57 protein-coding genes and 1 tRNA gene (1 of these 58 running past the window's edge) are annotated in these 57,671 nt (G+C 39.3%); 13 read left to right on the top strand and 45 right to left on the bottom strand.

Features of this window, described 5'->3' with window-relative positions:
• Positions 1-12: 12 nt before the first annotated feature.
• The 39 genes from K7J14_RS15360 to K7J14_RS15550 all read right to left on the bottom strand — a co-directional run bounded on the left by K7J14_RS15360 (position 13) and on the right by K7J14_RS15550 (position 39,763).
• Positions 13-543, bottom strand: a complete 531-nt coding sequence (locus tag K7J14_RS15360) for a hypothetical protein (RefSeq protein WP_230758471.1) — start codon at positions 541-543, stop codon at positions 13-15.
• Entirely contained in the window at positions 530-1,090 is a 561-nt protein-coding gene (locus K7J14_RS15365; protein WP_230758313.1) for an AAA family ATPase, read from the bottom strand. The genes K7J14_RS15360 and K7J14_RS15365 overlap by 14 nt, the downstream gene beginning before the upstream one ends.
• A 404-nt stretch (positions 1,091-1,494) precedes the next feature.
• Positions 1,495-2,334, bottom strand: coding sequence for an SDR family NAD(P)-dependent oxidoreductase (locus K7J14_RS15370; RefSeq protein WP_230758474.1), 840 nt, complete (start codon positions 2,332-2,334; stop codon positions 1,495-1,497).
• Positions 2,335-2,667: 333 nt separating this feature from the next.
• Positions 2,668-3,168 carry an HD domain-containing protein gene (locus K7J14_RS15375; RefSeq protein ID WP_230758477.1) on the bottom strand — a complete coding sequence of 167 codons (501 nt, stop codon included), beginning with the start codon at positions 3,166-3,168 and terminating at the stop codon, positions 2,668-2,670.
• 200 nt (positions 3,169-3,368) lie between these two features.
• A complete protein-coding gene (locus K7J14_RS15380) occupies positions 3,369-4,106 on the bottom strand; it encodes a DUF4145 domain-containing protein (protein WP_230758481.1) in 738 nt (245 codons plus the stop codon).
• 146 nt (positions 4,107-4,252) lie between these two features.
• A complete protein-coding gene (locus K7J14_RS15385; protein ID WP_230758484.1) occupies positions 4,253-4,942 on the bottom strand; it encodes an AAC(3) family N-acetyltransferase in 690 nt (229 codons plus the stop codon).
• A 214-nt stretch (positions 4,943-5,156) separates the two neighbouring features.
• Complete coding sequence (locus K7J14_RS15390; protein WP_230758487.1) at positions 5,157-5,645, bottom strand: GNAT family N-acetyltransferase; 489 nt, start codon at positions 5,643-5,645, stop codon at positions 5,157-5,159.
• An 812-nt stretch (positions 5,646-6,457) separates the two neighbouring features.
• A complete protein-coding gene (locus tag K7J14_RS15395) occupies positions 6,458-6,778 on the bottom strand; it encodes a type II toxin-antitoxin system RelE family toxin (RefSeq protein ID WP_230758500.1) in 321 nt (106 codons plus the stop codon).
• Positions 6,779-6,781: 3 nt separating this feature from the next.
• Positions 6,782-7,051, bottom strand: coding sequence for a type II toxin-antitoxin system Phd/YefM family antitoxin (locus K7J14_RS15400; protein WP_230758502.1), 270 nt, complete (start codon positions 7,049-7,051; stop codon positions 6,782-6,784).
• A 274-nt stretch (positions 7,052-7,325) separates the two neighbouring features.
• On the bottom strand, positions 7,326-8,102 hold the full coding sequence (locus K7J14_RS15405) for a hypothetical protein (protein WP_230758504.1): 777 nt from the start codon (positions 8,100-8,102) through the stop codon (positions 7,326-7,328).
• A 1,009-nt stretch (positions 8,103-9,111) separates the two neighbouring features.
• Positions 9,112-9,486: a hypothetical protein gene (locus tag K7J14_RS15410; RefSeq protein ID WP_230758511.1), complete on the bottom strand. Its 375-nt coding sequence runs from the start codon at positions 9,484-9,486 to the stop codon at positions 9,112-9,114.
• 203 nt (positions 9,487-9,689) lie between these two features.
• Complete coding sequence (locus K7J14_RS15415; protein ID WP_230758514.1) at positions 9,690-10,412, bottom strand: class I SAM-dependent methyltransferase; 723 nt, start codon at positions 10,410-10,412, stop codon at positions 9,690-9,692.
• A 216-nt stretch (positions 10,413-10,628) separates the two neighbouring features.
• The gene (locus K7J14_RS15420; protein WP_230758517.1) at positions 10,629-11,183 is read right to left on the bottom strand and encodes a YdeI/OmpD-associated family protein; all 555 of its coding nucleotides are present in this window, start codon (positions 11,181-11,183) and stop codon (positions 10,629-10,631) included.
• 1,494 nt (positions 11,184-12,677) lie between these two features.
• Positions 12,678-13,481 (bottom strand): hypothetical protein, encoded by an 804-nt coding sequence (locus K7J14_RS15425; protein ID WP_230758520.1) that lies wholly within the window; start codon positions 13,479-13,481, stop codon positions 12,678-12,680.
• A gap of 331 nt (positions 13,482-13,812) precedes the next feature.
• The gene (locus K7J14_RS15430; protein WP_230758523.1) at positions 13,813-14,883 is read right to left on the bottom strand and encodes an IS91 family transposase; all 1,071 of its coding nucleotides are present in this window, start codon (positions 14,881-14,883) and stop codon (positions 13,813-13,815) included.
• 555 nt (positions 14,884-15,438) lie between these two features.
• On the bottom strand, positions 15,439-15,684 hold the full coding sequence (locus K7J14_RS15435) for a hypothetical protein (protein WP_230758526.1): 246 nt from the start codon (positions 15,682-15,684) through the stop codon (positions 15,439-15,441).
• 212 nt (positions 15,685-15,896) lie between these two features.
• Entirely contained in the window at positions 15,897-16,574 is a 678-nt protein-coding gene (locus K7J14_RS15440) for a DUF4386 family protein (protein ID WP_230758216.1), read from the bottom strand.
• Between the two features lie 1,400 nt (positions 16,575-17,974).
• Positions 17,975-18,535: a hypothetical protein gene (locus tag K7J14_RS15445; RefSeq protein WP_230758529.1), complete on the bottom strand. Its 561-nt coding sequence runs from the start codon at positions 18,533-18,535 to the stop codon at positions 17,975-17,977.
• A 34-nt stretch (positions 18,536-18,569) separates the two neighbouring features.
• Positions 18,570-18,863 carry a hypothetical protein gene (locus K7J14_RS15450; RefSeq protein ID WP_230758531.1) on the bottom strand — a complete coding sequence of 98 codons (294 nt, stop codon included), beginning with the start codon at positions 18,861-18,863 and terminating at the stop codon, positions 18,570-18,572.
• Between the two features lie 148 nt (positions 18,864-19,011).
• Complete coding sequence (locus K7J14_RS15455; RefSeq protein WP_230758533.1) at positions 19,012-19,824, bottom strand: class I SAM-dependent methyltransferase; 813 nt, start codon at positions 19,822-19,824, stop codon at positions 19,012-19,014.
• Between the two features lie 159 nt (positions 19,825-19,983).
• Entirely contained in the window at positions 19,984-20,502 is a 519-nt protein-coding gene (locus K7J14_RS15460; RefSeq protein WP_230758541.1) for a hypothetical protein, read from the bottom strand.
• A gap of 620 nt (positions 20,503-21,122) precedes the next feature.
• The gene (locus tag K7J14_RS15465) at positions 21,123-22,193 is read right to left on the bottom strand and encodes an IS91 family transposase (RefSeq protein WP_456243442.1); all 1,071 of its coding nucleotides are present in this window, start codon (positions 22,191-22,193) and stop codon (positions 21,123-21,125) included.
• A gap of 587 nt (positions 22,194-22,780) precedes the next feature.
• Positions 22,781-23,542, bottom strand: coding sequence for a hypothetical protein (locus K7J14_RS15470; RefSeq protein ID WP_230758544.1), 762 nt, complete (start codon positions 23,540-23,542; stop codon positions 22,781-22,783).
• Between the two features lie 921 nt (positions 23,543-24,463).
• The gene (locus tag K7J14_RS15475) at positions 24,464-25,186 is read right to left on the bottom strand and encodes a class I SAM-dependent methyltransferase (protein ID WP_230758514.1); all 723 of its coding nucleotides are present in this window, start codon (positions 25,184-25,186) and stop codon (positions 24,464-24,466) included.
• 583 nt (positions 25,187-25,769) lie between these two features.
• On the bottom strand, positions 25,770-26,306 hold the full coding sequence (locus tag K7J14_RS15480) for a GNAT family N-acetyltransferase (protein WP_230758547.1): 537 nt from the start codon (positions 26,304-26,306) through the stop codon (positions 25,770-25,772).
• A 248-nt stretch (positions 26,307-26,554) separates the two neighbouring features.
• The gene (locus K7J14_RS15485) at positions 26,555-26,824 is read right to left on the bottom strand and encodes a hypothetical protein (protein ID WP_230758107.1); all 270 of its coding nucleotides are present in this window, start codon (positions 26,822-26,824) and stop codon (positions 26,555-26,557) included.
• A gap of 62 nt (positions 26,825-26,886) precedes the next feature.
• Positions 26,887-27,435 carry a GNAT family N-acetyltransferase gene (locus K7J14_RS15490; protein ID WP_230758184.1) on the bottom strand — a complete coding sequence of 183 codons (549 nt, stop codon included), beginning with the start codon at positions 27,433-27,435 and terminating at the stop codon, positions 26,887-26,889.
• Positions 27,436-27,712: 277 nt separating this feature from the next.
• A complete protein-coding gene (locus K7J14_RS15495; RefSeq protein ID WP_230758234.1) occupies positions 27,713-28,213 on the bottom strand; it encodes an HD domain-containing protein in 501 nt (166 codons plus the stop codon).
• A gap of 401 nt (positions 28,214-28,614) precedes the next feature.
• Positions 28,615-28,932, bottom strand: a complete 318-nt coding sequence (locus tag K7J14_RS15500; RefSeq protein ID WP_230758549.1) for a GNAT family N-acetyltransferase — start codon at positions 28,930-28,932, stop codon at positions 28,615-28,617.
• Positions 28,933-29,201: 269 nt separating this feature from the next.
• Entirely contained in the window at positions 29,202-29,756 is a 555-nt protein-coding gene (locus K7J14_RS15505; RefSeq protein ID WP_230758469.1) for a YdeI/OmpD-associated family protein, read from the bottom strand.
• A gap of 944 nt (positions 29,757-30,700) precedes the next feature.
• Positions 30,701-30,922 (bottom strand): ATP-binding protein, encoded by a 222-nt coding sequence (locus K7J14_RS15510; protein ID WP_230758552.1) that lies wholly within the window; start codon positions 30,920-30,922, stop codon positions 30,701-30,703.
• Between the two features lie 9 nt (positions 30,923-30,931).
• On the bottom strand, positions 30,932-31,186 hold the full coding sequence (locus tag K7J14_RS15515) for an AAA family ATPase (RefSeq protein WP_230758395.1): 255 nt from the start codon (positions 31,184-31,186) through the stop codon (positions 30,932-30,934).
• Positions 31,187-31,521: 335 nt separating this feature from the next.
• A complete protein-coding gene (locus K7J14_RS15520; protein WP_230758555.1) occupies positions 31,522-32,199 on the bottom strand; it encodes a DUF2971 domain-containing protein in 678 nt (225 codons plus the stop codon).
• A gap of 725 nt (positions 32,200-32,924) precedes the next feature.
• A complete protein-coding gene (locus K7J14_RS15525; protein WP_230758514.1) occupies positions 32,925-33,647 on the bottom strand; it encodes a class I SAM-dependent methyltransferase in 723 nt (240 codons plus the stop codon).
• A 703-nt stretch (positions 33,648-34,350) separates the two neighbouring features.
• Complete coding sequence (locus K7J14_RS15530; RefSeq protein WP_230758107.1) at positions 34,351-34,620, bottom strand: hypothetical protein; 270 nt, start codon at positions 34,618-34,620, stop codon at positions 34,351-34,353.
• Positions 34,621-34,682: 62 nt separating this feature from the next.
• Positions 34,683-35,231, bottom strand: a complete 549-nt coding sequence (locus tag K7J14_RS15535) for a GNAT family N-acetyltransferase (protein ID WP_230758404.1) — start codon at positions 35,229-35,231, stop codon at positions 34,683-34,685.
• 270 nt (positions 35,232-35,501) lie between these two features.
• Complete coding sequence (locus tag K7J14_RS15540; protein ID WP_456243444.1) at positions 35,502-36,572, bottom strand: IS91 family transposase; 1,071 nt, start codon at positions 36,570-36,572, stop codon at positions 35,502-35,504.
• A 351-nt stretch (positions 36,573-36,923) separates the two neighbouring features.
• Positions 36,924-37,994, bottom strand: a complete 1,071-nt coding sequence (locus tag K7J14_RS15545; RefSeq protein WP_456243442.1) for an IS91 family transposase — start codon at positions 37,992-37,994, stop codon at positions 36,924-36,926.
• Between the two features lie 491 nt (positions 37,995-38,485).
• Positions 38,486-39,763 (bottom strand): integron integrase, encoded by a 1,278-nt coding sequence (locus K7J14_RS15550; RefSeq protein WP_330165606.1) that lies wholly within the window; start codon positions 39,761-39,763, stop codon positions 38,486-38,488.
• A 514-nt stretch (positions 39,764-40,277) separates the two neighbouring features.
• Between K7J14_RS15550 and K7J14_RS15555 the strand changes: the two genes are divergently transcribed.
• The 11 genes from K7J14_RS15555 to K7J14_RS15605 all read left to right on the top strand — a co-directional run bounded on the left by K7J14_RS15555 (position 40,278) and on the right by K7J14_RS15605 (position 49,038).
• Positions 40,278-40,799 carry a GNAT family N-acetyltransferase gene (locus K7J14_RS15555; protein WP_230758559.1) on the top strand — a complete coding sequence of 174 codons (522 nt, stop codon included), beginning with the start codon at positions 40,278-40,280 and terminating at the stop codon, positions 40,797-40,799.
• An 8-nt stretch (positions 40,800-40,807) separates the two neighbouring features.
• Positions 40,808-41,998 (top strand): chromate efflux transporter, encoded by a 1,191-nt coding sequence (gene chrA / locus K7J14_RS15560; protein WP_230758564.1) that lies wholly within the window; start codon positions 40,808-40,810, stop codon positions 41,996-41,998.
• Between the two features lie 164 nt (positions 41,999-42,162).
• Positions 42,163-42,864: a lysoplasmalogenase gene (locus K7J14_RS15565; protein WP_230758569.1), complete on the top strand. Its 702-nt coding sequence runs from the start codon at positions 42,163-42,165 to the stop codon at positions 42,862-42,864.
• Between the two features lie 43 nt (positions 42,865-42,907).
• Positions 42,908-43,285 carry a RidA family protein gene (locus K7J14_RS15570; protein ID WP_230758571.1) on the top strand — a complete coding sequence of 126 codons (378 nt, stop codon included), beginning with the start codon at positions 42,908-42,910 and terminating at the stop codon, positions 43,283-43,285.
• A gap of 145 nt (positions 43,286-43,430) precedes the next feature.
• Positions 43,431-44,378, top strand: a complete 948-nt coding sequence (locus K7J14_RS15575) for a hypothetical protein (protein WP_230758574.1) — start codon at positions 43,431-43,433, stop codon at positions 44,376-44,378.
• Positions 44,379-44,425: 47 nt separating this feature from the next.
• Positions 44,426-44,596, top strand: a complete 171-nt coding sequence (locus tag K7J14_RS15580) for a hypothetical protein (protein ID WP_230758576.1) — start codon at positions 44,426-44,428, stop codon at positions 44,594-44,596.
• A 49-nt stretch (positions 44,597-44,645) separates the two neighbouring features.
• Positions 44,646-45,341 (top strand): hypothetical protein, encoded by a 696-nt coding sequence (locus K7J14_RS15585; protein WP_230758580.1) that lies wholly within the window; start codon positions 44,646-44,648, stop codon positions 45,339-45,341.
• 55 nt (positions 45,342-45,396) lie between these two features.
• Positions 45,397-46,149 (top strand): hypothetical protein, encoded by a 753-nt coding sequence (locus tag K7J14_RS15590; protein WP_230758582.1) that lies wholly within the window; start codon positions 45,397-45,399, stop codon positions 46,147-46,149.
• Positions 46,143-46,772: a GNAT family N-acetyltransferase gene (locus K7J14_RS15595; protein ID WP_230758584.1), complete on the top strand. Its 630-nt coding sequence runs from the start codon at positions 46,143-46,145 to the stop codon at positions 46,770-46,772. The genes K7J14_RS15590 and K7J14_RS15595 overlap by 7 nt, the downstream gene beginning before the upstream one ends.
• On the top strand, positions 46,769-47,659 hold the full coding sequence (locus K7J14_RS15600; RefSeq protein ID WP_230758585.1) for a DMT family transporter: 891 nt from the start codon (positions 46,769-46,771) through the stop codon (positions 47,657-47,659). The genes K7J14_RS15595 and K7J14_RS15600 overlap by 4 nt, the downstream gene beginning before the upstream one ends.
• The gene (locus K7J14_RS15605) at positions 47,656-49,038 is read left to right on the top strand and encodes an MATE family efflux transporter (protein ID WP_230758587.1); all 1,383 of its coding nucleotides are present in this window, start codon (positions 47,656-47,658) and stop codon (positions 49,036-49,038) included. The genes K7J14_RS15600 and K7J14_RS15605 overlap by 4 nt, the downstream gene beginning before the upstream one ends.
• Before the next feature lie 14 nt (positions 49,039-49,052).
• On the opposite strand, the gene K7J14_RS15610 is transcribed toward K7J14_RS15605, so the two are convergent.
• The 4 genes from K7J14_RS15610 to K7J14_RS15625 are packed head-to-tail and all read right to left on the bottom strand — an operon-like array spanning position 49,053 to position 55,051.
• A complete protein-coding gene (locus K7J14_RS15610; protein ID WP_230758589.1) occupies positions 49,053-49,547 on the bottom strand; it encodes a YchJ family protein in 495 nt (164 codons plus the stop codon).
• Between the two features lie 59 nt (positions 49,548-49,606).
• Positions 49,607-52,741 (bottom strand): efflux RND transporter permease subunit, encoded by a 3,135-nt coding sequence (locus K7J14_RS15615; RefSeq protein WP_230758599.1) that lies wholly within the window; start codon positions 52,739-52,741, stop codon positions 49,607-49,609.
• Positions 52,738-53,721, bottom strand: a complete 984-nt coding sequence (locus K7J14_RS15620; protein ID WP_230758602.1) for an efflux RND transporter periplasmic adaptor subunit — start codon at positions 53,719-53,721, stop codon at positions 52,738-52,740. The genes K7J14_RS15615 and K7J14_RS15620 overlap by 4 nt, the downstream gene beginning before the upstream one ends.
• Positions 53,714-55,051 carry a TolC family protein gene (locus K7J14_RS15625; protein ID WP_230758606.1) on the bottom strand — a complete coding sequence of 446 codons (1,338 nt, stop codon included), beginning with the start codon at positions 55,049-55,051 and terminating at the stop codon, positions 53,714-53,716. The genes K7J14_RS15620 and K7J14_RS15625 overlap by 8 nt, the downstream gene beginning before the upstream one ends.
• Positions 55,052-55,227: 176 nt before the next feature.
• Here K7J14_RS15625 and K7J14_RS15630 point away from each other — a divergent pair.
• Both K7J14_RS15630 and K7J14_RS15635 read left to right on the top strand, forming a co-directional pair.
• Positions 55,228-55,301: transfer RNA gene (locus tag K7J14_RS15630), tRNA-Ala, on the top strand.
• A gap of 49 nt (positions 55,302-55,350) precedes the next feature.
• Positions 55,351-56,985, top strand: a complete 1,635-nt coding sequence (locus K7J14_RS15635; protein ID WP_230758609.1) for a hypothetical protein — start codon at positions 55,351-55,353, stop codon at positions 56,983-56,985.
• 91 nt (positions 56,986-57,076) lie between these two features.
• On the opposite strand, the gene K7J14_RS15640 is transcribed toward K7J14_RS15635, so the two are convergent.
• Both K7J14_RS15640 and lspA read right to left on the bottom strand, forming a co-directional pair.
• Complete coding sequence (locus K7J14_RS15640) at positions 57,077-57,364, bottom strand: leader peptide processing enzyme (protein WP_230758611.1); 288 nt, start codon at positions 57,362-57,364, stop codon at positions 57,077-57,079.
• Positions 57,361-57,671, bottom strand: partial view of a signal peptidase II gene (gene lspA, locus K7J14_RS15645; RefSeq protein ID WP_230758627.1) — the 3' portion only. The gene runs 214 nt beyond the window's last position; only the last 311 of its 525 coding nucleotides appear in the window; its start codon lies off the right edge, out of view; the stop codon is at positions 57,361-57,363. Before lspA ends, K7J14_RS15640 begins: the two co-directional genes overlap by 4 nt.

Consider the following 57,671-nt stretch of genomic DNA (forward strand, 5'->3'; position numbering starts at 1 on the left):
TAATCGTATGTATTATTTATTCATTTCTCGTCCATATTCTTTTACCCACTTAAGTATTCTATCAGAGTAATTCTTACCACAATACTTATTACTGATAACAAATTTGTGAAAATAATATGTTGAATTATCAGTTACTTCTGGCCAATACAACCGATCATACTCAACTAAAATGAAACCACCAATAATTTCATTATTAATTATTCCTACATAAAAAACGGGATTCTCATATTTTTTATTCAATGCCTCAAGAGTAAATTGAGATTCATCCCATAATGGTTTATTCATTGATCGCAACCATTTTACTTTCTCAATATAGATAGAAAGTAATGTATTTATTTCAGTAGAATCAGCTGTTTTTATCGTTAACATAAATTCTTTTAATTTCTTTCCTCGGCGCCGTAGGCGTCCGACTAACATTTGCTTAACCTGCGTTTTGTTTGGCGCGGTTTTTGCCGAGCGTAGCGAAGTGCAAAAATCCGTGACAAGCAAATAAGTCAGGTTGAAGCAGTTGTTAGGTTTTTCTTCTTTATCAACTATCTTCATTAATAAAAGTTTCTATTTCTTCAATTGTTGGACAATACTCTTTTTCAGTAGAAACTAGTAATGTAGGTACATCAAATTCAGGAAGATCATATTTTTCACCTGGCTCAAAATAACCAGTTTCTCTATAAACAGAAACTCTTTTATCACCATGATAATATTCACGTTTTGGATTTGCCAAACCTCTTTCCAAATGGCGTAATGCACTTTTGGTTGCATCAATATCGCATATTATAATAATTACATTTGCAACTTTCATAAAATCGGGTAGAAAATAATCCCAAATTTTATGATCAAAAGCAGCTTCAATAATCAAAGATATTTTTGATTCAAGCAAGTGAATTACTGTATCCTTAAAAATATCATTTACTATTCTATTAGTATCTTTTGGTAAAAGATCATGTTTAATACCAAAAGTATTCACATATCCTTCTTTGAGCTCATCACGACTAACTTTAGGAATATACAAGTGTTTTGATAGTTTATCAGTTAACGTAGTTTTTCCAGAACCTGGTCGTCCTGTAATTACTATACATTTCGGTTTAATCATTATAACAGGATCCTTTTATCATATTTTTTTAACCGTAATTCACTAGCTATAACAACGGTATTAAACTCATTTTAATTAGTTTGTTTAGAACAGAAAAGTCTAGTTCTGTGTTGTAGATGAAACGCAATTAATTGCTTAACTAATGGCGTCCAATAAAGAGTTAATTAAAAGATTTACTTTATACATAATTCAACAGACTTAAAGAATTAACAAAAACAAGCACAATGGTTTAAATCAATATTTAGCACATTCGTTGCGCCGCGAAAGCGGCGTCAACCTAACATTTGCTTAACCTGCAATTCCGGCCCGAAGGGATTGGCGTGAAAATTGCCGAGCGCAGCGACTGCAATTTTCATGACAATAGGAATTGACAGGTTGAAGCAGTTGTTAGGTGCATTTTATATTTAACACTTATCTACAGTTAATGGCACTGGCTGTTTCCCATCAATATCTTGTATGTTATATTTCAACGCTAATTCTGCGCTCGTATACTTTTTCCCGCTTAGTAATATATTGTCTTTATCACATGCAATTTTAGATATTACTTTTCCACTAAACTCCGTTGATTCTGAATTACTCATATCAAAATATTGACTATTCTTCATTACTGATTCAGTTCTCACTAAGCCAGGATATAAAGTAATAACTGATACATTATACTTACTTAATTCATATGCCATACATTCAGTCATTTTATTAGTTGCCGCTTTTGCAACTGAGTAAGCAACTCCTTTGTCATTTCGATCTGCTGCCCAAAATGAGTAATTTATGATTAGCCCTTTTTTTTGATTTATCATTATTTTACTAACCATACTACTTGTAACAAAATGAGCCCTTACACCTGCATCAAACATTTTATCCCAACGTTGAAATGGCATATCCCAAAAACCTTGCTCTGTCCAAAATGTTGATCCGTCAGTAAAATACTCATATCCTCCCCAGACCGCATTTACAAGAATATCTAAGGAATCATTTTCTTTTTTGATTTTCTTAACAACTTTTTGTGTTTGATCATCTTGAGTATGATCACATTGAATCGCAATACATGTTCCATAGTTATCATTAATCTCTTTTTCTGTAGTATAGATTGATCCTGGAAGATTTGAAGAACTTGTATTTTCCTCAATAGTTCTTCCAGTTATATATACTTTTGCACCTTCTTTGGCTAAAGCTATTGCAGTGCCTTTCCCAATTCCTCTACTTGCACCAGTGACTAACGCAACTTTTCCATTTAGTATTTTCATATGACCTCGAATTAATAAATACAATATGCGCCGCATAAGCGGCGTCCACCTAACATTTGCTTAACCTGTATTTTCGCACCGCGTAGCGGTTTGGCGCATTTTGTGCGTCAGGAGCGAAGCGACAGCACAAAATGTGACAAAGAAAATATCAGGTTGAAGCAGTTGTTAGCTTTTTCCTCTTCCTATTTTTTTATTTTGCATTAATTGTCTTATGTTAACTTAACATATAATTATTTTCATTAAGTAGTACTATTTAAGCTATCTTAAAACGATTTTTGATTAACTATTAATATCCTTGCATCATTATAATTATCAAAAAAACATATATATGTATTATTTTAAGTACATTGAATCAATCAAATATTTTCCAGTATTTGTCATAAATATATTTTTCTTAACATTTTCGATTTCTCTTTTTTGTATATTATCTTCGTAAATATTCACAATGAAATCTGCTTCAACTAATATTTGAAAATCTATTCCATCTATCTTTTTATATGAATGATGATTACCAATTATAAATTTAATTCTTTCGATTTGAGTATTACTAATATCAATTTTATTTTTTACTAATAACTCTTCAGCTATTTTTGGGCCTTCAATTTCTTGATATTTTCCTGAACTAGACTTATATTTAATTTCCGCTTCATGAATACCAATATCATGTAGTATTCCACATATTTTTATAACGGTTAACTCATTAACAGTTACTTCTTCTAAATTTGCGATAATTTCAGAAAATTGAAAAACCTTAAGAGCATGATTAATTCTCTTAACATCCGGTGAATTATAATTTATCATTGATAATATTATGTTATTAATCGAATTTTCCATCTTCTTCCTCTTCAAGTTAGTATTAACAAAAATAGAGTAAATCAATATAACATTCTTTCTGCCGCGCGCGCAGCGTCGAGCTAACATTTGCTTAACCTGTGGTTTCGTGCCCGCAGGGCTTGGCGTGAAAATTGCGGAAGCGCAGCGTTAGCAATTTTCATGACAAAGAAAGCATCAGGTTGAAGCAGTTGTTATGTTTCTTATTTCTTAATATCAGCAATACTTTTAATTTTCCTTAATCTTTCTTCTCTATCATGTTTTGCTATATACCAATTTTCCAACAACATCTCAATTAGGCTTAATAGAATACTTGCTTCATTTTTATCCACATCAATAATGTAGTTAATATCTGTTTCCATATGAGCACCAATATTTCCAATTTTTCTTACTGAATCTATTGCGTTAAATGTTAATTCATCAACTTTTTCTTTTATTTGATCAATTTCATTTACTAATTTCCCTGGTTTAACTTTCCAAAAATCACGAATAATACCTTGTAAACATCTTCTCGAAATAGTAGCGGATGCTTTTGGACTTAATTCAACAATTTGATAAGATTCTTTATAGTCAGAAATAATTGCTTGTGGAATATAATCTGGATAGGCTTTTAATTTCACATTAGGATAGAAAATATTCCCAGAAATGTATTCATCATTAATTATTTTTGTCCCACTGTGTTGAGTGTACTCAGTGTGAGCTTTATATATACTGACATAAATAGTATATTTTTGACATTCACCGTTTGGACAGAAAATCAATTTCGTCTGTACATTGATATATTCTTTACTGTCATTAGGAGCTGATTGATTTTTACTATAATTATTTGCAATAGAATAATCTTGTGGTTTTAATGTTGCATGATGATCACAATGAGGACATTGCCACGGAATAGATGGTGTATCAATTTTTAAAATGCTTGCAAGATCAATTGTATTCATAAATCTTCCTTTCTGCGCCCGCAGGGTCAACATAACATTGGCTTAACCTGGAATGCGTTATTGGCGCGTGTTTTTGCGTGAACGTAGTGAACAAAGCAAAAACCGTGACATAGCATTCTCAGGTTGAAGCTTTTGTTGGATGCTCTTTAAATATTAAATAGTTTATTGATATTGTGTTTTAGTTCATTTTCATAAATACTTACAATTTCTTTAACATTAAAGAACATACTGTCAGCATTTCCTATCTTTCCTTTCTTTAATAATCCTTTCTTTTCAGCCATAGCTTGTATTTTTAACCAGCCCTTTGTATATTTTGGTACAAGATCAGTTACTATAAAATATTCATTTTGATTATATATTTTTTGAATTTCTTCATTCATTGGTGTGAATAATTTAGGCCAAATATCATTCGGTATATTACCTTCAACATAATGCATTGCAGTCAATCTTCTAATGTCAACTCCAATCAATAAACCATAACCATTATCATCAATAAAGTTCATTAAATTCTCTATATATTTTACTGAGTTTTTACCCCACACAGCCATTCTATGCTGTCCTGTTCCCTTTAAGGTTTCTGAATTCTTTGAAAAAATATCTGCGATAATTCCCATGTCCGTTCTTTCATCATGATTTTCGTCCAACCATCTGCATTTTTTTTTAATTCCTAAAGACAAATCATGTTGTGTTAATGGTAAACATTTTGATAATGGAAAAGCGGGCATTACTATACTGCCATCTGATGTTATGATATTTTTAAGATCAGAAATTATACTATTGGCATCATAACTGTTATCTCCAATTGATTTCATTGAAGAATGAACTTCGATTGACATTCCTTTGCTAATTCCAATTGCAACTAAATCATTTTGTATACTTTTGATATTCTTCTCCTCGAGCGCCGAAGGCGTCCATCCAACATTTGGTTAACCTGCATTGCGTACATTGGCGTGAAAATTGCCTGGCGTAGCCAGAAAGCAATTTTCATGACAATAGCAATGTCAGGTTGAACCAGTTGTTAGTGCATTTTTTTGTAGTTATTTCAATCTATTAAAAAACTTCAATATTTTTAACCATTTTGTAATCTTCTTCATCTTCTTCAACAATGACAAAACCTTTTTTCTTATAAAACTTTATCCCTATACTATTATTTTTATCACAATATAACAAACATGTTTTTTTATTTACTTTAATTAGTTCATCTATAAACATTTGAAGTAGTAATGCACCTAAACCTTTACCAATTTCATCTGGATCTATATATAATCTATCTAACTTTTGTTCATTTACATTCCCAGATACGAATCCAACCATTTGTTTGTTAAGAAAAACTACTTTAAAAAAGTATTTACCATTTTTTACATTCTCAGAAATACCTTTGTGGTTTTGTTCTGAATACCAATCATTCAGACGTTCATTTAAGACATCTGGTTTCATAATATTAGAGTATGTAAAATGCCACGCTTTTTTTGCAAGGAGTAATAATTCAGCATGAAAATCTAAATTGAAATCATAAATTTTATAATCATTTTTAATCATCGTTTTATTTCTCTATAAATAAGTTGATTAACAAGAAAATATTTGTAAAATCCGAAAAAAATAAAAATATAGTACACTTAATACTTTCAATGGAATAACAATAATTATTTTGATTTGAAAAAACAAACAACAATAATTACTTTTTGTTATTTATCCTCGCGCGCCGAAGGCGTCGCACTAACATTTGCTTAACCTGCGTTTTGTTTGGCGCGGTTTTTGCCGAGCGTAGCGAAGTGCAAAAATCCGTGACAAGCAAATAAGTCAGGTTGAAGCAGTTGTTAGATCGCCAACTGTTAAACAATTTAGTTTATAACCAACTACATCAATGTTAGAAAACGATTTGCAGTACCATTAAAAACCCGAAGGCTGAATCCTTATGACTTGTTATAATGTGAAGACTGAGGAAACTCCTCTGCATATCGTTTTCTAACATCTGTTCCTGCAAGTTTTAGCACAAGTGGTATGAAGTCAACTTCATCAACGAAAGAAAAAGTTTTAATCACGATAACACTTTAAGTAATAAACTAGGTGCAAACTGTATAACCGTCTTCCAGAGTGTTATCATCTGTTGAACTTTTTCTTAAGTCTATTTTCAGTGACAGTTTACTTCAGTTATACACAATCTTCTTCCAAATCTATTTCTTTTTCTTCTATTAATAAGTGTAGATTGGTCGAACTAACATTTGCTTAACCTGCGTTTTGTTTGGCGCGGTTTTTGCCGAGCGTAGCGAAGTGCAAAAATCCGTGACAAGCAAATAAGTCAGGTTGAAGCAGTTGTTCTACGTTTTGTCCGAATTTAGACTCATCATCTTTTATTTATTGTTTTCTTCCTGTAATCTTTTTCCAATAGTTCTATAAATTTCTTCTTTTTCTCGTTTTCCAATTCCCCATACCTCAAGGACTTCAATTTTCTCTGGCGTAATCATTCGATATACAATCCTGAATTTTTTACCATGCGCATATATTTTATAAAAGCCAGAAAGGTCCATATTAAATTTATGACCAAGCTTTTCTCCTAAAAAAGGATTTTTTTTCAATTCTTCAATTTTTGTGTTTATACTCTTTTTAACACTACCATCAAGATCTTTATAATCTTTCGCAGCTTCAGGAATAAAGACTATTTTGTATTCCACTTCTTATTCCTTAATTTGTTCCCAAGCAACAGAATTATTAGCATTATAATTTTGAATACGTGATTTTATCATGTCATTAATTTCATAATACTCAAACATTTCTTCGAGATTTATTAAGTATTCATATTCCGAGAAAGGAACCATTACCGCTTCCATATTATTATTCTTAAGAATATAAACTGCTTCTCCTGTTTCAGATAATTCTCTTACAGTTTGAGTAAGCTCTTTTTGTAGTCTTGTAATAGGTATAATTCTATCTGTTTCTACTAACATATTAGTACCTCTCATATATATTATAATACATATTATTATATAATACAATAAGGTAAAATAACATTTTAATTACCTATTTGTTTATCCTGTAAGTATTTAACTTTTTTTAAATTGAACTTAAAACGATTTAGTAATATTTATCCGCTGCGCCGCAGGCGTCCGTAGAACATTTGCTTAACCTGCAATTCCGGCCCGTAGGGATTGGCGTGGTTTGTGCCGAGCGAAGCGACTAGCACAAACCATGACAAAAGGAATTGACAGGTTGAAGCAGTTGTTATGTTTTTTTCTTAAAGTATTTATAGAAAGTACCAGTATTTGTAATCATACTTGATGTTGTCCCAGATAATGTTAATCTATCAATAGATAATTCATCAATATGATAATGGTAAGATATTTCACCAGACATGGTAATAACGAGTTCTTTATTACTAGTATTATATATCCAATTCCCTATGGTATTTACCCAGCCAGTTAAATTGCTTGTTGAGCCAAAGTCCTGATAATGATGATAAATACAATTTCCATCATTTTTTATCAAAAGATATTTACCACTTCTATTGGCATCGTAGTACCAAGTCCCAACTAAGTAAGCAATTTCTTCTGGTACTTGTATAGATATTGATTTTGCGTATTTATATAATTCTACATAGTTTTCCAATCCACGTCCCATTGGGCCAGAAATATCCTTTTCTATTGTAATTTTCTCTGAAGTCTCATTGGTAATTGTATAATAACAATCTATACTATCTTCCCAACCAATCGAAAACTTTGTGTGTTCAGTATTAAGATACTTCCAGCTTCCATTTTTTGTTATAAAAGAATTCAAATTGGATGGTGAAGTGCTGAGATGCTGATAATATCTTAAATCAAAATTTCCATCAGAGCTAAAACTGACATAGTATCTGTCATCATCAATATTTGTGTACCATTTTCTCTCTAAAGAGAACATATGATTTATAGGATTTGTTGGGGGTGTTGATAATTCGCTATTTTGACAGGAAGTGATTACTGCAATTATAAGAACCAAAGGAATGAAACATTTATAAGTCATTTTGTCCTCCTTCACGCGCCGCGATAGCGGCGTCGACATAACATTTATTTAACCTGCATTGCGTACATTGGCGCACTTTTTGCCGAGCGAAGCGACTAGCAAAAAGTGTGACAATAGCAATGTCAGGTTGAAATAGTTGTTATCCAATTTTTGGTTTCAGTTCTGCTGTAGCTTCGTTTTCAACTAATTTGTGTACTAATCTTTTTACTTTTACAAACGTTACCAACGTCTTAAATTTTATTCCGCAACAAAAATATTTCCTACAAAAAGCTCCGTTTTAATCTTTATTCTACAGCAGCTGTGTACTAAACATTTTTCTTACCTTTTCTTTCTCTTTTCTTCTATTATATAAGATCAAATCCAGTCCAATTACCTTGATTCGTTTCTGCAAAACATCAAGATCTTATTGTATAAAACTATAGAATGATAACCAGCAACTGAATCAGTTACTTATTTTGATTTGCTTCATACAAGCCACTGTAAGGTTATTTCTCGAAAACAATTGTGCAGGATTCTCATTTTACTGCTGAATAACCACAGTAATCTAAAAACCTTATATCCAGGATCTTATCAATTCAAGATGTTAAAATCAATTGAAAAGCAACGTCCTACAGTCACCTTAAATTCTTGATAGTAAAAACGGAACACTGTTTTGCTGTTTTATTTTTAATGTATCTTCAGCATTTGTCGCGAGAACTTGCACCGTATTCCAAAATATATTTCGAGATTTATAAGCGTTTTTAGTTCTTCCATCCTCGCCCGCCGAAGGCGTGGGGATAACATTTGTTTAACCTGCATTGCGTCCATTGGCGCACTTTTTGCCGAGCGAAGCGACAAGCAAAAAGTGTGACAATAGCAATGTCAGGTTGAAACAGTTGTTAGAGATTTTTTTCGCCATTTGCGGTTCCAAATTTCTTTTTATTCTTATTGAATAACTCTTATTATTTAATTCTTTTCAGAATTGTATTCTGTATTTTTTAATCCTTATTAAAAAACCAATTTATTCGATTTAATCTAATGCAATTATCAATATACATATGAATTGTATTAGTGCGACAGGAGCCCATATTCGTTCAATCTTACTTGGTGTGATTGTATTTAATACAATACCAAAACCATAGTATGCTGCAACAATCCAAATCAATATTTTTGACAGGTTTAGGAAGTTTTGAAATATAAGACCAACCCTAATTATTACAATAACTGCAAGCCCTATTAGGATTACAATGCTTATTAATGGTATTAGTCTTTTATTTTTTGGATAGGAACCAGGAAATCTCCCTCCCATTGATGCACTCCCCCATGGAACACCAAGTAATAAACAAATCTGAAAAGTTATTATACATATACTTAAAAGCAAATAAATCGTTAACGGCACTGTCATGTTTTTAACCTTCCTATATGAAGTATAAATTAATTATGCTCTACTTAATAAGTAAACTTACAAACGAATCCGTTCCTCCGCCGGGCCGAAGGCCTCGCTCTAACATTTAGTTAACCTGCATTTCCGGCCCGCAGGGCTTGGCGGAATTTTTGCTGAGCGTAGCGATTGGCAAAAATTGTGACAACAGGAAATGTCAGGTTGAACTAGTTGTTAGATAATTTTTCCTTTATACAACAGTAAATCAAACCAATTTCATTTCCAGATATTTCAATGCGGTCATTTAACGATGAATAACATTCTATATTCTTAAAACCAGAATTTTCCAAAAAAAACATACCTTCAGGATATGTCCAATTTCGAAATATGTGGTTTTCTTGAATAAAATTAATTACTTTAGATCCTTTTAATATTTTTATTTTTTGAGTTTCGATTAAATAACTTTTTAATAAATCCACTTTATAATCTAATTTTACTTTATATTTGAATCCATTATCTTTGAAGATATGTTTACGATTTTTAATATATTTTATTATTCCTAAAATATTTTCCTGATGAAGAATAAATACTCCTCCTGGATTTAATGAATTATAAATTGTATTTAATGTGTTCTTAATATTTTCATTTGATAAAATATGCCCAAATGCTCCATATGAAAATATACAATCATATTTTTCTGCATTTAAATCGTTAGTGAATTTTAGCTTATATTCATCATTGCTTACTTTTTTTTGAGCTAATTTTAACATTTTTTCTGATACATCATATCCAGTTACAGAATACATATTTTTTGAGAGAAATAATGAATCTATTCCAGTCCCACATCCAAAATCCAGTATTTTATCTATTTTGATTAAAGATTTTTTACTTAAAATAAATTGTATAAAATCAAAAATCTTCTTGGGATTTTTTTGATATACTTTTTCCATTATCAAATCATATTATTCAGCTCCAGATTCATAACTTGTATTCACTGATTATTATCCTTTTAATACTTTTTCCTCGCCCGCCGAAGGCGTGTATCTAACATTTGCTTAACCTGCGTTTTGTTTGGCGCGGTTTTTGCCGAGCGTAGCGAAGAGCAAAAATCCGTGACAAGCAAATAAGTCAGGTTGAAGCAGTTGTTAGGCGTCTATTTGATTAAATTAATACAACATTCCGTTATAGTTATTTTGGAGTGCATCAATTATTTTATTTCTTCTTTTATTTTTTGTTTCTTCGGTTTTAGCATCACAATAAAAGCCAGCAAATTGCTTTTGTTTTGATAATGGTTTTTCATTGTATAATCTTACTATTTCGGGCATTGTTTGAAGCACATTTCTTAAACACTCTATTTTATCTTCTATACTTAATTGAGTATTTTCGTTGCTAATTTCTGGTAAATAAACATCAACACCGGATTTTGTCATTGCATTATTATCTACCATTTTCTTAAATATTTGCTTATTCTTCTCTGACCATTTATGAACATCTTTTCTTTTTGAAAAATATTTTCTATATCTTTCATCATTTATTGACTTCATAACCCCATCAATCCATCCAAAGCAGATTGATTCCTCTAGTGCGTCATTTGCAGTAAAATCTTTATTACCCTTTTTAAACTCTATCCGAATACTATTTTCTTTTTTGTGATTAATTACCAACCATTCTCTATATTTAACCCTATTCTCAAATTCAAGAACAACAACATCTTCATTCATATCGAACCTCGCTACAATCAATACAAAGAAAAAATATTTCAAGTTTTAATTATATATTTTCCTCTGCCCGAAGGGTCCGCCTAACATTTGCTTAACCTGCGTTTTGTTTGGCGCGGTTTTTGCCGAGCGTAGCGAAGTGCAAAAATCCGTGACAAGCAAATAAGTCAGGTTGAAGCAGTTGTTAGTTTATTTTTTTGTCCGTATTACTGATGTAATAATAATCAATATTCCAACTGCGAAAGAAACATAACTTACTGGTTCTCCAATATTTAGAAAACCTATTAACAGTTGTAAAATACCTAATAGAATCATACTAATTGTTAGTGATTTATTCTAACCGTTTTTAATTCTTTACTCAAAAAATAAATCAACAGCACTACAGTGATTAATAAAAATACAAACAGTATAGTATTCATGTTCCTTTCCTATTTAAAATTCAAATTCTCTTAAAATTCTTTTGTTTCTGATAAGTTTCCAAATAATTCTTTATCCAAAGATTACATTATTCTTTTCTTCAACAAAATATTCCTATCTTCATAATAATCATTATGTGTAGAAGGGTTTTAAGCACGTAAACTGTTTTTATCATTTTTCTTTATTTTTTTTAATTTACTAAAAGCACTAAGGATTCTTTATTACATGAGCTAGTCCGTTCAATTGTTGACAGTTTATTTTACTCAATATTATTGTCTTTATTTTTTTGTAGCTTCATTCTTACTAAGACAAAAACAATCCTATTAATCAATTCCATTAATGTGTCGAACTGTTATAAGCATTAATTAAATTCATGTAATTTCCGAAAAAACAGAAGCCTTGTTACAGCATTTTACAATGCATTTTTCCTCGCGCGCCGAAGGCGTCAACCTAACATTTGCTTAACCTGTAATTCCGGCCCGTAGGGATTGGCGTGAAAATTGCCAAGCGAAGCGACAGCAATTTTCATGACAAAAGGAATTATCAGGTTGAAGCAGTTGTTAGATCGCCAACTGTTTAACAATTCAGTTTATAACCAACTACATCAATGTTAGAAAACGATTTGCAGTACCATTAAAAACCCGAAGGCTGAATCCTTATGACTTGTTATAATGTGAAGACTGAGGCAACTCTTCTGCATATCGTTTTCTAACATCTGTTCCTGCAAGTTTTAGCACAAGTGGTATGAAGTCAACTTCATCAACGAAAGAAAAAGTTTTAATCACGATAACACTTTAAGTAATAAACTAGGTGCAAACTGTATAACCGTCTTCCAGAGTGTTATCATCTGTTGAACTTTTTCTTAAGTCTATTTTCAGTGACAGTTTACTTCAGTTATACACAATCTTCTTCCAAATCTATTTCTTTTTCTTCTATTAATAAGTGTAGATTGGTCGAACTAACATTTGCTTAACCTGCGAGGCGTAATGGCGCGGTTCTTGCCGAGGAGCGAAGCGACGACAAGCAAGAATCGTGACATAGCCGAGTCAGGTTGAAGCAGTTGTTAGATGAAAATTCCTATTACATTTTCTTTTTATATTCATTTGAATCAAATTCAGATAAATAACTTTGAAATACTTCAAGATCAAAACGTGTAAGCTTATCGTTATCAAATGAATAGTTAAGTATTTCAGAATTATCGTTTACGTGATTAAGAAACCTCAAAGTCATCCATTCTGTTTTGTCTTTTAGTAACGGATTTTCAATAATTTCGATAAGAATTCCACAATACGAACTCAGGATCTTTGTATACTGCCAAAAACTGTCAGTATATTCTCTCATGTTCTTAAACATGTCTATATAATAGATTCCATCAAAATCACATGTTATAAAATCATCAATCCTAACATCTCTTAATTCATGAGATATTTCTTTTATGTCTTTATATATTGCGGAATCAAGGATTACACGTGGATATTTAGCAATTTTTTTTTCACGATTATATGCATCTATTAATCCTGAACCAAATATTACTGTACTGTTATGTATCAATTTTCCGTATACAATAGATCCTCGAAGTAAAAAGCCTTGATATGTTGCATTTAGTAATAAATAGAACACATCCATTACTTCAAGATCAATATTACTAATTTCCTTTACGTTTATACTAACAATGATTAAATCAGAAAAAGCAGTTACTTGTTTAGTGTGAGAAAGTTTCAGAGAATCATTTTTATCCTTAAAAAAATCATTTATCATTTTAAGAAAAGAATTTATTTTATTAATTTTTATTTCTGTATTCACTTGAGAAATAGTAGTGTAGTTTACAAAATCAGTAAAACCTAATACATCAATATAAATGATTAATCTATCTTCATAGTCCATAAATGTCCTCGGGTTTATTAAATATGAATTTTGCGCCGCGTAAGCGGCGTCCATCTAATATTTGCTTAACCTGCATTGCGAAGCAATGTCAGGTTGAAGCAGTTGTTAGTCGCTTCTCTCTTATTGCATTTCAAATGATTTGATTTGGAAGATTTTTCAGGTTTCTTTCTACTATTTGCTGCTTTTAATACTTATACTCATCATCTTTTGTACTAGTTTCATTTTTTATTATATCTCTTTCACATTTATTTCTTTCATTTCTTTTTTTTGGACATATCTTTACCAGGTCTTTTACTATCTTGGAGTCGCTATACTCTTACACCCATTCTCTTTACGTTTCAGGAAGCTTTATCTTACACAATATTTCATGTGCAGGAACTTCTTCATACGGTTCCAAGGTCATAATGATTTCCATTGCCGCATGACATATAGGACAATGATCTACACATTCCGCTTCTTCCATCTCTATTTCCATCGGAAATATTTTCTGCAGTTTTTCTAACTTATTGCTGTATTGGTTTGAGTATAATCCATAATTCCGTACTGTTACAGTATGAGGGACAGGTATGTGATTCATGTATCGAGATACAAACAGTTCCTTATCCAACTCAATTCGCGTCTCTTTCCCTGCATGACGTTCAATATAACTAAATGTTCCTTTCTCTTCGTTTTCCACCAATTCTTGATTAAGGTTTATCACTACACCCTTAGCGGCGTGTGCTAAATATCCTATTATCTTTTGTACATTTCCCTGATAATATGTTGCGTATACATTCCATTCGCGATCATTAATATCCTTCTGTTCAGGAATATCTTGTATATGTTTTCTCTGTAATTCTTTAACAAGATATTCTTTTATCACATCAGTAATTCGCGTATATGATATCGTTCCTAACGGCATCCAGTCACCGTTACCAGTCAGTCCACCATCAGATAACACGCAATGTATATGCGGTTTATAAGACATCCCCTTTCCATGTGTTTGAAATACCGCTATACATCCAGGGGTTATTCCATAATATTTCGATATGTTATTTATTGCACGCTTTACACATTCGAAAAAAGCGTTCATGAAATCTTTCTTATTTCTGAGCCACACGCCAGTGAAAACCTGTGGAATTGATATGACTAAATGAAAGTGATTAACATTTAAAACAGATGTTAATACCTTATCCTCCCATCTTTTCTGGTTCGCTTTATAACAGATAGGACAACCACGTTGGTTACAGGAATTATATACAGTTGCGATTGTTCCACATTTTGTGCATTGCACAACTCGGCCGCCATACCGGGTTGTTTTACACTCCCTCATATTCTGAAGAGAGCGTTTTTGTTTCGCATCAAGCTTAAAGGATCTTTTAAGCGCAACAGAGCATATCTGCTCGAGTATACGGTTCTTCATACATAGCTTGTATGCACAAATTCCTTTTCCTGCCTAACATATTCTTTCTTTTCCTCGGCGCCGTAGGCGTCCGACTAACATTTGCTTAACCTGCGTTTTGTTTGGCGCGGTTTTTGCCGAGCGTAGCGAAGTGCAAAAATCCGTGACAAGCAAATAAGTCAGGTTGAAGCAGTTGTTAGAAACTTTTTTTTCGTTATATGCAATAGAAAGAACAGAACGCTTCCCAATTTCATATAACAGAATATTTTTCTTTGTATAATTTTCATATAAAACATTTTCGATACTTTTATTTATTATCTATTTCCTAAAAAGAAAAACCTCTCCATCTTTTTTTCATCAGTTTCTTTAATATCTTTTTAATCCATTTTTTTAGCATTTTCTTTTAATCATTTCTGATTTTACAGTGATTATTTTTTTAATGGTTCCATCTACATAATATTGTCTTTAAAAAAATACAATATTTTATTAAATCATATAGCTCATTATTTTATTCAATAAAAAAACTATTTAAAAGTTTTTATACAAAACTCTACTTGCTTGAATTTAAAAGTAATATCATAAAAATTCACTCTTAACCAACTTTTCTTGTTTTTCCCAATTATAACATCCAAAAAAATACCCACCAATCATCCAAACTAAATAATGAATAAATACCAAGACGATACTATTTACTTTATTCAATAAAATAAGAGGCACAATACTAGACGTACCACAAATAGAACCCCAAAACAAAGATCCGTAAAGCATTGCATATTTCTGTTTTCCTAACTGTCTTAACTTAACCCATTTCTCATTAATCATCGTGCGACTCCCTAAAAGAATTTATCAGTGCTTTATAAAAGGATATTCATTCTTACGTAGTTGAGAAGAACTATATTTCTTTTCTCCGCGGCGGCGCAGCCGTCTTTCTAACATTTGCTTAACCTGCGAGGCGTCATGGCGCGATTCTTGCCGAGGAGCGCAGCGACGACTAGCAAGAATCGTGACATAGCCGAGTCAGGTTGAAGCAGTTGTTAGATTTCTTTTCCTATTCTTACAAAGATCTTTGCATATAAAATGCTAAAGACGTACCATGGAATCAATGATAGCAATGAAAAAATTAAACCAATTGTTCCAGCAGTTGAAGGAATAATCATAAATATTGCTGCGAATAATCCCCAGGTTGCAGTTGCTTTTGAATAATATTTAGATTTATACATTAAAATGGAAATACAAAATAATGCAATTCCATTAAGAACATAATATGTATCAAAAGCTGTCCCTTGCCATCCTAATAAGCATGCTTTTCCAGCTGATTCAAATATTATCTTTTCAGTTTCAATATTTGTGCTAAAATATTCGTAGGAAAGTTTTAATATCTCGAAAGTTTTATTTGATGAAATATATGCTGAAATTCCAATTAATCCTAAAGCTATACCTATTTGTATTACACCTTTATTTACTTCTTTTAAAGTATGATAAAAAGCTAAATATATAATACTAATTAGAATATTATTAATTAAAATAAAAAAATCTGCATGAAAAAATCCGATTACTAAATTATCTTTAAACAAAGAAAACCATTCGATAGTTGTAGTAGGTAGCTTCGTTAATGCAAATACAAGTATCTGAATTGGAATAATGGTGAGCATAATAATCGTTGAAATAAATGCTGTTTTGTAGAGTGACTTGTAATCTTTTAATGCGTTCATTTTGGTTTTTTCTCCTTTTGCCCGAAGGGTCAATCTAACATTTATTTAACCTGCATTGCGTACATTGGCGCACTTTTTGCCGAGCGAAGCGACTAGCAAAAAGTGTGACAATAGCAATGTCAGGTTGAAATAGTTGTTATCCAATTTTTGGTTTCAGTTCTGCTGTAGCTTCGTTTCCAACTAATTTGTGTACTAAGCTTTTTACTTTTACAAACGTTACCAACGTCTTAAATTTTAATACGCAACAAAAATATTTCCTACAGAAAGCTCCGTTATGTTTTTATTCTACAGCAGCTTTATACAAAACATTTTTCTTATTTTTATCTCTTTTCTTCTATTATATAAGACCAAATCCAGTCCAATTATCTTGATTCGTTTCTACATAACCAACAAGATCCTATTGTATAAAACCATAGAATGATAACCAGTAACTGAATCAGTTACTTATTTTTGATTTGCTTCATACAAGCCACTGTAAGGTTATTTCTCGAAACCAATTGTGCAGGATTCTCATTTTACTGCTGAATAACCACAGTAATCTAAAAACCTTATATCCAGGATCTTTTCAATTCAAGATGTTAAAATCAATTGAAAAGCAACGTCCTACAGTCGCCTTAAATTCTTGGAAGTGAAAACGGAACACTGCTTTGCTGTTTTATTTTTAATGGATCTTCAGCATTTGTCGCGAGAGCTTGCACCGTAATCCAAATTATATTTCGAGATTTATAAGCGTTTTTAGTTCTTCCATCCTCGCCCGCCGAAGGCGTGGGGATAACATTTGCTTAACCTGCGTTTTGTTTGGCGCGGTTTTTGCCGAGCGTAGCGAAGTGCAAAAATCCGTGACAAGCAAATAAGTCAGGTTGAAGCAGTTGTTAGATCGCCAACTGTTAAACAATTTAGTTTATAACCAACTACATCAATGTTAGAAAACGATTTGCAGTACCATTAAAAACCCGAAGGCTGAATCCTTATGACTTGTTATAATGTGAAGACTGAGGCAACTCTTCTGCATATCGTTTTCTAACATCTGTTCCTGCAAGTTTTAGCACAAGTGGTATGAAGTCAACTTCATCAACGAAAGAAAAAGTTTTAATCACGATAACACTTTAAGTAATAAACTAGGTGCCAACTGTATAACCGTCTTCCAGAGTGTTATCATCTGTTGAACTTTTTCTTAAGTCTATTTTCAGTGACAGTTTACTTCAGTTATACACAATCTTCTTCCAAATCTCTTTCTTTTTCTTCTATTAATAAGTGTAGATTGGTCGAACTAACATTTGCTTAACCTGTATTTTCGCGCCCGCAGGGCTTGGCGCATTTTGTGCGTCAGGAGCGTAGCGACAGCACAAAATGTGACAAAGAAAATATCAGGTTGAAGCAGTTGTTAGGTGAGTATTTCTTTAAAGCTCTTTTTTTGATTCCTCGTTGCTTTGTTGTACTGCTTTTTCTTGAATTTCATTTGGTTCATAAACAACTCGTAACGCAAGATTTCCAGCACCGCCACGTAAGATTATACTTATTTTTGTATCGCTAATAAACCAAGTACTCATATATATTCCACGACCATTCTGTAATGCAACAGCTTTAAGCGTAACATCATCAGGATCACCAATAATTGTCCGATCATCAGTTGTTGGTTTTCCATATTTTTCAATTAATAATTTATAAATGCTTTCATATTCTACCACATATTGCTCTGGTACCAATATTGATTCTGTATATAACAACATGCCTCTAATCAATTTATCATCTGCATAGCCGAAATACGCTCTATATAATTGATTGTTTAATTTAATGTCATATCCATAGAATATGGCATCTGAAGATTTTACTATTTCTAATTCTTTTCCATTTTTTAACTGCATTTCAGCTCTGGTAGAATTCCACGAAAATCCTCGAAATTCTGCGAACAATGGAGAAATACACAAGAAAACGATCGCAAAAATAATAATTCGTTTCATATAATTACCTCTTTTACTAAAAGTTTTTAGGTGCTTAAATATACATAATTACTTGATCTGAAATATTTTTTGGGTTGTTAACAGCCATTATTACTAAAACACTGTAAATAATTACATACGTATTATGGTCACCACTGTATTCCATATTATAGTTCTTTTTAATTTGATTATACAGTGTATCATTCACATGTTTTAATGCATTTGTCATTATATCTGACAATTCAAATAATTCATTTTTTTCACGATTTGAAATTAATGTTGCGAATAATTGTTGAATACGACTAATTGGGTAATTAGTCTTTAAAAGCGACTCATTTATATCTTTCATAGATCCTCCTGATATAACTATTGCGCCGAAGGCGTCCACCTAACATTTGCTTAACCTGCGTTTTGCTTGGCGCGGTTTTTGCCGAGCGTAGAGAAGTGCAAAAATCCGTGACAAGCAAATAAGTCAGGTTGAAGCAGTTGTTAGGTTTTTACTTCTTTACTTGTCCAATAAGAATCTCCATTCTCCAAGAAAATGTGTTTTGATTACGACTCAAAAAATACTTTTTTGCTTTTGGTCCATATAACCGTCCAGCGATTGCTGCGACCTCTTCAGGAGAATCATATATGGAATTATAGGTGAATATATGAGCATTTACTGAATCAATCAATGGAACACCAGAGAATATTGTCTTGTCCTTTTTAATAACTTCATCAGGATAATTACCAAGAAATATTTTTGGATCATTATTATTTGTTCCATTTAAATGGTCAGTTAGTTCTCCACATAATGCTTCTGGAATTGAACCCATCTGTATTAAGTAACCATTATTTTTTAATACACGATATGCTTCTTTATGATTTACCTCAGCCCATGAAAAAGTAACAGCATCGAATGTACTGTCAGAAAAAGGCAAATTATCTCTATCACCATATTCATAGTGAATGTTGTTAATTCCTTGTTTAGAAATTTCATCTTTTGCGAAATTCATTACAGAATCATATACATCCGTACTGGTAACGTACTTTGCTTTTTTTGACAATTCTATTGATGATCTACCAGTACCAGCCCCTATATCCAATACATTCATATCAGAGAAATCAATGATAGTATGAAGTTTTGAAATAAGCCCAACTGTAGATAGCGCAAAATCGTGATACAAGTCAGGAAATCGACTACTGAGCCAATCAAATTGAAAGTAACCTGGAACAGGATTTTCCTCGTTATATACTTTCCAAGAACCTTTTTCTGCAGCTTGCAGTTTGTAACCAGCATTTTTAATTGCTTCCAATGTTAATTCCATTCTTTTCTCCTCTTTTTTGCGCCGCGAAAGCGGCGTCAACCTAACATTTGCTTAACCTGTAATTCCGGCCCGTAGGGATTGGCGTGCTTTTTGCCGAGCGTAGCGACTGCAAAAAGCATGACAAAAGGAATTATCAGGTTGAAGCAGTTGTTCGATGTATTATTCTGTTAATGGATTTTCAGGATACTTCTGCTCATCCCAATATTTCCCAGAAAATCTATAACCTGATATTTCTGGTAATAGAAAACCAATATCATTCCAGTTACAAATGACAATTTCTCCATAAATTTCATTATCTAGAATACCCTTAATATTTTGACTATTCATTGCTGGTAATAAAGAATTAATAAATAGCTTTTCAGATAAATTGATTGCTTCACCCCATGATTTACTATTTCCATCATCTCTATTCAGTAATTTTCCAATATATAATTTATTAATTCGTGGAACATTTGTAAAATCAAAATCTGAATGCTGGGACAACCTATAACCAAACCTCTGATCTTGAGATTTTCCTAGATATAGTAATGTGTTTTGCCCGTATAAAAAATGAGATCCTGTAATATAGTATAAGCCATAACAATCTGATTCATTTAGAAAATGCTTATTACTATTTAAATTTTCAGAAATAATATGATCCCATTCAAATGATTCCCATGTAAAGTGATAAATTGTCATATATTTTTCCTTCTTAAGTATTCACTATGAGTCAGGAATTTCGATTCATTACTTAGATAGCTGGATGGTGCCTTTTAGTTGGACTTTTTGAACAAACATTATTCGTTAAGTTTGAAATTGTGGTACTTTTATATCCGCAATATATGCATGTATATTGACTTTTTTCATTTCCTTCATAAAGCTCATGATTTTTCCCATTTGGATTATGAGAACACTTATTATTTACCAGATTTGAAACACTTGATTGGTTATAACCGCACCACTTACAATAAAATTTATTTGCCATAATTTACTCCTACTAGATTAATTTCATTTATATTTAGCGCCGCTACGCGGCGTCCATCGAACATTTGCTTAACCTGCATTGCGAAGCAATGTCAGGTTGAAGCAGTTGTTAGTCGCTTCTCTCTTATTGCATTTCAAATGATTTGATTTGGAAGATTTTACAGGTTTCTTTCTATTATTTGCTGCTTTTAATACTTATACTCATCATCTTTTGTACTAGTTTCTTTTTTTATTATATCTCTTTCACATTTATTTCTTTCATTTCTCTTTTTTGGACATATCTTTACCAGGTCTTTTACTATCTTGGAGTCGCTATACTCTTACACCCATTCTCTTTACGTTTCAGGAAGCTTTATCTTACACAATATTTCATGTGCAGGAACTTCTTCATACGGTTCCAAGGTCATAATGATTTCCATTGCCGCATGACATATAGGACAATGATCTACACATTCCGCTTCTTCCATCTCTATTTCCATCGGAAATATTTTCTGCAGTTTTTCTAACTTATCGCTGTATTGGTTTGAGTATAATCCATAATTCCGTACTGTTACAGTATGAGGGACAGGTATGTGATTCATGTATCGAGATACAAACAGTTCCTTATCCAACTCAATTCGCGTCTCTTTCCCTGCATGACGTTCAATATAACTAAATGTTCCTTTCTCTTCGTTTTCCACCAATTCTTGATTAAGGTTTATCACTACACCCTTAGCGGCGTGTGCTAAATATCCTATTATCTTTTGTACATTTCCCTGATAATATGTTGCGTATACATTCCATTCGCGATCATTAATATCCTTCTGTTCAGGAATATCTTGTATATGTTTTCTCTGTAATTCTTTAACAAGATATTCTTTTATCACATCAGTAATTCGCGTATATGATATCGTTCCTAACGGCATCCAGTCACCGTTACCAGTCAGTCCACCATCAGATAACACGCAATGTATATGCGGTTTATAAGACATCCCCTTTCCATGTGTTTGAAATACCGCTATACATCCAGGGGTTATTCCATAATATTTCGATATGTTATTTATTGCACGCTTTACACATTCGAAAAAAGCGTTCATGAAATCTTTCTTATTTCTGAGCCACACGCCAGTGAAAACCTGTGGAATTGATATGACTAAATGAAAGTGATTAACATTTAATACAGATGTTAATACCTTATCCTCCCATCTTTTCTGGTTCGCTTTATAACAGATAGGACAACCACGTTGGTTACAGGAATTATATACAGTTGCGATTGTTCCACATTTTGTGCATTGCACAACTCGGCCGCCATACCGGGTTGTTTTACACTCCCTCATATTCTGAAGAGAGCGTTTTTGTTTCGCATCAAGCTTAAAGGATCTTTTAAGCGCAACAGAGCATATCTGCTCGAGTATACGGTTCTTCATGCATAGCTTGTATGCACAAATTCCTTTTCCTGCCTAACATATTCTTTCTTTTCCTCGGCGCCGTAGGCGTCCGACTAACATTTGCTTAACCTGCGTTTTGCTTGGCGCGGTTTTTGCCGAGCGCAGCGAAGTGCAAAAATCCGTGACAAGCAAATAAGTCAGGTTGAAGCAGTTGTTAGTTTTTTCTTAATCAATACTAGTTATGTGTAGAAATGTCTTAAACAAGTTAACTGGTTTAATTTCTTTTATACATTTCCATTTTGTGTAGATGCATTTTTATCAGAACAACTGGTCTAATTATATTTAACAATATTAATTCTTTCTCTTAATCATGTTTATTATGTGTAGAAGAGGTCTCATCAGATTAACTGGTTCAAGTCCCTTTTAAATCATTTCTAATTATGTGTCGAACTGTTACAGCATTTTAATGTTCTTCTGTCCTCGGGCGCCGAAGGCGTCAAACTAACATTTGCTTAACTTGTAATTCCGGCCCGTAGGGATTGGCATGAAAATTGCCGAGCGTAGCGACTGCAATTTTCATGACAAAAGGAATTATCAAGTTGAAGCAGTTGTTAGTTTATTTTTTCTTAGACTTTGTCTTTGAATTCCTCATATTTCATTCCTAACTTATCTTCAATTTTTGGTAATATTGAATTCCACATATTGAAAAAGACTTTTTTTCTTCTTTCAATTTCTTCTACTGTTATTGAATGTACTATTTGAATATTACTAATATCTTCAGAATAATTTGGTGGAAGTGTTTCAAGCTGTTTTGAGCAGAATATTCTCCATTTATAATCTGGTACTAATTCATTATTTAATGCAAACAAAGCATTAAAGAAATGTGTTAACCCCTCACTAAATTGATAATGAGCATTTTCAATATCTCCTCTGCGAATCCATAAGTCGGTTAACCTATTTATATACCATTCAGAAAGTGTGATTCCTGACATTAAGAACCATTTTTTTTCACTTTCACTTATTGATGTTTTATTTTCTATTAAACTTGTAATCAGGTTGCTTTTCTCCCAATACACTTGAGAGGTAGAATAAGCCCACCTTTTCCCCATTTCCCATTTAATTGCGAGTTCATTTTTATAATCAACATCAAAAATATGTAACTGATATCCATGATAATCAAATGTATCGGAAGTAATCTTTTGTCTATATTTTTTTCTAAAAATCGTTATATCAATATCAGAATCATTATCATAATAACCACGAACAATTGCACCGAGGAAAGCAATTCCTATTACATCTTTCTTGTTAATTTCATCAACATATTTTACTGCTAATTGGTAAGCTTCATTAAGCTTTTCATTATTGTTTGTTTTAAGCTTAAATTTCATTTTTTTCCTCGCGCGCCGAAGGCGTCAAACTAACATTTGCTTAACCTGCGTTTTGTTTGGCGCGGTTTTTTGCCGAGCGTAGCGAAGTGCAAAAATCCGTGACAAGCAAATAAGTCAGGTTGAAGCAGTTGTTAGTTTATTTTTTTGTCCGTATTACTGATGTAATAATAATCATTATTCCTGCTGCGAAAGAAAAACAACTTACTGGTTCTCCGATATTTAGAAAACCTATTAATAGTTGTAAAACACCTAACAGGATTGTACTAATTGATTGTGATTTATTCATTTGACCCATTTTCAATTCTTTACCCATAAAATAAATAATCAAAATTATCGTGATTACAAATAAAACAAAAAGAACAGAATTCATTTTTCCTTCTTATTTAAAATCTAAATTTTCTTAAAATTCTTAAGTTACTGATAAGTTTCCAAATAATTCTTTATCTAAAGATTACATTATTCTTTTCTTCAACAAAATATTCCTATCTTCATAATAATCATTATGTGTAGAAGGGTTTTAAGCACGTAAACTGTTTTTATCATTTTTTTTATTTTTTTTAATTTACTAAAAGCACTAAGGATTCTTTATTACATGAGCTAGTCCGTTCAATTGTTGACAGTTTATTTTACTCAATATTATTGTCTTTATTTTTTTGTAGCTTCATTCTTACTAAGACAAAAACAATCCTATTAATCAATTCCATTAATGTGTCGAACTGTTATAAGCATTTATTAAATTCATGTAATTTCCGAAAAAACAGAAGCCTTGTTACAGCATTTTACAATGCATTTTTCCTCGCGCGCCGAAGGCGTCAAACTAACATTTAGTTAACCTGCATTTCCGGCCCGCAGGGCTTGGCGGAATTTTTGCTGAGCGTAGCGATTGGCAAAAATTGTGACAACAGGAAATGTCAGGTTGAACTAGTTGTTAGATAATTTTTCCTTTATACAACAGTAAATCAAACCAATTTCATTTCCAGATATTTCAATGCGGTCATTTAACGATGAATAACATTCTATATTCTTAAAACCAGAATTTTCCAAAAAAAACATACCTTCAGGATATGTCCAATTTCGAAATATGTGGTTTTCTTGAATAAAATTAATTACTTTAGATCCTTTTAATATTTTTATTTTTTGAGTTTCGATTAAATAACTTTTTAATAAATCCACTTTATAATCTAATTTTACTTTATATTTGAATCCATTATCTTTGAAGATATGTTTACGATTTTTAATATATTTTATTATTCCTAAAATATTTTCCTGATGAAGAATAAATACTCCTCCTGGATTTAATGAATTATAAATTGTATTTAATGTGTTCTTAATATTTTCATTTGATAAAATATGCCCAAATGCTCCATATGAAAATATACAATCATATTTTTCTGCATTTAAATCGTTAGTGAATTTTAGCTTATATTCATCATTGCTTACTTTTTTTTGAGCTAATTTTAACATTTTTTCTGATACATCATATCCAGTTACAGAATACATATTTTTTGAGAGAAATAATGAATCTATTCCAGTCCCACATCCAAAATCCAGTATTTTATCTATTTTGATTAAAGATTTTTTACTTAAAATAAATTGTATAAAATCAAAAATCTTCTTGGGATTTTTTTGATATACTTTTTCCATTATCAAATCATATTATTCAGCTCCAGATTCATAACTTGTATTCACTGATTATTATCCTTTTAATACTTTTTCCTCGCCCGCCGAAGGCGTGTATCTAACATTTGCTTAACCTGCGTTTTGCTTGGCGCGGTTTTTGCCGAGCGCAGCGAAGTGCAAAAATCCGTGACAAGCAAATAAGTCAGGTTGAAGCAGTTGTTAGTTTTTTCTTAATCAATACTAGTTATGTGTAGAAATGTCTTAAACAAGTTAACTGGTTTAATTTCTTTTATACATTTCCATTTTGTGTAGATGCATTTTTATCAGAACAACTGGTCTAATTATATTTAACAATATTAATTCTTTCTCTTAATCATGTTTATTATGTGTAGAAGAGGTCTCATCAGATTAACTGGTTCAAGTCCCTTTTAAATCATTTCTAATTATGTGTCGAACTGTTACAGCATTTTAATGTTCTTCTGTCCTCGGGCGCCGAAGGCGTCAAACTAACATTTGCTTAACCTGCGTTTTGTTTGGCGCGGTTTTTGCCGAGCGCAGCGAAGTGCAAAAATCCGTGACAAGCAAATAAGTCAGGTTGAAGCAGTTGTTAGGCGAAATCTTTTTCAAGAGACACTTCATATTCAACTTCGTCTAATTCAACATTACTCATATTAATACTTTTAAATTCTTTAACAATTATTCCATTTAAACTCTCTGGAATTTTCCTACTAGAAATATTTCTTTTATCAACTGGATAGCGAGCTTTATTCCATTTATTCTGTTTAACAGCCCAATTAACAATTCCTTTAATTGTTTCTTGCCCATATTTATTCCCAAAAGACTCTTTTTTAATCCATATTCCTAATTCTGGAATTTCACTTGTTAAATCATGTAATCCAGCACATCCAATAAATTCATGAGTGTCTTTTTTTGTTATAATAACTTGATAATTTGTTCCTTTCTTCATTTCTAATATAGAGTTGCTCAAAAAATCTATTGTTTCACTAATATCATTTGCAGGTTTCGGATACATATATTTTGTGGTTTCACTATTAAAGTTTTTAAATATTTCATTAGCAAATTTTAGATCAGCAAGCACTAATAATAATCTTTCTGTCTCAATAACTTCTAATGTGAGATCCATATAAAATTCCTTCTTGTTAAAGTCATTAAAGAAACAATTATACAAAACATTATGTTTTGATATTCTGTGGTTATTAAGTCTAAAAAATTTTAAGTAATTCAAATCACTTTTTGGGTATTCTTTATCTTCGCCGCCGAAGGCGTGCGCCTAACATTGGTTTAACCTGCGTTTTGTTTGGCGCGGTTTTTGCCGAGCGCAGCGAAGTGCAAAAATCCGTGACAAGCAAATAAGTCAGGTTGAAACCGTTGTTAGTCGCTTTCTCTTGATATAAACACACCACCAAATAAACTTGTCATTGCATAGAAAGTGATATATTGATCATTATTTATTGATAACCGCACATAATATTTTGTCCCAGATCCTGGACCAACTGGACCAAACAATGACCAACAAACACTTAATCCTGTGATATTTTGATAGTTCTTTTTTACATATTTAACAATTCGTTGTCGCAAGTAATAAATATATATTACATACACAGGAATAACGACAGCTATACTCATTAAAAATGATTTCATTGTAACTTCCTTTTATTATGATTATCAATTAAACTCATCAATCAAAAAAGTTAAATAAATACTCAATTATTACCGGTTATTAAATATTCTGCTTTAATTAATTTTGATACATGTTGATTGCTTATTGTATCAACTGGATTAAATCCGTTTCGTGTATACATCTCGGTAATAGGTTTTCTGTTTCCATCATAATCTAATCGTATGTATTTTTTATTCATTTCTCGTCCATATTCTTTTACCCACTTAAGTATTCTATCAGAGTAATTCTTACCACAATACTTATTACTGATAACAAATTTGTGAAAAAAATATGTTGAATTATCAGTTACTTCTGGCCAATACAACCGATCATACTCAACTAAAATGAAACCACCAATAATTTCATTATTAATTATTCCTACATAAAAAACGGGATTCTCATATTTTTTATTCAATGCCTCAAGAGTAAATTGAGATTCATCCCATAATGGTTTATTCATTGATCGCAACCATTTTACTTTCTCAATATAGATAGAAAGTAATGTATTTATTTCAGTAGAATCAGCTGTTTTTATCGTTAACATAAATTCCTTTAATTTCTTTCCTCGGCGCCGTAGGCGTCCGACTAACATTTGCTTAACCTGTATTTTCGCACCGCGTAGCGGTTTGGCGCATTTTGTGCGTCAGGAGCGAAGCGACAGCACAAAATGTGACAAAGAAAATATCAGGTTGAAGCAGTTGTTAGCTTTTTCCTCTTCCTATTTGTTTATTTTGCATTAATTGTCTTATGTTAACTTAACATATAATTATTTTCATTAAGTAGTACTATTTAAGCTATCTTAAAACGATTTTTGATTAACTATTAATATCCTTACATCATTATAATTATCAAAAAAACATATATATGTATTATTTTAAGTACATTGAATCAATCAAATATTTTCCAGTATTTGTCTTAAATATATTTTTCTTAACATTTTCGATTTCTCTTTTTTGTATATTATCTTCGTAAATATTCACAATGAAATCTGCTTCAACTAATATTTGAAAATCTATTCCATCTATCTTTTTATATGAATGATGATTACCAATTATAAATTTAATTCTTTCGATTTGAGTATTACTAATATCAATTTTATTTTTTACTAATAACTCTTCAGCTATTTTTGGGCCTTCAATTTCTTGATATTTTCCTGAACTAGACTTATATTTAATTTCCGCTTCATGAATACCAATATCATGTAGTATTCCACATATTTTTATAACGGTTAACTCATTAACAGTTACTTCTTCTAAATTTGCGATAATTTCAGAAAATTGAAAAACCTTAAGAGCATGATTAATTCTCTTAACATCCGGTGAATTATAATTTATCATTGATAATATTATGTTATTAATCGAATTTTCCATCTTCTTCCTCTTCAAGTTAGTATTAACAAAAATAGAGTAAATCAATATAACATTCTTTCTGCCGCGCGCGCAGCGTCGAGCTAACATTTGCTTAACCTGCGTTTTGTTTGGCGCGGTTTTTGCCGAGCGCAGCGAAGTGCAAAAATCCGTGACAAGCAAATAAGTCAGGTTGAAGCAGTTGTTAGGCGAATTCTTTTTCAAGAAACACTTCATATTCAACTTCGTCTAATTCAACATTACTCATATTAATACTTTTAAATTCTTTAACAATTATTTCATTTAAACTCTCTGGAATTTTCCTACTAGAAATATTTCTTTTATCAACTGGATAGCGAGCTTTATTCCATTTATTCTGTTTAACAGCCCAATTAACAATTCCTTTAATTGTTTCTTGCCCATATTTATTCCCAAAAGACTCTTTTTTTAATCCATATTCCTAATTCTGGAATTTCACTTGTTAAATCATGTAATCCAGCACATCCAATAAATTCATGAGTGTCTTTTTTTGTTATAATAACTTGATAATTTGTTCCTTTCTTCATTTCTAATATAGAGTTGCTCAAAAAATCTATTGTTTCACTAATATCATTTGCAGGTTTCGGATACATATATTTTGTGGTTTCACTATTAAAGTTTTTAAATATTTCATTAGCAAATTTTAGATCAGCAGGCACTAATAATAATCTTTCTGTCTCAATAACTTCTAATGTAAGATCCATATAAAATTCCTTCTTGTTAAAGTCATTAAAGAAACAATTATACAAAACATTATGTTTTGATATTCTGTGGTTATTAAGTCTAAAAAATTTTAAGTAATTCAAATCACTTTTTGGGTATTCTTTATCTTCGCCGCCGAAGGCGTGCGCCTAACATTTGCTTAACCTGCGTTTTGTTTGGCGCGGTTTTTGCCGAGCGTAGCGAAGAGCAAAAATCCGTGACAAGCAAATAAGTCAGGTTGAAGCAGTTGTTAGGCGTCTATTTGATTAAATTAATACAACATTCCGTTATAGTTATTTTGGAGTGCATCAATTATTTTATTTCTTCTTTTATTTTTTGTTTCTTCGGTTTTAGCATCACAATAAAAGCCAGCAAATTGCTTTTGTTTTGATAATGGTTTTTCATTGTATAATCTTACTATTTCGGGCATTGTTTGAAGCACATTTCTTAAACACTCTATTTTATCTTCTATACTTAATTGAGTATTTTCGTTGCTAATTTCTGGTAAATAAACATCAACACCGGATTTTGTCATTGCATTATTATCTACCATTTTCTTAAATATTTGCTTATTCTTCTCTGACCATTTATGAACATCTTTTCTTTTTGAAAAATATTTTCTATATCTTTCATCATTTATTGACTTCATAACCCCATCAATCCATCCAAAGCAGATTGATTCCTCTAGTGCGTCATTTGCAGTAAAATCTTTATTACCCTTTTTAAACTCTATCCAAATACTATTTTCTTTTTTGTGATTAATTACCAACCATTCTCTATATTTAACCCTATTCTCAAATTCAAGAACAACAACATCTTCATTCATATCGAACCTCGCTACAATCAATACAAAGAAAAAAATATTTCAAGTTTTAATTATATATTTTCCTCTGCCCGAAGGGTCCGCCTAACATTTATTTAACCTGCATTGCGTACATTGGCGCACTTTTTGCCGAGCGAAGCGACTAGCAAAAAGTGTGACAATAGCAATGTCAGGTTGAAATAGTTGTTATCCAATTTTTGGTTTCAGTTCTGCTGTAGCTTCGTTTTCAACTAATTTGTGTACTAAGCTTTTTACTTTTACAAACGTTACCAACGTCTTAAATTTTATTACGCAACAAAAATATTTCCTACAAAAAGCTCCGTTTTAGTCTTTATTCTACAGCAGCTGTGTACTAAACTTTTTCCTTACCTTTTCTTTCTCTTTTCTTCTATTATATAAGACCAAATCCAGTCCAATTACCTTGATTCGTTTCTGCAAAACATCAAGATCCTATTGTATAAAACAATAGAATGATAACCAGTAACTGAATCAGTTACTTATTTTTGATTTGCTTCATACAAGCCACTGTAAGGTTATTTCTCGAAACCAATTGTGCAGGATTCTCATTTTACTGCTGAATAACCACAGTAATCTAAAAACCTTATATCCAGGATCTTTTCAATTCAAGATGTTAAAATCAATTGAAAAGCAACGTCCTACAGTCGCCTTAAATTCTTGGAAGTGAAAACGGAACACTGCTTTGCTGTTTTATTTTTAATGGATCTTCAGCATTTGTCGCGAGAGCTTGCACCGTAATCCAAATTATATTTCGAGATTTATAAGCGTTTTTAGTTCTTCCATCCTCGCCCGCCGAAGGCGTGGGGATAACATTTAGTTAACCTGCATTGCGTACATTGGCGCACTTCTTGCCGAGGAGCGTAGCGACGACTGCAAAAAGTGTGACAATAGCAATGTCAGGTTGAACTAGTTGTTAGACGCTTTTCTTCTCAGAATCCATTAATAATAATGAGTTCTCCTTCATCCTCTGTTGGAAATTCAAAATTATCATAATATTTTTCCGTTTCTTCAGTAGTTAACATTATTTCATCTGCATTACTACCATTTCTTTTTTCTATTCTCTCTATTACTATACTTTTTGGAGTTTTTATAACAATAATCTTAGGTTCAAGATTATATTCTTTTAAAATTTCCTTATATTTATTTCGCATTTTTTTTGATCAAAAAGAAAAATCTAAAACCACATCTATTCCATTAACAATATTTTCTTTTAGTATTTTTATAAGTCTGTTTTCAATTTCTTGATGCATTTCTTTTGATAAAGGATGTTTAGTAATACCCAGTTTAAATGATTCTTCATCAAACGATAAACGTAAAAAACCTTCCCGTTCAAGTTTTTTAGCATAAGTTGTTTTTCCTGATCCTGCTGGACCACACATAAAAAAAACATTTGGTTTAATTGGGTTTTTTTTCATAAATAAAGCCTTTATACATTTATAAGATTCTAAATCACAAAATCATATGTTTCGTATATCAACCATTATTTTGAATTATACTAGGCTTATAAGGCTTGGTTAAAAATCATTTTTAAATTGAATTACTAACAAAGTAGAAAAATAAGACTGCTAAACAATAGTTTTTTATTTGTTCTTCATTACTAAATTTCCTCGGCCCGAAGGGTCCGTCTAACATTTGCTTAACCTGCAATTCCGGCCCGAAGGGATTGGCGTGAAACTTGCCAGGCGAAGCCTGAATCAAGTTTCATGACAAAAGGAATTGTCAGGTTGAAGCAGTTGTTAGACGATTTTTTTTATTCCTCAAAATACCAATCCAAAGGCCTTTGAAAAACAATCATTCTGTTTCCTTTTAGGTGATAATCTAAATGGTATAAATCTATTTTTAGTTGATTAAAATTAATAATATGCAGGATTCTTATCATATACTTTTTATCACAGTTTTTACCAAAAAAAACTTTAGTAATTTTAGTATTTGGTAAAGTAATTTTATTAATCTTACTATTGAACAGAACAATTCTTACTTCATTTTCATACTTCCACATAGGAAATTTGTGAAAGAATAAATTACATAGATTGTCTGAATACTCCATACTGGGAAGCTTATTACACTTTAATGCATCTTTTTGATATTTAACTTTACCAACAACGTATTTATTACTATTAATCAATGACTCGTATCTTTTTTCTTTTGTTAATCGAATTTTATCAAATTCATATTCAATACAAAAACCTCTATGATTATCTGCATAATGTGACCATAATAAATAGTTATCAGGTTTCTGGCAAAAACAACAAACATTACCAAACATTTTTGGATTAGGTATCATTGTATGTGTTTTATTCTTATAATTAATATTACAAATACTTTCATAAGGATCATTGAATTTCTCTACACTACTAAAATATAAAGTATTTTTTGTTATAGTTTCTTCAACAAAATCATAATTCGAATAATACTTATATAATTTCATTTTAATAACCCACTAAATCAAATAGATTAGTTTCTTTTCATTGATGTTTATCATTTAACAGGTAAATTAACTCATTGTATTTCTTGAGTTAATTATTTTTTTCGCCCGCCGAAGGCGTGCGTCTAACATTTGCTTAACCTGCGTTTTGTTTGGCGCGGTTTTTGCCGAGCGTAGCGAAGTGCAAAAATCCGTGACAAGCAAATAAGTCAGGTTGAAGCAGTTGTTAGATCGCCAACTGTTAAACAATTTAGTTTATAACCAACTACATCAATGTTAGAAAACGATTTGCAGTACCATTAAAAACCCGAAGGCTGAATCCTTATGACTTGTTATAATGTGAAGACTGAGGCAACTCTTCTGCATATCGTTTTCTAACATCTGTTCCTGCAAGTTTTAGCACAAGTGGTATGAAGTCAACTTCATCAACGAAAGAAAAAGTTTTAATCACGATAACACTTTAAGTAATAAACTAGGTGCCAACTGTATAACCGTCTTCCAGAGTGTTATCATCTGTTGAACTTTTTCTTAAGTCTATTTTCAGTGACAGTTTACTTCAGTTATACACAATCTTCTTCCAAATCTCTTTCTTTTTCTTCTATTAATAAGTGTAGATTGGTCGAACTAACATTTAGTTAACCTGCATTTCCGGCCCGCAGGGCTTGGCGGAATTTTTGCTGAGCGTAGCGATTGGCAAAAATTGTGACAACAGGAAATGTCAGGTTGAACTAGTTGTTAGATAATTTTTCCTTTATACAACAGTAAATCAAACCAATTTCATTTCCAGATATTTCAATGCGGTCATTTAACGATGAATAACATTCTATATTCTTAAAACCAGAATTTTCCAAAAAAAACATACCTTCAGGATATGTCCAATTTCGAAATATGTGGTTTTCTTGAATAAAATTAATTACTTTAGATCCTTTTAATATTTTTATTTTTTGAGTTTCGATTAAATAACTTTTTAATAAATCCACTTTATAATCTAATTTTACTTTATATTTGAATCCATTATCTTTGAAGATATGTTTACGATTTTTAATATATTTTATTATTCCTAAAATATTTTCCTGATGAAGAATAAATACTCCTCCTGGATTTAATGAATTATAAATTGTATTTAATGTGTTCTTAATATTTTCATTTGATAAAATATGCCCAAATGCTCCATATGAAAATATACAATCATATTTTTCTGCATTTAAATCGTTAGTGAATTTTAGCTTATATTCATCATTGCTTACTTTTTTTTGAGCTAATTTTAACATTTTTTCTGATACATCATATCCAGTTACAGAATACATATTTTTTGAGAGAAATAATGAATCTATTCCAGTCCCACATCCAAAATCCAGTATTTTATCTATTTTGATTAAAGATTTTTTACTTAAAATAAATTGTATAAAATCAAAAATCTTCTTGGGATTTTTTTGATATACTTTTTCCATTATCAAATCATATTATTCAGCTCCAGATTCATAACTTGTATTCACTGATTATTATCCTTTTAATACTTTTTCCTCGCCCGCCGAAGGCGTGTATCTAACATTTGCTTAACCTGTAATTCCGGCCCGTAGGGATTGGCGTGAAAATTGCCAAGCGAAGCGACAGCAATTTTCATGACAAAAGGAATTATCAGGTTGAAGCAGTTGTTAGATCGCCAACTGTTTAACAATTCAGTTTATAACCAACTACATCAATGTTAGAAAACGATTTGCAGTACCATTAAAAACCCGAAGGCTGAATCCTTATGACTTGTTATAATGTGAAGACTGAGGCAACTCTTCTGCATATCGTTTTCTAACATCTGTTCCTGCAAGTTTTAGCACAAGTGGTATGAAGTCAACTTCATCAACGAAAGAAAAAGTTTTAATCACGATAACACTTTAAGTAATAAACTAGGTGCAAACTGTATAACCGTCTTCCAGAGTGTTATCATCTGTTGAACTTTTTCTTAAGTCTATTTTCAGTGACAGTTTACTTCAGTTATACACAATCTTCTTCCAAATCTATTTCTTTTTCTTCTATTAATAAGTGTAGATTGGTCGAACTAACATTGGTTTAACCTGCGTTTTGTTTGGCGCGGTTTTTGCCGAGCGCAGCGAAGTGCAAAAATCCGTGACAAGCAAATAAGTCAGGTTGAAACCGTTGTTAGTCGCTTTCTCTTGATATAAACACACCACCAAATAAACTTGTCATTGCATAGAAAGTGATATATTGATCATTATTTATTGATAACCGCACATAATATTTTGTCCCAGATCCTGGACCAACTGGACCAAACAATGACCAACAAACACTTAATCCTGTGATATTTTGATAGTTCTTTTTTACATATTTAACAATTCGTTGTCGCAAGTAATAAATATATATTACATACACAGGAATAACGACAGCTATACTCATTAAAAATGATTTCATTGTAACTTCCTTTTATTATGATTATCAATTAAACTCATCAATCAAAAAAGTTAAATAAATACTCAATTATTACCGGTTATTAAATATTCTGCTTTAATTAATTTTGATACATGTTGATTGCTTATTGTATCAACTGGATTAAATCCGTTTCGTGTATACATCTCGGTAATAGGTTTTCTGTTTCCATCATAATCTAATCGTATGTATTTTTTATTCATTTCTCGTCCATATTCTTTTACCCACTTAAGTATTCTATCAGAGTAATTCTTACCACAATACTTATTACTGATAACAAATTTGTAAAAAAAATATGTTGAATTATCAGTTACTTCTGGCCAATACAACCGATCATACTCAACTAAAATGAAACCACCAATAATTTCATTATTAATTATTCCTACATAAAAAACGGGATTCTCATATTTTTTATTCAATGCCTCAAGAATAAATTGAGATTCATCCCATAATGGTTTATTCATTGATCGCAACCATTTTACTTTCTCAATATAGATAGAAAGTAATGTATTTATTTCAGTAGAATCAGCTATTTTTATCGTTAACATAAATTCCTTTAATTTCTTTCTTCGGCGCCGTAGGCGTCCGACTAACATTTGCTTAACCTGCATTGCGAAGCAATGTCAGGTTGAAGCAGTTGTTAGTCGCTTCTCTCTTATTGCATTTCAAATGATTTGATTTGGAAGATTTTACAGGTTTCTTTCTACTAGTTGCTGCTTTTAATACTTATACTCATCATCTTTTGTACTAGTTTCATTTTTTATTATATCTCTTTCACATTTATTTCTTTCATTTCTTTTTTTTGGACATATCTTTACCAGGTCTTTTACTATCTTGGAGTCGCTATACTCTTACACCCATTCTCTTTACGTTTCAGGAAGCTTTATCTTACACAATATTTCATGTGCAGGAACTTCTTCATACGGTTCCAAGGTCATAATGATTTCCATTGCCGCATGACATATAGGACAATGATCTACACATTCCGCTTCTTCCATCTCTATTTCCATCGGAAATATTTTCTGCAGTTTTTCTAACTGATCACTGTATTGGTTTGAGTATAATCCATAATTCCGTACTGTTACAGTATGAGGGACAGGTATGTGATTCATGTATCGAGATACAAACAGTTCCTTATCCAACTCAATTCGCGTCTCTTTCCCTGCATGACGTTCAATATAACTAAATGTTCCTTTCTCTTCGTTTTCCACCAATTCTTGATTAAGGTTTATCACTACACCCTTAGCGGCGTGTGCTAAATATCCTATTATCTTTTGTACATTTCCCTGATAATATGTTGCGTATACATTCCATTCGCGATCATTAATATCCTTCTGTTCAGGAATATCTTGTATATGTTTTCTCTGTAATTCCTTAACAAGATATTCTTTTATCACATCAGTAATTCGCGTATATGATATCGTTCCTAACGGCATCCAGTCACCGTTACCAGTCAGTCCACCATCAGATAACACGCAATGTATATGCGGTTTATAAGACATCCCCTTTCCATGTGTTTGAAATACCGCTATACATCCAGGGGTTATTCCATAATATTTCGATATGTTATTTATTGCACGCTTTACACATTCGAAAAAAGCGTTCATGAAATCTTTCTTATTTCTGAGCCACACGCCAGTGAAAACCTGTGGAATTGATATGACTAAATGGAAGTGATTAACATTTAATACAGACGTTAATACCTTATCCTCCCATCTTTTCTGGTTCGCTTTATAACAGATAGGACAACCACGTTGGTTACAGGAATTATATACAGTTGCGATTGTTCCACATTTTGTGCATTGCACAACTCGGCCGCCATACCGGGTTGTTTTACACTCCCTCATATTCTGAAGAGAGCGTTTTTGTTTCGCATCAAGCTTAAAGGATCTTTTAAGCGCAACAGAGCATATCTGCTCGAGTATACGGTTCTTCATGCATAACTTGTATGCACAAATTCCTTTTCCTGCCTAACATATTCTTTCTTTTCCTCGGCGCCGTAGGCGTCCGACTAACATTTGCTTAACCTGCATTGCGAAGCAATGTCAGGTTGAAGCAGTTGTTAGTCGCTTCTCTCTTATTGCATTTCAAATGATTTGATTTGGAAGATTTTACAGGTTTCTTTCTATTATTTGCTGCTTTTAATACTTATACTCATCATCTTTTGTACTAGTTTCTTTTTTTATTATATCTCTTTCACATTTATTTCTTTCATTTCTCTTTTTTGGACATATCTTTACCAGGTCTTTTACTATCTTGGAGTCGCTATACTCTTACACCCATTCTCTTTACGTTTCAGGAAGCTTTATCTTACACAATATTTCATGTGCAGGAACTTCTTCATACGGTTCCAAGGTCATAATGATTTCCATTGCCGCATGACATATAGGACAATGATCTACACATTCCGCTTCTTCCATCTCTATTTCCATCGGAAATATTTTCTGCAGTTTTTCTAACTTATCGCTGTATTGGTTTGAGTATAATCCATAATTCCGTACTGTTACAGTATGAGGGACAGGTATGTGATTCATGTATCGAGATACAAACAGTTCCTTATCCAACTCAATTCGCGTCTCTTTCCCTGCATGACGTTCAATATAACTAAATGTTCCTTTCTCTTCGTTTTCCACCAATTCTTGATTAAGGTTTATCACTACACCCTTAGCGGCGTGTGCTAAATATCCTATTATCTTTTGTACATTTCCCTGATAATATGTTGCGTATACATTCCATTCGCGATCATTAATATCCTTCTGTTCAGGAATATCTTGTATATGTTTTCTCTGTAATTCTTTAACAAGATATTCTTTTATCACATCAGTAATTCGCGTATATGATATCGTTCCTAACGGCATCCAGTCACCGTTACCAGTCAGTCCACCATCAGATAACACGCAATGTATATGCGGTTTATAAGACATCCCCTTTCCATGTGTTTGAAATACCGCTATACATCCAGGGGTTATTCCATAATATTTCGATATGTTATTTATTGCACGCTTTACACATTCGAAAAAAGCGTTCATGAAATCTTTCTTATTTCTGAGCCACACGCCAGTGAAAACCTGTGGAATTGATATGACTAAATGAAAGTGATTAACATTTAATACAGATGTTAATACCTTATCCTCCCATCTTTTCTGGTTCGCTTTATAACAGATAGGACAACCACGTTGGTTACAGGAATTATATACAGTTGCGATTGTTCCACATTTTGTGCATTGCACAACTCGGCCGCCATACCGGGTTGTTTTACACTCCCTCATATTCTGAAGAGAGCGTTTTTGTTTCGCATCAAGCTTAAAGGATCTTTTAAGCGCAACAGAGCATATCTGCTCGAGTATACGGTTCTTCATGCATAGCTTGTATGCACAAATTCCTTTTCCTGCCTAACATATTCTTTCTTTTCCTCGGCGCCGTAGGCGTCCGACTAACATTTATTGGACTGTTCCTAAAAAATTGTATGGGTGATGCTTAGTTGCAGTATAATCTGAAATATAAGGGGTTAGGCTGAAGAGATGCAGGCATGCCAAAGCTTTAAGGGACGGCATGCAGACCGAGGGGTGAGACAGATTGCGCGGCTGCGTGTCCGTGCCGAAACGACGTGACTGCTGCCGGAAAGCATCAATACTTCCTTGTCCTAAATCAATAAAAAACCTTGATTAAATTCGTGTAAAACGAGCAATTAATGGGAAAATTCAACTGATTAACGAATATTTTAAGCAATTCTCATCCTCATATTATTAATTAACACTGATTTTCTCAACGTCGAAGGTTTTTATGCTGATCAGTATAACACGAAAAATATAAATGTCACTGAGTATTTTGCCCACTAAAGTTGCTTTAATTACAGCTGATCTAAAGGGCTTTTTACTCCAGACGGGCCTTTATTGAGAACATGGGTATAAATCATCGTTGTTTTTACGTCTGTATGGCCGAGAAGTTCCTGAACAGTTCTTATATCGTAGCCGTTCTCTAAAAGATGGGTCGCGAACGAGTGCCGAAACGTATGGCATGTGGCTTTTTTCGAGAGGCCGGCCTTAAGAACAGCCTCATGGACAGCGCGCTGAAGAATAGATTCATCCATATGGTGCCGCCCCTCTATTCCGGACTCTGGATCTTTCCACCGTCGATCTTGAGGAAAAACCCATTGCCAGGACCATGATTTAGACGCGTTGGCATACTTTCTCTCGAGCGAGCCGGGAAGCAGAACTCCGCCGAATCCTTCAGCGAGATCCCTTGCATGCAGGGCTTTTATGTGCGAAAGATGCTCGCGAAGAGCCGGCTCAAGAGATTGAGGGAGCATGGTATGCCTGTCCTTAGCGCCTTTTCCGTTACGAACAAGGATTTCATTGCGTTCAAAGTCTATATCTTGGACACGAAGAGACAGGCACTCCATAATCCGCATGCCGGTTCCGTACATAAGACGTGCAATTAAACGTTTTTCATCCTGAAGAAGGGATATAACCGTGTTGACTTCATTTCTACTGAGAACTACAGGAAGACGAACCGGTTTTTTTGCTCGGATCACTTCTCCGATTTCTTCCGGCGGATGGCCGAGGATGCACTTATACAAAAAAAGAAGCGCAGCAAGAGCCTGATTTTGGGTAGAAGCGCTTACGTCGCCTTCAACCGCAAGGGCGGTGATGAACTCATTAAGATGCTTTGTCGTTAATTTTCCGGATTCGACCCGGGAGTGTTTGCTGAAAAAACGCTCAACCCACTTTACATAGGCTTCGCACGTACGCGGACTATAGTGCCGCGCCTCAAGGGCATCCCGATACTTTTTCAGCAGAGGATGGATGTCGACTGTATTATTCACAGCAGGCAACTTTGTCCGATGGATAGTAGTCGGAATAGGCGTCTTTGTCCCGTGGACATTAGCCGGAATTGGCGTCTTTGTCCCGTGGATAGTAGCCGGAATAGGCGACGACGACGGAGCAGGGGCATCTCCGCAGTCGATTTGGATCGGCCGCGGGATCGTTCCCTGGGGAATTTGCAGGTTCATCGTTATGGGGAGGCTCTGCAATATTTCAGGATCGCTCAACAGGGAAGAAAAAGAAATGAACCGGTATTTAAACAGAGCGCGAAGAAAGCCACGTAGATATTTCGTGTTTCGAACCATAATCCATCCATCCATTTTTTGCGACCAGGAAGCGGAAGGAACGGCACGAATAATAGTAATAAGATTCTGGTTGTTTACAGTTTTGATTAAGAGCAATTCGGGCGTTAGTTCGCTGATAGAGAGGATCATGCTTATATATAGAAGATAATTGTTATTTCTGCCCTATGTTTTATCCGGGCAAAGGTTGTTTTTTTCAATCCGCGCCGATTTTTCTTTCAAATATGAACAGATGACTTTATTATTTTTACATGATTCGGATTATAGAGCGGTATGAGCCGGACGGAAAAAAACAAGTGGTTTTCATGTTTATAGAGAAGGTTGCGCTTTCGCAGCTGAACGGGTTAAGGCTGCATGCGTACGATGAACTACAAACCTCTCGGGGTTCCGGGTTTTTAATTCGAATCAGGTGTCGTGCTCAAAAGCATCGGATTGCGTATCCACGACCAAGCGACAGAATCCGCCCATTTCTGCCCTGGAAATCAAATACAACCTTCATCGACACGCAGGAGACGGAATGATTTTTGAAACAGACCGGCTGATCGTAAGGCCTCCGGTATTCCAGGACGCGTCCGATATTTTCAGAAATTATGCCCAGGATGCCGAGGTTACCAAATACCTTACATGGAAACCGCACACCGAGTATGCGCAAACCGAGGAGTGGGTGCGATTTTGCATTAAAACGGCAAACGACGAATCCGGACTCAAATTCGTCGTTCATCATAAGGCGGATGCGGAAACGATCGGGATGATAGATTTCAGATTCGACGATTTTCAAACCGATTTCGGCTATGTTCTGGCGCGAAGGTACTGGAACCAGGGACTGATGACGGAAGCAATGCTGCCGCTTATTCGGCATGTATACAGACTGCCGAACATATATCGGATTTGGGCGACGCACGACATCGACAATCCCGGATCCGGCAAAGTGATGGAAAAGATCGGGATGAAATATGAGGGCACGCTTCGACGCTCGATCATCCATCCGAATATCTCGGACCTGCCCAGGGACGCAAAGTACTACTCGATCGTGAAATAAGGAGCCGGATGAATAAGCCTGGAAAAAACACCGGATGGGGGGCGTTTCTCGCAGATGTGTTCGTCTGTTCGCTGGGAGCGTACGGGGGGCCGGAGGCGCATTACGGGGTTTTCGCCGATCATATGGTTTCCCGGAAAAAGCACCTTACAGAGGAAGAGCTTCTGGAGCTTATCGCGCTCACGGGAATTCTCCCCGGACCGAGCAGCACGCAAACGATCGTCGCGATCGGATATAAGGTCGGAGGGCCGGTTCTCGGTGCGTTGACCCTGCTGGTATGGGCGGCGCCGGTTCTTGCGGTTATGACGATGCTCTCGTTTCTCGGCGCTTTTTTGGAACAGCGCAGGATTTCCCCCGGCATTCTCAGATACATCGGGCCGATGGCGGTCGGCTTCATCATAGTCGCGGCATACCGGCTCGGGCGAAAGGCGATCGCAGACAAGACGGCTTTTCTGCTCATGCTGTTCGCAGGAACAACGACGTACTTCATACACGAGCCGTGGATCTATCCGCTGGTGTTGATCGCGGGAGGAGCGTTCGCCGCGGCCGCGTCGAAAGAGAAGAACATCTGGAACCGGGTTCGACTCGATCCGCCCTGGGCATACCTTGCGGCTTTCGCGGCAACCGCGCTCGCGGGTTTCGCGGCAATCACCGTCAGCGACAACAGAATCGTTCATCTGTTCGAAAGCTTCTACCGCTACGGATATCTGGTCATTGGAGGCGGGCAGGTAGTGGTTCCGCTGATGTTCAGCGAATTGGTGGAAGCCAATCGCTACATGAGCGATCAGGAATTTCTCACCGGGTTCGGCCTCGTTCAGGGATTGCCCGGCCCGATGTTCAGCTTCAGCGCCTACGCGGGCGGAATGGCGGCGAGGGGAAGCGGAGTCTTATTCCAGATCCTGGGCGCGGCGGCCGGCGGAATCGGAATCTTTATGCCGGGAGTGCTGCTCATCTACTTCGTGTATCCGATTTGGGAAAATCTCAAGGCTATCCGCGGAATCCGCATTGCCTTGCGCGGGGTAACCGCTGCCGCGTGCGGCTTGATTGCGGCCTCTGCGGTCGTGCTGATGCGGAAGAACGGGTTTTCCGCGGACGCGCTCGTTGCGACGGCTGCTTCCGCCGGATTGCTGCTGCTGAGGAAAATCCCGGCGCCGGTCATCGTCGCGGCATGCATAATTGCCGGAGTCGTTATTCCGTTTTGACGAGACAATGCGAAAGGACGGTGCGATGGGTCGCTGCGAAAGAGCAATACGAAACGACGGTGCGATGGGTCGTTGCGAAAGGGCAATGAGAAACGATGCTGCGATGGGCGCTGCGAAAGGACGGCCCGGCCGGAGTTCAGGATTGATATCGAATAGGAGAAGATATGAACAAAAAGACTGCTTCGATTGCATTCTTTGTCGCAGGGCTCGCCGCGGCCGTGCTCTTCATCGTTTTGAGGCACAGCGTGCCGCTGCCTCAGGCGGTGCTGCTGAAAGCGATCCCGACCCTCTTGATGGCCGCGTGGATACTCGTCGTACGGCTGGACAAGAGCAACGCGTGGATTTTCGCAGGCTTGCTGTTTTCCATGATCGGGGACATTTTCATGGAACTCCCGGGAGAGACGGCGTTCATGGTCGGCATCGGAGCGAACACCCTGGGAATCGTCTGCTACACGCTGTATTTCTATTTTTCGGACAGAAGCCCCGACCTTGTCCGCTTCATACCGGTCGCCATAGTGATGGGAGTCTTTTACATCATTCTCTACGATTACCTCGGAGACCTGAAGCTGGCGGTGTTCGTCTACTGCTTCATCCATGCGCTGTTCCTGTGGCGATCGTCCGCGCGCTTCGGAGAAGAACACATCAGCCCGGCGTCCCAATACGTCTGCTTCATCGGCTGCGTTTCGGTTACCATCAGCGACTTTCTGCTCAGTTTGACGATTTTCGGAATCATACCGAACGTGAATAAATTCCAGATTGTCGATATGATTCTCTGGTGGTCTGGCCTGTTCATGCTGACGGTAACCGCGGAAATCAGGCGACGAAACATGCTCGCCTCGAAGGACTCCGCGGCGCCTGTCGAATGAGCAGAGGCAGGAGAGTTTTTCGTATTAAAAGGAGATGCTAGCTATGGATAAAAAAGCGTTCAGCGCGAACGGAGCGGCGGTCGTCGGCCCCTACTCGCAGGCGATCGGCGCCGGAGACCTCGTGTTTCTTTCGGGGCAGACGCCGATGGATCCGGAGACCAAGAAGCTCGTTTCCGGAAGCATCGCGGAGCAGACGCGCAGATGCCTGCTCAATTTATTTTCGGTGCTGGAAGCTGCCGGGCTGACTCCCGCCCATGTCGTGAAAACCACCGTGTTCCTGACGAACATGGCGAACTTCGCCGAGATGAACGCAGAATATAAGACTCATTTCTCGGAGCCCTTCCCGGCCCGCTCGACTATCGGGGTGCAGGAACTACCGCTTGGAGCCGAAGTTGAAATCGAGTTGATCGCTCACAGATGACGGAATCCCCCGGATTGCAATCCGGGGGGCTTGCGAACGCAGGCGCTATATCCGGCGGCTCAAGACGCAACCCCTTGCTATTTTTTTTACTATCAAAAAATCCCGATCGGAACTAGAATAGTCAAAAATACCAAGGGGATCTTCCATGAAAGCAGCAAAAGACGCCGTAAATCGCGCGGAATCCTGGATTTTCAGAAACGGCCGGCCGTTAGAGGCGGCTCTTTGGAACGCGCTGTTCAAAAAAGAGTGCGGCGATTCGGTTGTAAAGATTTTGTCGCTCTATCAAAACGAAGACGGCGGATTCGGCAACGCGCTCGAGCCCGACAGCTGGAACCCCGAATCAAGCCCCTACACAACCCTCTACGCGATCAAAATTTTACAATCGATCAAGGAAGCCCGCTCCGGAAATCCCGTGGACGAGGGGATCTACCGCTATATCAAATCGCAAAAGGACTTCAATCCTCAAAGCGGTTGGAGCTTCACCATTAAAAGCAATTCGAATCATCCCTGCGCGCCCTGGTGGATCTACAGCGCGAAAGAAAACAAAATCCAGGGAATAGGACTCACCGCGGAATTCTGCAGCCATATTCTTACGAATCATACGAGCGATCCGGAGTTGTTCGAGACGGCCTACCGGCTCGCGGTCGTTCTGCTGGCAAAACTCAAATCCCAGACCGGCTTCGGAGAGATGGGCATAGCGGGCTACGTTACGCTGCTGGAAACCTGCCGCAAAACGGGCCTCCTTTCCGAAGAAAAACACGAGGGTCTCTTCCGGATACTGTCGAACCTGATTCTTGAAAGCATCGAACCGGACGTCGGCAAATGGGGCGGCTACGTAATCAGGCCGTCGAAGTATGTTTCAAGCCCGGACAGCCCTTTTTACCCGCTGTGCAAAGAACTTATGGAAACCGAGCTCGACTATTTAATCCGGACGCAAACCGGCGAGGGAGTCTGGCCGATAACCTGGACATGGATGGAAAACACGGCGAAATACCCGACCCAATTCGCCGTTTCCGAGCGATGGTGGACGGCGATTACCGCTATCGAAAAAATTCGACTGCTTGCAAATTTCGGCAGACTCGAAGTAAATTGAGTTACAGGTTATACTAACTACAGTACTCGACAACAGGGAGGATTTCTATGGTGTTACTTGATACGTTCGATAGCGATTTGGAAGCGGCCTTCCTCATAGAAAACTTGAAAAAAGCAGGCATTCAATTTACCGAAAAGAAGGCTGAAGAAGGTCTCCAGGTCTTCATCAACGAGGCCGATATGGGGAAAATCAACGATTTAATCAGCAAGCTGGACTGAAAGATTAACCGGCCTTAATCCGCCGCAAATCAGATAAAAGAGAAGAAAAATGAAGCGAAACAAAAGCATCGTCATATCGTATATGCACTTGCGGACGCTGATCGGAGTTCTCGGCATTTTGCTCCCCTTTGTCTGCGTTTTCGGATCTCTGCCGTATAACGGATTCGTGGTTCAGGACTCCATCAGCATGCATTACTACACGAACATGCGCGATATTTTCGTCGGAATTCTCATCGGAGTCGCGCTGTTCCTGATGACCTACAAGGGGTACGAGCGGATCGACAACGTCGTTACGAATCTGACCGGCGCCTTCGCCATCGGCATCGCCTGCTTCCCCTGCATAAATCCGGAGTGGACCGACCCGGTGAGCCTTCTTTTGCTTCCGAACAGCGTAACGAACATCATCCACACGCTGAGCGCGCTTTCATTTTTCAGCCTGCTGGCGGCGAACTCGATCTGGATTTTCACTAAAAGCTCGCATCCGGTCGAGAAAAATTCGCGCAAATACCGGAGAAACCAGCTCTTCGTCGCCTGCGGGGCGGCGATTTTCGCGAGCATCGGAATCCTGATACCCGTTACGGTTTTCACCTCCGACGCATTCCGCAAGGAAAGCAGGATCACCCTTGTTCTTGAGATCGTAATGCTTGTAGCGTTCGGCGTTTCCTGGCTCGTCAAAGGCGGCGCAATACTTCCCGACCTGAAAACCTCTCCCGAAGGGGTCGGGGCGGATTCGCCGGAAAACTGACGGCGAACGCAAAAACCGCTGGAAGCTAGCCGGCGGCTTTGATATACTCGCCTCAATGACTCCCGCTCAATGGTCTTCTTTTGCGCATTTCAGAAACGCCTACCGTTCTTGCTGCGACGAATGGGAAAAAACCGCCGATTCGCCTGCCGGATGGCTTACCCAGCTCCAGACAACCGCATGCGCTTCCGACGGTACGCCCGAATATCCGCTTGAGACGGCGGTGGTCTACAACCGAAACCTCGACGACATATCGGAACACGACAGGATCGACCTGATCCTGGTCGCCGACAATCCCGGAAAGGACGAGCAGCTCGCCAAAAACCGCCGGTATCTGGTTGGACAATCGGGCAAGCTGGCCGACAGATTTTTCCGGATGAATCCGGAATTGAACATCGATTTCCGCAAGAACGTCGTCATTTTGAATAAAAGCCCGATACATACGGCGAAAACGAAGCAGCTCGGCCTTTTGCGGAAAAACGGCGGAGAGCGGTTCAGGGCCTTTTTCGAAGAAACGCAGCGCCGCACGGCGGAGGAAACCGTCAAGCTGCAGCGCGGTCTCGGATGTCCGCTGTGGATAGTCGGGTACGCCGAGATGCGGACCTCGGGATTGTTCGCTCCCTACTCGCAAGAACTCCAAGTCTTGTACGATCAAAAGCCGGAATCGCCGGTGTTTCTCTATCAGCATTTTTCCATGAACCGGTTCACCATAGATCTCGAAGCGCACAGAAAAAACAGCGAAGCCGGTTCGCTACGCGACGCTCTTGAGGCGCTCGGAAAGAAACGCCGCAGGGAGATTCTCGGATGGTAAGGGGCACATTGCGCATACGGCGCGCCGAAGCGCGGGACCTCCCGGCCCTGATGAACATTGAAAGAGCCTCCTTCGCTCCGGAGATTCAAGAGAGCGAAGAAACCTTTGCGGACCGGTTGAACGCGTTTCCCGGCGGAGCGTTGATCCTCGAGGCTGGAAGCGAAGGCAATAGAAACGACCGCGAAGATTGCCGCCGGGCCGGCAACTGCAGTAACGGCAGTAACGGCGGCAACGGCGGATGCCGCCGAAGCGGCGAACCGGTCGGCTATCTCACTGCCGAAATTTGGGACAAGGCGCCGCCGCCCTCAGCGGAAGGATACAGGCTTGGACACCGGGCAAGCGAACGGCATAATCCGGAAGGAAGGGTGCTTTACATTTCGTCCTTCGCCGTTCTCCCGGAAGCGAGAGGCGGAACGGGACGCGCGTTTTTCTGCGAGGCGCTGGATCTCCTGTGCGCCGAAAACCCGAAAATCGATCGCGTCGTATTCATAGTCCACGAACAGTGGCGCGCGGCCCGGCATATTTACGAAGGCTGCGGATTTCAATATACAGGCGTGCTCCCATCTTTTTTCAAGGACGGAGACGCGGGCTCGGACGCATTGATAATGGAGAAAAAACGGTGAACACTGCGGCAGGAAAAATTCGGATTTACATAGTGGCCTTCGCGACCATATTCGTATGGAGCTCGACCTTCATCTCGACCAAAATACTTCTGAAGGAATTCTCGCCGGTTGAAATTCTCCTGTACCGGTTTTTCGCCGCGTGGCTTCTCATGTTCATCGTGTATCCGAAAGTGCATCGCCCCGAAAGCCTGAAGGCCGAGCTGACCCTCGTTCTGGCGGGTATCTCGGGAGGATCGCTCTACTTTTTGGGAGAAAACTTCGCGCTGCGGTTTTCGCTCGCATCGAACGTATCGCTTTTGGTCTCGACGGCGCCGATACTCACCGCGATTCTGGCTCATTTTTTCATTCGCGGGGAAAAGTTTTCACGCAATTCGATATCCGGCGCCCTCATAGCCTTCGCGGGCGCGGCCCTGGTCATTCTGAACGGAACCTTCGTTTTGAAGCTCAACCCGGCGGGGGACCTGCTCGCGCTCAGCTCGGCGCTTTCCTGGGCGGTCTACTCGATCACCATTAAAAACCTCAAAACGAAATATCCGACTTATTACATCACCCGGAAAATCTTTTTTTACACCCTGCTTACCTCGCTTCCCGTCGTTATCGTTTCGCCGATCCGCCTGCAATTTTCGGCCTTCGCAGATCCGGTCATGGCCGTCAACTTTCTCTTTCTGGCCGTTTTCGCCTCCTGCGGAGCCTATGTCGCCTGGAACAGGGTTATCTGGACGCTCGGCGCCACGAAGGCGAACAATTTCATCTATTTCATCCCGCTGTTGACCCTCTTCGAATCGGCGCTCATACTCGGAGAGCCGCTCACCCCCTTCGCAGGAGTCGGAACGATACTCGTCGTGGCGGGCGTATTCCAGGCGTCGAAAAAAACGGAACACTCATGAAAATAACCCCGACAACGCTTACAAAATCGATGGCAAACCGGCTGGGAACCGCCGAATTCCACCGCGCGCTTTTCTCTCTGGCGATTCCGATCATGCTGCAAAACCTGATCAATTCATCCGTCAACATGATCGACACCGTCATGATCGGCCGTCTCGGAACGGCGGAAATCGCCGCCGTAGGACTTGCGAACAACTTCTTCTTTCTGATGAATATGATCCTCTTCGGAGCGGTTTCAGGAGGAGGCGTGTTCGCGGCCCAGTTCTGGGGGAAAAAGGACATAGCGGGCATCCGGAAAAACTTCGGATTGTGTTTGATCATCGTGTTCGCGATAGCGTCGCTGTTCACGGGAGTCAGCCTGTTCGCCCCGCGAACGATCCTGTCCCTCTACTCCAGGGACCCGATGGTCGTCGAACTCGGCAGTTTGTATCTCAGGACCGTGGCGCCCTGCTTCATACCTTTCGGGATAAGCTTCGTATTCACCCTGATGATGCGGACGATCGAAAAAGTCAAGCTTTCGATGACGGCGACCTTCATATCGCTGAGTTTGAACGTCTGCCTGAACGCCCTCCTCATTTTCGGACTCGGACCCTTTCCCGAGCTGGGAATCAGGGGAGCGGCCATTGCCACCGTGATCGCCCGCTTCGTCGAGCTTTTGATCCTCGTGACGACTGCCTACGCCAGAAAATACGCGATCGCGGGAACCTTCAGGGAGCTGTTCGCTATCGACGCCCGCTTCGTATCCCGGTACTTCGCGATCGCTTTTCCGGTGATCGTCAACGAGCTTTTGTGGTCCCTCGGGGTTTCGATGCAGAACCTTATTTTCGCGAGAACCGGCACGGACGCCTTCGCGGCCTTCAACATAGTGAACACGCTTTCCCAGCTCACCTGGGTGGTGTTCATCGGACTGGGAAACGGCTGTTCGGTATTGATCGGGAAACGGATCGGCGAAGGCAGGGAGGATGCGGCGCGCGCGTATTCGAGGTATATAACCTCATTCGCGCCGCTCATGGCGTTTTGCATCGCGTTTTTGCTGCTGCCGCTTTCGCGCCTGGTTCCGGTTCTTTTCAAGGTTGAGCCAGCCGTTTTGGGAACCGTCTCCTCGATGATCATGCTGCTCGCGCTCAGCTATCCGTTCAGGGCGTTCAACATGTCCATGGTGATCGGCGTGTGCAGGGCGGGAGGGGACACGGTATTCAGCGTGTTCTACGATTTGTTTTTCATGTGGACGTTCGCGCTGCCGCTCGGAGCGGCCGCCTCGTTCGCATTCGGCCTTCCGGCGTGGGCAGTATATGCCTGCATCGCGTCGGAAGACGTCCTGAAAGTACTACCCGGATGGTTACGGTTGCGCAGCGGAAAATGGCTGCACAACGTCACCTGAGAGCATGCGGGCGATTATTTACCGCAGCACTGTTTATATTTTTTTCCGCTTCCGCAGGGGCACGGCTCGTTGCGGCCGACCTTCGGCACGGAGCGCACGATCGTGGTGGGAGTCAGATTCCCCTCGGCGTAGAGCCACTTGCCGTCGACCTTCTTGAAGCCGGCGACTTCCCGATGCTCGTCCTTCAAGCCCTTTCTGGAATAATAGGCAGAGAACTCGACGATGCCTTCTTCGTCGGAAGGGCCGCCCTGTTTGGTTCCGTGGATCTTCAAGCCCAGCCACTCGGATTCCTCGCTCCACTTGCGGGTTTCCTCCATGTCGATATCGTTCGCGCCCTCTTCCCGGACGCAAGAGGCGGCGATGAAGTCGATCTCGTGCATGACATAGGCTGAATACCGGGCGCGCATAAGGCTTTCTGCAGTAGGCGCCGACGTTTTACCGGAAATGATCGGACCGCAGCACTCGCTGAATTTTTTTCCGCTTCCGCAGGGGCATACATTCTTTTCCATATAACAAAAACTCCTTGCTTGTATCTTGTGTATAGTACAATACTTCTGTTTTTTTTACATCAGGATTGATAGTTCTCCAGCATATTCTGCAGAGAATCCGGGTCGTAGAACCGCTTCTCCCGGCGCTTGTTGAGCAGGGTATACATGATCGGAGTCACGAAAAGAGTAAGAACAGCGCCGGAAAGGATGCCCCCGACAATGGTGACGCCGATCGGCTGCATCTGCTCTCCGCCTTCTCCCGGGAAAAACCCCATCGGAATCGTGGCGAAAACGGTGGTCAGCGTAGTCATAAGAATGGGCCTGAGGCGGTTTCTCGCCGCAGCGATGCAGGCATCGCCCACCGGAATTTTGTTCTTCATCAATCCGTTCGTATAATCGACCAGCACGATGCCGTTGTTTACCACGATGCCGACCAGGGCGACGATGCCGACCGCCGAAAAGAGGTTGAAGGCCTGGCCGCTGACCGTGTAGACGGCGACGACGCCGATGAGGAGGAGCGGAATCGACACGAGAATGATGAGGGGGTCCACCAGAGACTCGAACTGGGCGGCCATCACGATGAAAACCAGTATGACGGCGATGAGGATAACCAGGAGCATCGTTCCCCCCGATTTTGATAAATCCTGGGCCTCGCCGCCGTAGTCGAGCGCGACGGAATCGGGAAGCGCGAGCTTTTCAGCAATCGCCTTTTCCACGATCGGCTGCAGCCGGTTCGCCGTCGTACCAAGCTCCAGGGCGGCGGTGACATGATTCACCCGCAGCCCCTCTTCCCGGGATATGGTACGGGGCGCTGTCGTGGACTGAAAGGACACCAGATTGTCGAGGGACACCATTCCCTTCGTGCCCTTCACCGAAAGACGCGTCAGGTCGGAGAGCGAGGAAATCTCATAGTCCGGCAGATAGACCCGGATCGAAACCTCTTCGTTGCCGTATTGTATCGTCGTGGACTGGATGCCGTTCAAGGCCGCCTGTATCTCGGAGGAAATCGCGGAAACGGAGACCCCGAAGGCCGCCGCGCGGTCGCGGTCGACGACAACCGTATACTGCGGGCTGCCACCCTCGAGATCGGTTTTCACTTCCGTGAGGCCGGGAATCCCCTTCAGGATTTCCACGACGCGGGCGGCGGTATCGGCGACAGCCGTCTGATCTTCTGACGAAAGCCGCACGTCTATAGCGGACCCGGGCCTGAAACTTCGGCCCGCGGTAAAAAGGAAGGTCGCACCCGGAATCCCGGCGAGGTCTTTTTGAACCAGGTTCCGCACCTCCTCCGGGGTAATCGTTTGTTTTTTGATATCGGGTAGCGTTATCTGAATGCTCCCCGTATTTCCCGTTCCGACCGTGAGGATAAGGCTTTTATAGCCTTTGACCTTTTGAACGATGATTTCCTGCGCCTGGAATAAAATCGCTTCGGTAATGGAATTATCCGTTCCCTCGGGCAGGGTGAGCGATATCGTCACGCTGTCGTCCGTACGCGCCTGAGGAGCGAAACTCAATCCAAGCGAGAGGAATTGAATCACCGACAGGCCGAACAGCATCGCGACGAAGGTCAGAACAAGCAGCCGGTTGCGCAGTGCGAAGGAGAGAGAGCGTGCATAGCCGACCTCGATCCGCTGAAACAACCGTTCGATCGCTTCGTCGATTCGCCGGACAACGGGATTGCGGAGCGGTTTCTGAACGCGCGTATTGAGCCTGAGAATGCTTCCGCTCAGAGCGGGGACCAGCGTTATAGAGACGAACAGAGACACCGTCAGCGAAAGAACCACCGTTACGACCATGTCGCCGAACATCTGCCCCAGATTTTCGAGCTCAGCCTTGTATATCAGCACGGGGAGGAAGACGCAGAGGGTGGTGAGCGTGGAAGCGGTGATCGCAATCACGACCTCCCCGCTTCCCTTAATCGCCGCGACTGCGGAATTATCCCCTTTTTCGCGATACCGGTGAATGTTGTCCAGGACGACTATCGAAGAGTCGACGATCATTCCGATTCCGAGAATAAGGCCCGTCATCGTCATCATATTGAGAGTCAGATCGAGCAGAGACATTCCCAAAAGGGTGACTAAAATTGAAATCGGCATGGATAAGCCGATTATCAGGGTGCCCTTCATGCTTCGAAGAAAGAGGAGGATGACGAGCATCGCCAGCACGGCGCCCTGGAGGGCTGAATTGTACACTTCGTTCATCGTGGATGATATCATCGTCGTATTGTCGCTCAATACCGAAAGCTCCACGCCGAAGGGCAGCAGGGCGTTTATCTCCGGAATAGCATCGCGTACAGCTTCGGCTACCGACGTGCTGTTGGAATCCGTTTCATTCGTAACAGAGATATACAGACCGGGAACGCCGTCTATATAGACCGCGTTCCCGCTGTAATCGTAGGAATCCGAAACCTCGGCGACGTCTTCAAGCCTGACCACGTTCGACCTGGTCACCGAAGAACCGACTGCGGGAATCGAAACGCCAGCGACCACGGTTTGCCGGATATCGTCCAGGGTTCTGAATTTTTCGTCGACGAAGATCTGATAATTCTTCCCGTCTTCGGTCATCGTCCCGCCGGAGGATTGAATATTCCTGACGGCGAGAGAAGACGCTATCCCCGAAAGGGTAAGGCCGTAGGCCCGCAAGCGGTTTTCCGTGACGTCTACCCGGATTATCTTGTTTGCCCCGCCCGACACGTTCGTGGCGGCCACTCCGTCCACCCGTTCAAGGAGAGGAGCGATCTTGTCTTCGGCAAGAGCCTTCAGTTCGCTTATGGGCAGATCGCCCCGCACGGTAAGGCGCATTATCGGCATGGAGTTTATGTCGAATTTTCTCAGAATAGGAGTGTCGCATTCGTCCGGCAACATCCGGACTACCCGGCTTAAAATCTGGTTAATCGCGTCGGAGGCCTCGGTCAGGTCGGTATCGTAGCCGAACTCCAGGCTTATATTGCTTCTTCCCGCGGAAGAAGTCGACGTCATCGATTTAAGCCCGGAAACGACGCTCAGGCGCGATTCCAGCAGCTTCGTTACGTTCTGCTCGACCTCCGCGGGACCGACGTTTCCGTAAGTCGTTGAAACCGAAAGCATGGGAAAAGTTACCGAAGGAAACAACGCGACGCCCAGCCGGGGAACAAAGATGGCCGAAACCACGCAAATCAATGCGAACAGCATGGAAATCGTAACCGGCTGGCGAACGCTCAGCTCAGATATTTTCATGACTTTTTACCCTCCGCGACTCTGCGGATCGGCGTGCCTTCGGAAACGGAGCCGGAATAAATGACCGCATCCCCGAACGAAAGACCGCTGACTATTTCAGCGTCCTTGTCGTTCATCAAGCCGGTCGAAACCCGAACCCGGCGGGCCTTCGAATCCGCGTCTACGGTATACACGACGGTTTCCCCGTTATAGATTCGCAAAGCGCTCCGCGGCACGACGCACACTCCGGATCTTTTTTCCGTGACGAGGCTGATGGCGGCGAACATGCCGGGCTTCAGGCGCTCGTCTTTTGCATCGAACACAAGGACGGCTTCCACGGTTCTGGAAACCGAATCCACGACCGGGCTCACCCTGGCCACGCGCGCCGAAAACACTTCTCCCGGAAAGGGAACGAGGGCAACGCTCGCCTTCAATCCGCTTCGCAGCACGGCGACATACTTTTCCGGAACAAAGGTGATGAGCTCCAGCTCGTCGATAACGCCGACCTTGGCAACCGGAGAGGAGACGCTGATCGTTTCGCCTATTTTATACGGAAGAGAAATCACCGTTCCGTCGATCGTCGAACGGACGGGGCTCACCGCAAAGGGAGACCCCGGGCGGGAAGGATCCACAAGAGCGATCACCCCGCCCTTCTTGATCTCGGCTCCCGGTCCCACCTTATAATCGACCAGCTTTCCCGAGGCGTCGGCATAGATCGAAATTTCCGACCGCGAAGCGACATCCCCGTTGATGCGGATAGCCTTTTCGATGTCAGCCGGCGCAATATCCCGGACGGCCACGGTGATCGCGTTTTGCTTGTCGCCGCCGGACGCGCCGGGAGTTTTCTTCTGCTCTGCAGGCGAAGCGTTTCCGGCGGCAGGCGCCTTTTGCGCGTCGGCTTTATCCGGCGTAAAAACCGCAACCAGAATGGCTGCCCCGAAAATAAAAATAAAGGCCAGTAAAAACAGCTGAATGATTCTGTCCGCAGAAGTTTTAATCATTATCGTCTCCTTGGTTCATCAATTCCGAAACGGGGATGTTCAGCGCAAAGGTCAAATCGGCGACCACGTTTCGATACGACGATTCGGCGGATAGAAGAGCGAGGCCGGCGTTCAGGCGGTCTTTCCTGGCTGTTTCCAAATTCGTCGAACCGACGAGGCCGGCTTCGTATCCCTGCCTGGCGAGCTCGTATGCCCTGATCGTATTTCTTTCATTCAATTTATGCACAGTCAGCGATTCAACCAGCTGATTAGCTGACTCGAACAAACTTTCTATCTCTTTCCGTGCCGCGACGCGGGTTTGCATCAACGCTAGTTCCGCTTCTTTAACCGCGGTCTCGGCGTCCCTTTGCGCAACGGCGTCTTTCGAACCCGGCAGATAGCCTCCGAGCGGGAGAGACAGAGACAACGAAAAAGATCCTGTTTCCGGAAGACCGGAACCTTCAGACAAATCCGCTATCCCGAAATTCTCCGAAACAGAAACAGTCGGGCCGTATCGGGTGAGCGCGCTGTTCCGTGCCGCGCTTTTCGCCCGCGCCAGCGCAATTCCCGCCGAAACGACGTCGTGCCTGAGCGCGATGTATCGATCCATGTCGTCCGGCTTTTTAATGACCTGCCCGGAACAGGGTTCGACGGGAGCCATCGGAAGAACCGAATCAAGCGGTATCCCAAGGAGAGAATTGAGGTTTCTCAGGCTTCCCGCCAGGGCGTTTTTCCGAATCATCGCCTGGGGGAGAAGCGAGGCGGCTGAATATTCAGCCTGAAGCATGTCGAGTTCGGGAATCTGTCCGTTTTCATAATTCGATCGGGCCTTAGCCGCAAGGCTTTGGGCAAGAACCAGATTATGCTCGGTCAGCGAGAGATCCCCTTGGGCAGCGTAGACTGCGTTCCAGGCCTTCCACACATCCCGATACAGGGACGCCTCGGTTTTCCGATAATTCGCCGCGGCCGCAAGATACGCCGCCTCGTCCTGAGCCAAACTTTCCGCGATGCCGCTGTTCAACGACAGAGACAAGCCTGCCGACGCGGACAGAACGGTTCCAGTCGCGGCAGATTCCGCGCCGCCCGGCAGCGCATGGACGTTTTTAAGGGAACCTGATAACGAAATGTTCGGATAAAAACGATTCGTCTTCCATTTATTAGCGTATTCGGCCTGTTCGAATGCCAAACGTTGTTTCTTCAGCGCAAGATTATTCTCCCGGGCTATCCGCCATGCGTCGTCCAGGGTAAGTTCGTCGTCAGGACTAAAAAAATCTGAAGCCTGGGCATAGGAACACACGGACAGAAGGGCAACGGCGCATAAAAGGATGCTTTTTTTCTTCAATATAAACACGAGAGGCTCCTTTTTTTGTTAAAAGTATACAACATAAAAAAGCAATGGATACAGTTATCTCCGGATACCTTTGGAAAAGTCTATAAACTCTGGTATACTAACACTGTGTTTTTTCGGGCCCGGTAAGATACCCTATTGACCTTCCGGGCGTATTCCTGCTATGCTCTCTTTACCTCGGGGGTGTAGCTCAGTTGGCTAGAGCGCTTGCATGGCATGCAAGAGGTCAGGGGTTCAATTCCCCTCACCTCCACGAGTTTCCTACCTGCGTTCGGCCGCTGCATATCCAAAAGAAGTAAATAATGGATGATCTTGGACTCGATCCGGAACTTGCAGCCCTTCTCGACAATACTCCCATAAAAAAATCCGGACCCGCGATACGAAAAGATTCTCTTTTCTCGAATTCGCGCGAGGCCGTCGGATCGGCAGACAAGGGCATCGCGGACGTCGATTTGACGGCATCGACATTCACAAAAATCGATAAATTCCTCAACGACACGCCCCATGCCTTATACGACGATCCTTCGTATTATAAAAAGGTTTTGGGAGGCGAAAACGAATCCGCCCAACGTCTCCACGGCCTTCTCACAAAATTTCTTACCTGCCAGGACCCGAAAGACAGAGGCGTATACCGGCAACAGCTGATTACCGCCTATTGGGACTTCTCCTGCAACCTCGCGATTAAATCGGCGTCCCTCAGGATGGAACAGGCAAAGCGCTATTCCCTGCGGTACGGCCTCGTCCTCCCGACGCTGCTCACCCCTGAGCAAAAAAGTCTCTTCGCTTCGATCATAGACGAAAACATCTGGAGGGAGCCCGTCTACTATCTCGACGAATGGTTCCGGGAAATCGGTTCCGGAAAGATCGGGCCGTCGAGCACAGACGAGGCAAGAACGAACAGGAAAGACGATTCGGCCCGGTTCCAGCAGCTGTTGTCGAAGGCACAGGGAAAACTCCAAAGTGCTGAAAACCTCCTTCGGGCAAAATCCGAAGAGCGCATCAGGCTCGAAGACAATATCAAGGAGACGCTCAACATCGCTTTCCAGCATGAGCCGCTAGCGGGATTCGCAGGCGTCAGGGACGCCTTCACCGACCAGCAAAAGCGGATGATAACGGAAATTTCCGAGAAAATGAGAAAGCTCGCGATTCTCGACAAGGAGCTGCTTTCCTTCATCCGGGACTATGAAACCGCGGAAGACGACGTGCGCACGCTTCAACAGAAGGTAGACTCTTCAGGCGGAGGGGAAACAAACATCTCCGGAATAACCGCGGAATTTGAAACGATTCGCCAAATGGCGAAAATGACCTGCGGACGGCAGGGAAACCACTTCCCGATCCTTTCCCGCGAATATTTCCACTCCTCCTCGCGGGAAATCGGCATCAGGGAAAACGTCATCGAAGCCCTTCGAACCATAGAATCCATCGATCCCGAGGCCTACTGCAGGCAATATAAATCTCAGCTCAACCGCATCCCGCCATTCGTCATTCTCATCCCCTCTTACGGGGATACCGGGATGTGCTGGGAACCCTTCGACCGCTACAACCGCGTCACCAGCCGCGGCCGCATAGCGATCCCGATGTACGCTAAAAATCTGCAGATTGCCGTGTTGACCGCAGTCGCGGATCTTCGCTGGCAGGTCGCAAAGGAAAAAGCCTCCTACTACTGGATGGAAGAAGGCCTTACCGGCAACTATTACCAGTGGTTCCAGGGACAAAAGCTCAAAGGAGACGTCAAGGAATACTTCATCAACGACTATCTGCTGTGGATGCTGAAGGAAAGCGACGGAATCCAGAAACTGAACAAGGAAGTACGGGGAATTTTCTGGCGCTATATGCCCTTCCATAAAGACGTCAAACAAAAACTTAAAGGACGGGCCCTCGTGTATCAGGAGCTTTGCCAGAGAGACCTCAACCGCGAAATGTCCGACGGCTACTGAACGCGGCGCCGCCGAAGAGCGTTCAAGCAGAACGTAAAAAAAAGCCTTTCGCGTGGTCTTCAAGACCCGGCGGAAGGCTTTTTTCGTCGAATCAATCCAGATTCGGTTTTCTTTTTCTCGGATTTGAAAACAAAGGCTCCATCTTGTCCGAAAGATGAAAGCGTTCAATAACCCAGCGGGTAAGACGCTGATAGGCGAACATGGCCAGAACGATCCCCGCGACGAAGGCGAACGGAACGATCGTGCCGACGCTGTTTCCGAAATACGGAACCAACAAGCTCACCCCGTACAAGGCCAGTCCGATAAACAGAATCGCGAGAATAACATTCACCACGGTGCCGCCGAGTATAAAAAGAAGCGTATTCGCTTTTTTATTCATTTCGCGTCTCCTCGAGAGTCCTTCATCATGAAAAGGATGCTGATTAACAACAGAATGCCGCATACGACTACAGCCGAATCGGCTACATTGAAGGTAGGCCAGCGTTCAAGGCCGAAAAGTCCATAAAACTTTACATCCAGGAAATCAAGAACGCCTTCGGGCCGGAAGAACCTGTCGATCAAATTGCCCAGCCCCCCGCCGACGATACCCGCCACGCACCACCGCTGAAGCGAAGTCAGGTCTGTGCTTCTGAAATACACCCCGATTACGATCACGATCACGATCAAGGGCATAAGCCCGAAGAGGA

This window comes from Teretinema zuelzerae (genome assembly GCF_021021555.1).
Lineage (GTDB): Bacteria > Spirochaetota > Spirochaetia > Treponematales > Treponemataceae > Teretinema > Teretinema zuelzerae.

Coding starts and splice junctions, on each gene's coding strand:
- K7J14_RS15490 (WP_230758184.1), bottom strand. CDS start 27,435: ATGTTAGTCGGACGCCTACGGCGCCGAGGAAAGAAATTAAAGGAATTT.
- K7J14_RS15405 (WP_230758504.1), bottom strand. CDS start 8,102: ATGACTTATAAATGTTTCATTCCTTTGGTTCTTATAATTGCAGTAATC.
- K7J14_RS15505 (WP_230758469.1), bottom strand. CDS start 29,756: ATGAATGAAGATGTTGTTGTTCTTGAATTTGAGAATAGGGTTAAATAT.
- K7J14_RS15375 (WP_230758477.1), bottom strand. CDS start 3,168: ATGGAAAATTCGATTAATAACATAATATTATCAATGATAAATTATAAT.
- K7J14_RS15620 (WP_230758602.1), bottom strand. CDS start 53,721: ATGATTAAAACTTCTGCGGACAGAATCATTCAGCTGTTTTTACTGGCC.
- K7J14_RS15430 (WP_230758523.1), bottom strand. CDS start 14,883: ATGAAGAACCGTATACTCGAGCAGATATGCTCTGTTGCGCTTAAAAGA.
- K7J14_RS15480 (WP_230758547.1), bottom strand. CDS start 26,306: ATGGATCTCACATTAGAAGTTATTGAGACAGAAAGATTATTATTAGTG.
- K7J14_RS15550 (WP_330165606.1), bottom strand. CDS start 39,763: ATGGTTCGAAACACGAAATATCTACGTGGCTTTCTTCGCGCTCTGTTT.
- K7J14_RS15595 (WP_230758584.1), top strand. CDS start 46,143: ATGGTAAGGGGCACATTGCGCATACGGCGCGCCGAAGCGCGGGACCTC.
- K7J14_RS15465 (WP_456243442.1), bottom strand. CDS start 22,193: ATGAAGAACCGTATACTCGAGCAGATATGCTCTGTTGCGCTTAAAAGA.
- K7J14_RS15460 (WP_230758541.1), bottom strand. CDS start 20,502: ATGACAATTTATCACTTTACATGGGAATCATTTGAATGGGATCATATT.
- K7J14_RS15515 (WP_230758395.1), bottom strand. CDS start 31,186: ATGAAAAAAAACCCAATTAAACCAAATGTTTTTTTTATGTGTGGTCCA.
- K7J14_RS15555 (WP_230758559.1), top strand. CDS start 40,278: ATGATTTTTGAAACAGACCGGCTGATCGTAAGGCCTCCGGTATTCCAG.
- K7J14_RS15470 (WP_230758544.1), bottom strand. CDS start 23,542: ATGAAATTTAAGCTTAAAACAAACAATAATGAAAAGCTTAATGAAGCT.
- K7J14_RS15605 (WP_230758587.1), top strand. CDS start 47,656: ATGAAAATAACCCCGACAACGCTTACAAAATCGATGGCAAACCGGCTG.
- K7J14_RS15435 (WP_230758526.1), bottom strand. CDS start 15,684: ATGATTAATGAGAAATGGGTTAAGTTAAGACAGTTAGGAAAACAGAAA.
- K7J14_RS15440 (WP_230758216.1), bottom strand. CDS start 16,574: ATGAACGCATTAAAAGATTACAAGTCACTCTACAAAACAGCATTTATT.
- K7J14_RS15425 (WP_230758520.1), bottom strand. CDS start 13,481: ATGGACTATGAAGATAGATTAATCATTTATATTGATGTATTAGGTTTT.
- K7J14_RS15575 (WP_230758574.1), top strand. CDS start 43,431: ATGAAAGCAGCAAAAGACGCCGTAAATCGCGCGGAATCCTGGATTTTC.
- K7J14_RS15585 (WP_230758580.1), top strand. CDS start 44,646: ATGAAGCGAAACAAAAGCATCGTCATATCGTATATGCACTTGCGGACG.
- K7J14_RS15450 (WP_230758531.1), bottom strand. CDS start 18,863: ATGAAAGATATAAATGAGTCGCTTTTAAAGACTAATTACCCAATTAGT.
- K7J14_RS15410 (WP_230758511.1), bottom strand. CDS start 9,486: ATGACAGTGCCGTTAACGATTTATTTGCTTTTAAGTATATGTATAATA.
- K7J14_RS15420 (WP_230758517.1), bottom strand. CDS start 11,183: ATGAATGAAGATGTTGTTGTTCTTGAATTTGAGAATAGGGTTAAATAT.
- K7J14_RS15455 (WP_230758533.1), bottom strand. CDS start 19,824: ATGGAATTAACATTGGAAGCAATTAAAAATGCTGGTTACAAACTGCAA.
- K7J14_RS15540 (WP_456243444.1), bottom strand. CDS start 36,572: ATGAAGAACCGTATACTCGAGCAGATATGCTCTGTTGCGCTTAAAAGA.
- K7J14_RS15545 (WP_456243442.1), bottom strand. CDS start 37,994: ATGAAGAACCGTATACTCGAGCAGATATGCTCTGTTGCGCTTAAAAGA.
- K7J14_RS15615 (WP_230758599.1), bottom strand. CDS start 52,741: ATGAAAATATCTGAGCTGAGCGTTCGCCAGCCGGTTACGATTTCCATG.
- K7J14_RS15360 (WP_230758471.1), bottom strand. CDS start 543: ATGAAGATAGTTGATAAAGAAGAAAAACCTAACAACTGCTTCAACCTG.
- K7J14_RS15370 (WP_230758474.1), bottom strand. CDS start 2,334: ATGAAAATACTAAATGGAAAAGTTGCGTTAGTCACTGGTGCAAGTAGA.
- K7J14_RS15380 (WP_230758481.1), bottom strand. CDS start 4,106: ATGAATACAATTGATCTTGCAAGCATTTTAAAAATTGATACACCATCT.
- chrA (WP_230758564.1), top strand. CDS start 40,808: ATGAATAAGCCTGGAAAAAACACCGGATGGGGGGCGTTTCTCGCAGAT.
- K7J14_RS15495 (WP_230758234.1), bottom strand. CDS start 28,213: ATGGAAAATTCGATTAATAACATAATATTATCAATGATAAATTATAAT.
- K7J14_RS15570 (WP_230758571.1), top strand. CDS start 42,908: ATGGATAAAAAAGCGTTCAGCGCGAACGGAGCGGCGGTCGTCGGCCCC.
- K7J14_RS15635 (WP_230758609.1), top strand. CDS start 55,351: ATGGATGATCTTGGACTCGATCCGGAACTTGCAGCCCTTCTCGACAAT.
- K7J14_RS15530 (WP_230758107.1), bottom strand. CDS start 34,620: ATGAAATCATTTTTAATGAGTATAGCTGTCGTTATTCCTGTGTATGTA.
- K7J14_RS15610 (WP_230758589.1), bottom strand. CDS start 49,547: ATGGAAAAGAATGTATGCCCCTGCGGAAGCGGAAAAAAATTCAGCGAG.
- K7J14_RS15390 (WP_230758487.1), bottom strand. CDS start 5,645: ATGATTAAAAATGATTATAAAATTTATGATTTCAATTTAGATTTTCAT.
- K7J14_RS15640 (WP_230758611.1), bottom strand. CDS start 57,364: ATGAATAAAAAAGCGAATACGCTTCTTTTTATACTCGGCGGCACCGTG.
- K7J14_RS15365 (WP_230758313.1), bottom strand. CDS start 1,090: ATGATTAAACCGAAATGTATAGTAATTACAGGACGACCAGGTTCTGGA.
- K7J14_RS15580 (WP_230758576.1), top strand. CDS start 44,426: ATGGTGTTACTTGATACGTTCGATAGCGATTTGGAAGCGGCCTTCCTC.
- K7J14_RS15385 (WP_230758484.1), bottom strand. CDS start 4,942: ATGTCAATCGAAGTTCATTCTTCAATGAAATCAATTGGAGATAACAGT.
- K7J14_RS15400 (WP_230758502.1), bottom strand. CDS start 7,051: ATGTTAGTAGAAACAGATAGAATTATACCTATTACAAGACTACAAAAA.
- K7J14_RS15475 (WP_230758514.1), bottom strand. CDS start 25,186: ATGGAAAAAGTATATCAAAAAAATCCCAAGAAGATTTTTGATTTTATA.
- K7J14_RS15415 (WP_230758514.1), bottom strand. CDS start 10,412: ATGGAAAAAGTATATCAAAAAAATCCCAAGAAGATTTTTGATTTTATA.
- K7J14_RS15565 (WP_230758569.1), top strand. CDS start 42,163: ATGAACAAAAAGACTGCTTCGATTGCATTCTTTGTCGCAGGGCTCGCC.
- K7J14_RS15485 (WP_230758107.1), bottom strand. CDS start 26,824: ATGAAATCATTTTTAATGAGTATAGCTGTCGTTATTCCTGTGTATGTA.
- K7J14_RS15525 (WP_230758514.1), bottom strand. CDS start 33,647: ATGGAAAAAGTATATCAAAAAAATCCCAAGAAGATTTTTGATTTTATA.
- K7J14_RS15510 (WP_230758552.1), bottom strand. CDS start 30,922: ATGCGAAATAAATATAAGGAAATTTTAAAAGAATATAATCTTGAACCT.
- K7J14_RS15535 (WP_230758404.1), bottom strand. CDS start 35,231: ATGTTAGTCGGACGCCTACGGCGCCGAAGAAAGAAATTAAAGGAATTT.
- K7J14_RS15445 (WP_230758529.1), bottom strand. CDS start 18,535: ATGAAACGAATTATTATTTTTGCGATCGTTTTCTTGTGTATTTCTCCA.
- K7J14_RS15520 (WP_230758555.1), bottom strand. CDS start 32,199: ATGAAATTATATAAGTATTATTCGAATTATGATTTTGTTGAAGAAACT.
- K7J14_RS15500 (WP_230758549.1), bottom strand. CDS start 28,932: ATGGATCTTACATTAGAAGTTATTGAGACAGAAAGATTATTATTAGTG.
- K7J14_RS15590 (WP_230758582.1), top strand. CDS start 45,397: ATGACTCCCGCTCAATGGTCTTCTTTTGCGCATTTCAGAAACGCCTAC.